This window comes from Bradyrhizobium sp. LB13.1 (assembly GCF_054056815.1).
Window position 1 is genome coordinate 453556 of sequence record NZ_JBSRYQ010000001.1, and the last position, 56437, is coordinate 509992.

At 63.0% G+C, this 56437-nt stretch carries 48 protein-coding genes, 1 tRNA gene, 3 pseudogenes and 1 riboswitch (1 of these 53 cut by a window edge); of the genes and pseudogenes, 28 read left to right on the forward strand and 24 right to left on the reverse strand.

Annotated elements, in window-relative coordinates; genetic code table 11:
* Window positions 1-124: 124 nt before the first annotated feature.
* The 4 genes and pseudogenes from ACVWYI_RS02180 to ACVWYI_RS02195 form a co-directional block, all read right to left on the reverse strand.
* Window positions 125-613 carry a tellurite resistance TerB family protein gene (locus ACVWYI_RS02180; protein ID WP_456661093.1) on the reverse strand — a complete coding sequence of 163 codons (489 nt, stop codon included), beginning with the start codon at window positions 611-613 and terminating at the stop codon, window positions 125-127.
* A 166-nt stretch (window positions 614-779) separates the two neighbouring features.
* Window positions 780-2189, reverse strand: coding sequence for a DUF5939 domain-containing protein (locus ACVWYI_RS02185; protein ID WP_456661094.1), 1410 nt, complete (start codon window positions 2187-2189; stop codon window positions 780-782).
* A 50-nt stretch (window positions 2190-2239) separates the two neighbouring features.
* Window positions 2240-3610, reverse strand: a complete 1371-nt coding sequence (locus tag ACVWYI_RS02190) for a cytochrome P450 (protein ID WP_456661095.1) — start codon at window positions 3608-3610, stop codon at window positions 2240-2242.
* A 34-nt stretch (window positions 3611-3644) separates the two neighbouring features.
* A pseudogene (locus ACVWYI_RS02195) lies at window positions 3645-5013 on the reverse strand (hydrolase).
* Between the two features lie 137 nt (window positions 5014-5150).
* On the opposite strand from ACVWYI_RS02195, the gene ACVWYI_RS02200 reads away from it, so the two are divergent.
* On the forward strand, window positions 5151-6839 hold the full coding sequence (locus ACVWYI_RS02200) for an MFS transporter (protein WP_456661096.1): 1689 nt from the start codon (window positions 5151-5153) through the stop codon (window positions 6837-6839).
* A 25-nt stretch (window positions 6840-6864) separates the two neighbouring features.
* Here ACVWYI_RS02200 and ACVWYI_RS02205 read toward each other — a convergent pair whose 3' ends face one another.
* Together ACVWYI_RS02205 and ACVWYI_RS02210 are read right to left on the reverse strand one after the other, a co-directional pair.
* A complete protein-coding gene (locus tag ACVWYI_RS02205) occupies window positions 6865-7080 on the reverse strand; it encodes a hypothetical protein (protein ID WP_247352449.1) in 216 nt (71 codons plus the stop codon).
* Between the two features lie 181 nt (window positions 7081-7261).
* The gene (locus ACVWYI_RS02210; protein ID WP_456647578.1) at window positions 7262-7573 is read right to left on the reverse strand and encodes a hypothetical protein; all 312 of its coding nucleotides are present in this window, start codon (window positions 7571-7573) and stop codon (window positions 7262-7264) included.
* Between the two features lie 252 nt (window positions 7574-7825).
* Here ACVWYI_RS02210 and ACVWYI_RS02215 point away from each other — a divergent pair, with 252 nt between their 5' ends.
* A complete protein-coding gene (locus ACVWYI_RS02215; protein ID WP_247352452.1) occupies window positions 7826-8869 on the forward strand; it encodes a polysaccharide deacetylase family protein in 1044 nt (347 codons plus the stop codon).
* 77 nt (window positions 8870-8946) lie between these two features.
* On the opposite strand, the gene ACVWYI_RS02220 is transcribed toward ACVWYI_RS02215, so the two are convergent.
* Entirely contained in the window at window positions 8947-9321 is a 375-nt protein-coding gene (locus ACVWYI_RS02220; protein WP_456661097.1) for a hypothetical protein, read from the reverse strand.
* Window positions 9322-9396: 75 nt separating this feature from the next.
* Between ACVWYI_RS02220 and ACVWYI_RS02225 the strand changes: the two genes are divergently transcribed.
* Entirely contained in the window at window positions 9397-9552 is a 156-nt protein-coding gene (locus ACVWYI_RS02225) for a hypothetical protein (protein ID WP_456661098.1), read from the forward strand.
* A gap of 43 nt (window positions 9553-9595) precedes the next feature.
* Here ACVWYI_RS02225 and ACVWYI_RS02230 read toward each other — a convergent pair.
* The 4 genes from ACVWYI_RS02230 to ACVWYI_RS02245 all read right to left on the reverse strand — a co-directional run bounded on the left by ACVWYI_RS02230 (window position 9596) and on the right by ACVWYI_RS02245 (window position 13627).
* A tRNA-Thr gene (locus ACVWYI_RS02230) sits at window positions 9596-9671 on the reverse strand.
* Between the two features lie 99 nt (window positions 9672-9770).
* Window positions 9771-11519 (reverse strand): heme biosynthesis HemY N-terminal domain-containing protein, encoded by a 1749-nt coding sequence (locus ACVWYI_RS02235; RefSeq protein ID WP_456661099.1) that lies wholly within the window; start codon window positions 11517-11519, stop codon window positions 9771-9773.
* Between the two features lie 36 nt (window positions 11520-11555).
* Window positions 11556-12815, reverse strand: coding sequence for a COG4223 family protein (locus ACVWYI_RS02240; protein WP_456661100.1), 1260 nt, complete (start codon window positions 12813-12815; stop codon window positions 11556-11558).
* Window positions 12816-12880: 65 nt separating this feature from the next.
* Complete coding sequence (locus ACVWYI_RS02245; protein ID WP_247352461.1) at window positions 12881-13627, reverse strand: uroporphyrinogen-III synthase; 747 nt, start codon at window positions 13625-13627, stop codon at window positions 12881-12883.
* A 158-nt stretch (window positions 13628-13785) separates the two neighbouring features.
* On the opposite strand from ACVWYI_RS02245, the gene tsaD reads away from it, so the two are divergent.
* From tsaD to ACVWYI_RS02260, 3 genes are all read left to right on the forward strand, one after another.
* Window positions 13786-14859 (forward strand): tRNA (adenosine(37)-N6)-threonylcarbamoyltransferase complex transferase subunit TsaD, encoded by a 1074-nt coding sequence (gene tsaD, locus ACVWYI_RS02250; RefSeq protein WP_456661101.1) that lies wholly within the window; start codon window positions 13786-13788, stop codon window positions 14857-14859.
* Between the two features lie 4 nt (window positions 14860-14863).
* Window positions 14864-15844: an NAD(P)H-dependent glycerol-3-phosphate dehydrogenase gene (locus ACVWYI_RS02255; protein WP_456661102.1), complete on the forward strand. Its 981-nt coding sequence runs from the start codon at window positions 14864-14866 to the stop codon at window positions 15842-15844.
* Between the two features lie 109 nt (window positions 15845-15953).
* Complete coding sequence (locus tag ACVWYI_RS02260) at window positions 15954-16367, forward strand: EVE domain-containing protein (protein ID WP_456661103.1); 414 nt, start codon at window positions 15954-15956, stop codon at window positions 16365-16367.
* A 56-nt stretch (window positions 16368-16423) separates the two neighbouring features.
* Here ACVWYI_RS02260 and ACVWYI_RS02265 read toward each other — a convergent pair whose 3' ends face one another.
* Window positions 16424-17518, reverse strand: a complete 1095-nt coding sequence (locus tag ACVWYI_RS02265) for an adenylate/guanylate cyclase domain-containing protein (RefSeq protein ID WP_456664469.1) — start codon at window positions 17516-17518, stop codon at window positions 16424-16426.
* Window positions 17519-17619: 101 nt separating this feature from the next.
* Here ACVWYI_RS02265 and ACVWYI_RS02270 point away from each other — a divergent pair, with 101 nt between their 5' ends.
* The gene (locus ACVWYI_RS02270; RefSeq protein ID WP_247444169.1) at window positions 17620-18075 is read left to right on the forward strand and encodes an SRPBCC family protein; all 456 of its coding nucleotides are present in this window, start codon (window positions 17620-17622) and stop codon (window positions 18073-18075) included.
* Between the two features lie 13 nt (window positions 18076-18088).
* On the opposite strand, the gene ACVWYI_RS02275 is transcribed toward ACVWYI_RS02270, so the two are convergent.
* Window positions 18089-19258 (reverse strand): DNA topoisomerase IB, encoded by a 1170-nt coding sequence (locus tag ACVWYI_RS02275; RefSeq protein ID WP_354048444.1) that lies wholly within the window; start codon window positions 19256-19258, stop codon window positions 18089-18091.
* Between the two features lie 402 nt (window positions 19259-19660).
* Here ACVWYI_RS02275 and acs point away from each other — a divergent pair, with 402 nt between their 5' ends.
* Together acs and ACVWYI_RS02285 are read left to right on the forward strand one after the other, a co-directional pair.
* Window positions 19661-21607: an acetate--CoA ligase gene (acs, locus tag ACVWYI_RS02280; RefSeq protein ID WP_456661104.1), complete on the forward strand. Its 1947-nt coding sequence runs from the start codon at window positions 19661-19663 to the stop codon at window positions 21605-21607.
* 452 nt (window positions 21608-22059) lie between these two features.
* On the forward strand, window positions 22060-22575 hold the full coding sequence (locus ACVWYI_RS02285; protein ID WP_247352474.1) for a L,D-transpeptidase: 516 nt from the start codon (window positions 22060-22062) through the stop codon (window positions 22573-22575).
* A 55-nt stretch (window positions 22576-22630) separates the two neighbouring features.
* On the opposite strand, the gene ACVWYI_RS02290 is transcribed toward ACVWYI_RS02285, so the two are convergent.
* Window positions 22631-23221: a thermonuclease family protein gene (locus tag ACVWYI_RS02290; RefSeq protein WP_247352476.1), complete on the reverse strand. Its 591-nt coding sequence runs from the start codon at window positions 23219-23221 to the stop codon at window positions 22631-22633.
* 54 nt (window positions 23222-23275) lie between these two features.
* On the reverse strand, window positions 23276-23476 hold the full coding sequence (locus tag ACVWYI_RS02295; RefSeq protein ID WP_247352478.1) for a DUF1674 domain-containing protein: 201 nt from the start codon (window positions 23474-23476) through the stop codon (window positions 23276-23278).
* Window positions 23477-23664: 188 nt separating this feature from the next.
* On the opposite strand from ACVWYI_RS02295, the pseudogene ACVWYI_RS02300 reads away from it, so the two are divergent.
* From ACVWYI_RS02300 to purH, 3 genes and pseudogenes are all read left to right on the forward strand, one after another.
* A pseudogene (locus ACVWYI_RS02300) lies at window positions 23665-25012 on the forward strand (RsmB/NOP family class I SAM-dependent RNA methyltransferase).
* A 155-nt stretch (window positions 25013-25167) separates the two neighbouring features.
* A complete protein-coding gene (locus ACVWYI_RS02305) occupies window positions 25168-26886 on the forward strand; it encodes a heparinase II/III family protein (protein ID WP_456664470.1) in 1719 nt (572 codons plus the stop codon).
* A 60-nt stretch (window positions 26887-26946) separates the two neighbouring features.
* A riboswitch (ZMP/ZTP riboswitch) is annotated at window positions 26947-27028 on the forward strand.
* Window positions 27029-27050: 22 nt separating this feature from the next.
* Window positions 27051-28643 (forward strand): bifunctional phosphoribosylaminoimidazolecarboxamide formyltransferase/IMP cyclohydrolase, encoded by a 1593-nt coding sequence (gene purH, locus ACVWYI_RS02310; protein WP_247352482.1) that lies wholly within the window; start codon window positions 27051-27053, stop codon window positions 28641-28643.
* Window positions 28644-28797: 154 nt separating this feature from the next.
* On the opposite strand, the gene ACVWYI_RS02315 is transcribed toward purH, so the two are convergent.
* Complete coding sequence (locus ACVWYI_RS02315; RefSeq protein WP_247352483.1) at window positions 28798-30180, reverse strand: MFS transporter; 1383 nt, start codon at window positions 30178-30180, stop codon at window positions 28798-28800.
* 100 nt (window positions 30181-30280) lie between these two features.
* On the opposite strand from ACVWYI_RS02315, the gene ggt reads away from it, so the two are divergent.
* On the forward strand, window positions 30281-32032 hold the full coding sequence (ggt, locus tag ACVWYI_RS02320) for a gamma-glutamyltransferase (protein WP_456661105.1): 1752 nt from the start codon (window positions 30281-30283) through the stop codon (window positions 32030-32032).
* Window positions 32033-32128: 96 nt separating this feature from the next.
* Window positions 32129-33424, forward strand: coding sequence for an MFS transporter (locus ACVWYI_RS02325; RefSeq protein ID WP_456661106.1), 1296 nt, complete (start codon window positions 32129-32131; stop codon window positions 33422-33424).
* Window positions 33425-33456: 32 nt separating this feature from the next.
* On the opposite strand, the gene ACVWYI_RS02330 is transcribed toward ACVWYI_RS02325, so the two are convergent.
* Window positions 33457-34122: a glutathione S-transferase family protein gene (locus tag ACVWYI_RS02330; protein ID WP_247352489.1), complete on the reverse strand. Its 666-nt coding sequence runs from the start codon at window positions 34120-34122 to the stop codon at window positions 33457-33459.
* Window positions 34123-34284: 162 nt separating this feature from the next.
* Between ACVWYI_RS02330 and ACVWYI_RS02335 the strand changes: the two genes are divergently transcribed.
* From ACVWYI_RS02335 to panE, 4 genes are all read left to right on the forward strand, one after another.
* On the forward strand, window positions 34285-34866 hold the full coding sequence (locus ACVWYI_RS02335; protein ID WP_456661107.1) for a DUF2239 family protein: 582 nt from the start codon (window positions 34285-34287) through the stop codon (window positions 34864-34866).
* 85 nt (window positions 34867-34951) lie between these two features.
* Window positions 34952-36301 (forward strand): MATE family efflux transporter, encoded by a 1350-nt coding sequence (locus tag ACVWYI_RS02340; protein WP_456661108.1) that lies wholly within the window; start codon window positions 34952-34954, stop codon window positions 36299-36301.
* 94 nt (window positions 36302-36395) lie between these two features.
* Window positions 36396-37004, forward strand: coding sequence for a DsbA family protein (locus ACVWYI_RS02345; protein ID WP_456661109.1), 609 nt, complete (start codon window positions 36396-36398; stop codon window positions 37002-37004).
* Window positions 37005-37135: 131 nt separating this feature from the next.
* Window positions 37136-38059, forward strand: a complete 924-nt coding sequence (panE, locus tag ACVWYI_RS02350; protein ID WP_456661110.1) for a 2-dehydropantoate 2-reductase — start codon at window positions 37136-37138, stop codon at window positions 38057-38059.
* A gap of 12 nt (window positions 38060-38071) precedes the next feature.
* Here panE and ACVWYI_RS02355 read toward each other — a convergent pair whose 3' ends face one another.
* From ACVWYI_RS02355 to ACVWYI_RS02365, 3 genes are all read right to left on the reverse strand, one after another.
* Window positions 38072-38665 carry a c-type cytochrome gene (locus ACVWYI_RS02355; RefSeq protein WP_456647596.1) on the reverse strand — a complete coding sequence of 198 codons (594 nt, stop codon included), beginning with the start codon at window positions 38663-38665 and terminating at the stop codon, window positions 38072-38074.
* 199 nt (window positions 38666-38864) lie between these two features.
* On the reverse strand, window positions 38865-40133 hold the full coding sequence (locus tag ACVWYI_RS02360) for a PQQ-dependent sugar dehydrogenase (protein ID WP_247352500.1): 1269 nt from the start codon (window positions 40131-40133) through the stop codon (window positions 38865-38867).
* 377 nt (window positions 40134-40510) lie between these two features.
* Window positions 40511-41497, reverse strand: a complete 987-nt coding sequence (locus ACVWYI_RS02365) for an NAD-dependent epimerase/dehydratase family protein (protein WP_456661111.1) — start codon at window positions 41495-41497, stop codon at window positions 40511-40513.
* 283 nt (window positions 41498-41780) lie between these two features.
* On the opposite strand from ACVWYI_RS02365, the gene ACVWYI_RS02370 reads away from it, so the two are divergent.
* Complete coding sequence (locus ACVWYI_RS02370; protein WP_456661112.1) at window positions 41781-43037, forward strand: tyrosine-type recombinase/integrase; 1257 nt, start codon at window positions 41781-41783, stop codon at window positions 43035-43037.
* Between the two features lie 142 nt (window positions 43038-43179).
* Entirely contained in the window at window positions 43180-43581 is a 402-nt protein-coding gene (locus ACVWYI_RS02375) for a helix-turn-helix transcriptional regulator (RefSeq protein ID WP_456661113.1), read from the forward strand.
* Between the two features lie 186 nt (window positions 43582-43767).
* Here ACVWYI_RS02375 and ACVWYI_RS02380 read toward each other — a convergent pair whose 3' ends face one another.
* Window positions 43768-44286, reverse strand: coding sequence for a hypothetical protein (locus ACVWYI_RS02380; protein ID WP_456661114.1), 519 nt, complete (start codon window positions 44284-44286; stop codon window positions 43768-43770).
* Between ACVWYI_RS02380 and ACVWYI_RS02385 the strand changes: the two genes are divergently transcribed.
* The 3 genes from ACVWYI_RS02385 (at window position 44276) to ACVWYI_RS02395 (ending at window position 48150) form a co-directional block, all read left to right on the forward strand.
* Window positions 44276-45958 (forward strand): AAA family ATPase, encoded by a 1683-nt coding sequence (locus ACVWYI_RS02385; RefSeq protein WP_456661115.1) that lies wholly within the window; start codon window positions 44276-44278, stop codon window positions 45956-45958. The genes ACVWYI_RS02380 and ACVWYI_RS02385 overlap by 11 nt on opposite strands.
* Window positions 45933-46361, forward strand: coding sequence for a hypothetical protein (locus ACVWYI_RS02390; RefSeq protein ID WP_456661116.1), 429 nt, complete (start codon window positions 45933-45935; stop codon window positions 46359-46361). The genes ACVWYI_RS02385 and ACVWYI_RS02390 overlap by 26 nt, the downstream gene beginning before the upstream one ends.
* Before the next feature lie 602 nt (window positions 46362-46963).
* Window positions 46964-48150 (forward strand): IS3 family transposase gene (locus ACVWYI_RS02395; protein WP_456661117.1). Its coding sequence is split into 2 segments (ribosomal slippage): window positions 46964-47216 and window positions 47216-48150, totalling 1188 coding nucleotides; the frame shifts between segments, so codons are not numbered across the junction.
* 397 nt (window positions 48151-48547) lie between these two features.
* Here ACVWYI_RS02395 and ACVWYI_RS02400 read toward each other — a convergent pair.
* On the reverse strand, window positions 48548-48844 hold the full coding sequence (locus ACVWYI_RS02400) for a hypothetical protein (protein WP_456661118.1): 297 nt from the start codon (window positions 48842-48844) through the stop codon (window positions 48548-48550).
* 63 nt (window positions 48845-48907) lie between these two features.
* Between ACVWYI_RS02400 and ACVWYI_RS02405 the strand changes: the two genes are divergently transcribed.
* Window positions 48908-49659 (forward strand): IS5 family transposase gene (locus ACVWYI_RS02405; RefSeq protein WP_247772603.1). Its coding sequence is split into 2 segments (ribosomal slippage): window positions 48908-49238 and window positions 49238-49659, totalling 753 coding nucleotides; the frame shifts between segments, so codons are not numbered across the junction.
* Here ACVWYI_RS02405 and ACVWYI_RS02410 read toward each other — a convergent pair.
* Entirely contained in the window at window positions 49626-50126 is a 501-nt protein-coding gene (locus ACVWYI_RS02410; RefSeq protein ID WP_456661119.1) for a DUF3800 domain-containing protein, read from the reverse strand. The two genes, ACVWYI_RS02405 and ACVWYI_RS02410, sit on opposite strands and share 34 nt — an antisense overlap.
* 784 nt (window positions 50127-50910) lie before the next feature.
* Here ACVWYI_RS02410 and ACVWYI_RS02415 point away from each other — a divergent pair.
* The 4 genes from ACVWYI_RS02415 to ACVWYI_RS02430 are packed head-to-tail and all read left to right on the forward strand — an operon-like array spanning window position 50911 to window position 55513.
* On the forward strand, window positions 50911-52653 hold the full coding sequence (locus ACVWYI_RS02415; protein WP_456661120.1) for an ATP-binding domain-containing protein: 1743 nt from the start codon (window positions 50911-50913) through the stop codon (window positions 52651-52653).
* Window positions 52622-53563 carry a hypothetical protein gene (locus ACVWYI_RS02420; protein WP_456661121.1) on the forward strand — a complete coding sequence of 314 codons (942 nt, stop codon included), beginning with the start codon at window positions 52622-52624 and terminating at the stop codon, window positions 53561-53563. The genes ACVWYI_RS02415 and ACVWYI_RS02420 overlap by 32 nt, the downstream gene beginning before the upstream one ends.
* The gene (locus tag ACVWYI_RS02425; protein WP_456661122.1) at window positions 53560-55194 is read left to right on the forward strand and encodes a RecQ family ATP-dependent DNA helicase; all 1635 of its coding nucleotides are present in this window, start codon (window positions 53560-53562) and stop codon (window positions 55192-55194) included. The genes ACVWYI_RS02420 and ACVWYI_RS02425 overlap by 4 nt, the downstream gene beginning before the upstream one ends.
* Window positions 55195-55249: 55 nt before the next feature.
* A complete protein-coding gene (locus ACVWYI_RS02430) occupies window positions 55250-55513 on the forward strand; it encodes a hypothetical protein (protein ID WP_456661123.1) in 264 nt (87 codons plus the stop codon).
* A 415-nt stretch (window positions 55514-55928) separates the two neighbouring features.
* On the opposite strand, the pseudogene tnpC reads toward ACVWYI_RS02430, so the two are convergent.
* Window positions 55929-56437: pseudogene (tnpC, locus tag ACVWYI_RS02435) on the reverse strand (IS66 family transposase) (its annotated part continues 739 nt past the right edge of the window); the annotation flags it as partial.

A 56437-nucleotide genomic window follows, 5' to 3' on the forward strand; every position in this document is an offset into this window, starting at 1 on the left:
GGGAAACGGGGAAGCAGGAAAACCATGGATTTACAGGGGAATCCGGAACCCAGGCAGCCCAGAGGCTACATTAAAGTTTCGTCATGTGGTCTGTACAACCGCCAATTCGCGGTGTTGGCACAGGTCACCCGCCGACCGCGTTGTCCTTGACCGGGCCGCCGGCGCGGTCTGCGACCGCGTGCTTCAGGTCGATCCGGTCGCGCTGGGAAATCCCGAGCAGGTCAGAGGCGCGCCAGACGACATTGTCCTCAAATTCAGTAACCTGGCCATCGGCATAGACCAGCTCCCACATCATCTGGACGATGCGCCTGCGGCACTCTTCGTCGAGCGAGCGCATCATGACGCTGGTGAAGTGATAGAGGTCGACCGCCTCGCCCTCGACCTCCGTCGCATCCGCGATCAGACGATCGGCAGTGCCGCGATCGAGCCCGAAATGGCTTTCGATCAGGCTGTGCAACTTGCTCTGCTCGGCAGCCGTCGGCTGGCCGTCCAGAGAGACCACATGAACCAGCAGCGCGGTCGCCGCCAGCCGGTAATCACTGTCACCGAATGCGCGGTCCTGGGCATGAGGGGCAACAATGTCGGCGATGAATTGGCGCAGGCCGTCGAGCATAAGATCCTACCGAAATCGATGAAACCGCGGGGGTGCGGCCGCTATCAGCCTTATATGAGTGGGAAACTCAACCGGCGCAACGTGCGTCAGTTGCGCACGCTGATTACGTTTCGGCAATCTGTTCCACCTCCGTCATTGCAAGACTTTGGCGAGCGTGATCCGCCCCTCACGGTATCTCGTACACCACCATCTTGTCGGCGATGCCGCGCAGGGCCGCATGTTTCTGGATCGGCTTGATCGCACGCTGCTGGAGCAGCTCAGCAACCGCGGGCGCATCCAGCACCGGCCCCGTGATGTGAATCTCTTGTGCGGTCGACAGGCTCTGCACGCGGGCGGCGATGTTGACGGTCTGACCGAAATAATCCTGCCGCTCGTTGAGCATCACCGCAAGGCACGGGCCTTCATGGATGCCGATCTTGACGATGAGGTCGCCAGTGCCGCGCTTCTTGTTGAGCTCGTCCATGGCTGCGCGCATCCGCAGGCCGGCGACGATCGCATGCTCGGGTCGGACGAAGGTCGCCATCACGGCGTCGCCGATGGTTTTCACCACCGCGCCTCTCTCCGAGGAGATGATCTCGAGCAGCGCATGGAAATGCGCGCGCACGAGATCGAAGGCGGCCAGATCGCCGACGCGCTCGTAGAGCGCGGTCGAGCCCTTCAAATCCGTGAACAGGAAGGTGAGCGAGGTGATCTGGAGCCGCTGGTCGAGACTGAGATTGTCCGCCTTGAACACATCGCGAAAGGTCTGGTTCGACAGCATCCGCTTGGCAGTCAGGAACGGCTTGCGCTTGCCTATGAGGTGATGGAGCGCCTCGGCCGCGATGAACACCGACGGCAGCACGCGTACGCCGGCCTGATTCTCCAGCGACAGCCGCAGCGGGCCCGGCCGCAGGGTCGTGGTTCCCGTCGGCGCCTGCACCTTGTTGTACATGATGGCGAACTGCTGACGGTCCTTGGTCGGCTCGCCCTGCACGTCGATGAAATGGGCTGCGTGCGTCACCGGCTCGAAGATGATGATGAAGTCGTTCGGCAGTTGCAGCGACATGGTCGCCTTCTCGCCGGACGAGAGTTCCATTGTATCCAATGTCACCTCGTTGGCGAGCGTCGCGAACGATTCCTTGTTAAAGTCGACGCCCGAACTCCAGAACACCTGCTTGAAATACTCCCATACCGGAAGCGTGTCAGGATCGTGCGCTGCAATGCGCCGGACACGCGAGTTCACGGTGAAGGAGACCTCGACCTGATCGTCGACGGAGGTCTTGTAGCCGCAGGCGCAAAGCGCACAGTGATACTCATCCGGCTTGAGCGCCTTCAGCGTCGAATGCGCCCCCAGCACGCCGCCGCAGCCCGGGCACAGCACGTTCCAGCCGAGATCGAACAGGCCGAGCCGTGCCGAATGCAGGAACGCCGAGATCACGCGCTCTTCGTCGAGGCTGTGCTCCCTGGAGAAGTCGAGGACATTGACGCGGTTGAGCTCGTGATCCTCGCCGTCCTCGATGAGGCGCGTAATCGCGTCGACCACCTTCGCATCGGCGGTCTGCTTCAGAACGGAAAACTGGGCCTGGATATCGCTCATGGCGCAACTCTATCTGTGTTGGATCACTCCATCGGCGAGGCAAGCGCCTCTCACCGACGCGTAATGCGGAACAGGGGTGAACGGTCCGGCTGGGTCGTGACGACGCCGAGCGGGATCACGGGATTTGCGGTATCGGCAAGCTCGACACGGAACGCGCCGATCAGCCGGCCCAGCGCCAGCACGGATTCGGCTTGCGCGAACGGAGCGCCGATGCAGACGCGCGGCCCCGCGCCGAACGGCAAATAGGCGAAGCGGTCGGGCGCTTCTTTCGCCATGAAGCGCTTTGGAATGAACGCATTCGGCTGATCCCACAACTTCTCGTGCCGGTGCAGCAGCCACGGCGCGATCATGATGATGTCGCCCTTGCCGATCTCGACGCCGGCCGCGTTGTCGTTCTCGCGCGCAGCTCGGGCGATCAGGAAGGCCGGCGGATAAAGCCGCATGGTCTCCTCGATCACCGCGCGGGTGAACTTCTGGCGATCGATGTCGGCCATGCTGTCGAGGTGCTCGCCACGGGTCTCGGAGGCGACCTCCTCCTGTGTGTCCGGATCGAGCGCGAGCAGATAGAGCGCCCAGAACAGTGCCGTCGCCGTGGTCTCGTGACCCGCGAGGATCATGGTCGCGACTTCGTCGACAAGTTGCTCGTCGGAAAAGCCCTTGCCGGTTTCAGGATCGCGCGCCTCGTCCATGAGGTCGAACAGGTCGCGCGGCGGCGCGCCGTCCTTCTTGCCCATCTCACGCCGCTCGGCGATCAGCATTGCGACGAATTCAGTCCAGCGCTTGCGGAAACGGGCGCGGGCAAAATCCATCGGGCTCGGCCAGGACAGCGGCAGCACCATGTCGAGCAAGTACGGCCGCCCGAGCCGGGCTCCGTACTCCATGACGAAGTTGCGCAAGGTCGGGCCGTGCCGGTCCATGCCGAACGAGAACATGGTGCGTCCGGCGATCTCCAGCGTCATGCGCTGCATGATCTCGCGCAGATCGACCGGCTCGCTCGTGCGCGCATCCAGCTTCACGATAGTCTCGTCGAGCACCGCCGTCATGGGCGGGACCAGGTTTGCCGTCGCGCGCGGCGTGAACGCCGGCGCGAGGGTGCGGCGCTGATGCGTCCAGGCATGGCCTTCGGCAATCAGAAGACCTTCGCCGAGCACGGGACGCAGCATGCGGATGCCCGCCGGGGTGCGCGAATAATTCTCGTAATTGCTGAGCAGAACGTGCCGGATCGCATCCGGCTGGTTCAGGATGAAACTGTTGCGGGAGAAGAAACGGCCTGCGATGACGTCCTCCTCATAGGCGCGCTGTCCCCAGGTCGCGATCATGTTCCGCTTGATCACCGCAAGCCGGCCGAGGAACGACATATCGTCGGGCGCACGCGGCGGGGTCGGAGGGACGATGGGCCGACGCACGCTGGCGATATTCATGGCTCTCTCCCGCGGAGGTGACGCAGGCAAATAGCTAGTAAGTCAGCTCGGCAATCGCAATCCTGTTCTCGGAGGCAGGCCAGGTGCGTGCCACAATTCGTTCTTCGTTGAATTGAGCCACGATGTTACGCCCGACGTCGCCGGCCGGAAGGCGCAGTGTTGCTGTCGAATCCGTGGGCACACCCGATTTGACGTCGGCCGGGCCCTTGCCGTCGAGCAGCACCACGTCGCGCGGCAAGCCGACGTAACCGCGCGGACGCGACAGGATGACGACAGCCGCGGCGTCCTTGTCCGCGGGCCCGAGCGGACGCGCGGCGCGCAGATGCACCATTTCTGACGAGCGGGGGAAGGGTGAGCGGTAGATGTGCGTTGTCGGCGCATCCGGCGATCTCAGGACGAACTCGAGCGACCAGGAAGGCTCGACCTGCGCCGGGCCCCAGCGGCCGTCGGCGCCGGTCTTCGCGCTGTGCACGGCATTGCCCTTGCGCTCACCGGTTTCAGGATCGACGCGAAAGACATCAACGGTTGCGCCCGCCACCGGCCGATTGGTCGGCGCGCCGCCCGGCGTGCCCGTCACCAGCCCGCCCAGCCTCACGCTCTGCTCCGGCACGATCGCGATGCGCGCGGGCTCACGTCCCGCGATAAATTTGTAGATCTCGCGGAAGGCTCGAGGGTGAAACGCCACCTCGCGATGATCAAGCGCGCCGAGCACGAGATTGGTGGCCCCCTTCAACTCTGGACCTTCAACGGTGACGCCAGTTGGCGTGCCCGGCTTGCCGATGAAGCGGCCATCGGCCTGCGCGTATTTTGTCCATGCCGTCGCTACGCAAGGTGAGAAAGGCAACACCCGGCGTCACCTCGCTCTCGCCATCGTTCAGGCCGCGCAGGAATGCGCCGCGGCCGTTGAACTCGCTGTTGAGCTGGTCGTCGGTCGCGAACACGCCGTGATTGGGCGTGCCGCACAGCACGGCATGGCTGACATCGCCGGCACCGCCGTTCTTGATCACGTTACGGATCGCATAGCCGCCGCGCGAGCTGCCGACCAGCGCCACGCGGGATGCACCGGCCCGACGCTTCAATTCGGCGATGGCGGCGGCGAGCTCGCGGCGCTGGTCCTCGGTCGAGGAGCGGCCGGCTTGCTCGACCTTGTCGTCGCTTCGTGCATTGGGATGGGTGAAATTGATCGCCTGCATGCGGTCACGCGCAATGCCGTTGGATTCCATCCGCCACATCGTGGTCATCCAGAGCGCGTCGTAGTCGCCATTGCCATGGACGAACAGGATCGGCGGCACCTCGCTCGGCGCGGCGGGGGCGGGTTGGGCCAACGCGCCCGCCCGCAAGCTCGCAATTGCGAAAGGCAGGCTGCCCGCACCTTGCAAGATCATCCGTCGCGACAGCTTCATGTGTTCCTCCCCGGCAAAACCATCTCTTTGCACCGCTTATACCGGCCTAACCACTGGACAGCGAAGGACTTTCGCGGGCATCACTGAACATTCCGGAATCGCTGAAGCCACTTCTGCCAGACCTCCTGGAAGGGGATATGACCGAGCAGACGAACCGTCAGAGAATTGCCGCCGACGGCATCACCGCGCCGCTGCGTTACACCGTGTTCCGGCGCATCTGGCTCGCCAGCCTGCTCTCCAATCTCGGCCTGCTGATCCAGGGCGTGGGCGCCGCCTGGGCGATGACGCAGATGGCGGCCTCGGCGGACAAGGTGGCGCTGGTGCAGACCGCGCTGATGCTGCCGATCATGCTGATCTCGATGCCGGCGGGCGCCATCGCCGACATGTATGACCGCCGTATCGTCACCCTGATCGCGCTCGTGATCGCGCTGACTGGCGCGACCGCGCTCACGATCCTGGCCGGGTTCAATCTCATCTCCCCGGAAACGCTGCTCGCTTTCTGCTTCGTGGTCGGCAGCGGCAACGCGCTGTTCGGTCCGGCCTGGCAGTCCTCGGTCAGCGAGCAGGTGCCGCCCGATGCACTACCTTCGGCCGTGGCGCTGAACGGCATCAGCTACAACATCGCGCGCAGCTTCGGCCCTGCGGTTGGCGGTGTCATCGTCGCCGCGCTCGGCTCGGTGGCGGCGTTTGCGTGTAACGCGATCCTCTATCTGCCGCTGCTGGTGGTGCTGCTGCTCTGGCGGCGCAACAACGAGCCCTCGCGTCTTCCGCGGGAGAAGCTCAACCGTGCCATGGTGTCGGGCTTCCGCTACATCACCAATTCGCCGCCGATCAAGATCGTGCTGCTGCGCACGCTGGTGATGGGCCTGATTGGCGGCGCCATCATGGCGCTGATGCCGCTGGTCGCGCGCGACCTGCTGCATGGCGGCGCGCAGACCTACGGCATCATGCTGGGCGCCTTCGGCATGGGCGCAGTGGTCGGTGCGCTCAACATCCACGAATTGCGCAAGCGCATGAGCGGCGAAGCCGCGATCCGCGCCTGCACCATCTCGATGGCGTTTGCGATGGCCGCGCTCGCGGTCAGCACCGAGCCGGTGCTGACCGCGGCTGCGCTGGTGCTCGCAGGCGCAGTCTGGATGGCCGCCGTCGCGCTGTTCAATATCGGCGTGCAGCTCTCGGCGCCGCGCTGGGTCGCCGGCCGCTCGCTCGCGGCGTTCCAGGCCTCGATTTCCGGCGGCATCGCGATCGGTGCCTGGGGCTGGGGCCATCTCACCGACTATGCCGGTGTCGAGGTTGCGCTGCTGACGGCCGCCGGCCTGATGCTGATCTCGCCGGTGCTCGGGATCTGGCTCACGATGCCGCGCGTCGGTGCCCGCAACGAAGACGCCGATGTGCTGGCCGATCCGGAAGTCAAACTGTCGCTCACCGCGCGCAGCGGGCCGCTGGTGGTCGAGATCGAATACCGCGTCTCGCAAGAGAACGCGCGCGCTTTTCACAACGCGATGCAGGACGTGCAGCTCTCCAGGCAGCGCAACGGCGCCTATGGCTGGTCGATCGCGCGCGACATCGCCGATCCCGAATTGTGGACCGAGCGTTATCACTGTCCGACCTGGCTCGACTATCTGCGCCAGCGCAACCGCTCGACCCAGTCCGAACGCGCGCTGCATCAGGAGGCGATCGCCTTCCATATCGGCCCCGATCCGGTGCGGATCCGCCGCATGCTGGAGCGCCCGTTCGGCTCGGTGCGCTGGAAAGAAGACACGCCGGATCGCGCCGGCACAGAGGTGCTACCGGTGGTCGCGACCGCGGCGGGGAGCAGCACGTAGATTTTTCGCAATCCGACTCCGCGTCCTACTGCCCGTGATCCGTCAGCACCTTCTCGCAGCCTTTGCTGAGTCGGGTACGGTTCTGCTTCAAGCAAGCGAGCACGGCGCCATCGCCGTTGTTCATCACCGGACGGCAGAAGCGCGTGACGTCGCGTGCGCAGGCGTCGTGTCCGGGCTGCTGTTGCGCGGACGCGCCCGATGCGCACACAATCAAACAAACAATGAAAAGAAATCTGGTCATCGCGCAATGCCTCTTACCCGGAAGAACGTGCGGGCGAAGCTAGTGCGACGATCTCCTGGTCGCAACGGCTTTATTCGCAGACTGTATGCGCCGCCGCGTGGCTCCGGCTTGACGCCGGGGCACATCGCGAGGGGAGCTAACCGACGCAACGATCGTTATCATTGCTGTTACTGACCGTCTCTTACTGACCGTCCTGGGCGTCAGCGACCTTGCGTGACGCGCCACCCTTGGCGAGATCCTTGTCCATCACCGCGCGGCAACCGACGCTCAGATCCGAACGATGCTTCATCATGCACGCCGTGATCTTCGGGATGTTGGGGATTTCCGACGAGCACAGGCGGAAGGCGTCTCCGGTGCACTGCTGCTGCGCTTCGGACGAGAAGGCGAAGCTCGAGCCGGTTGAGGCGATCGAGACGATTGCGGCAAAGCCCAGAGCCAGGCTGGTGTCGCGGATCTTGCTACTCAAGGACTTGGTGTTCAGCGAGTTGGTCATTTGAAGCTCCCACTGGCACCGCGGAAGCGGGCCCATTGTTGATGGGAACGACGATGCTCCAGCAAAACAGTTTCGACTGTGATGACGGTCACGGGCGGCCCCCGCTCTGTGACATCAGTCACTTTGGCGCACCCCGCTGAAATTCCTTCGGATCCGCTGTCGTGTTGGTGTCACGTTAACCGATCCTTCGCATTAATGGATCGGCGAGCGGGAAATTCCGCAGGTTTGGTTGCGTAATTGGAAAGAGTAGCGATGCGTAATGCGTTGGGCCTGATGCTGGCCAGTGTAGTTGCAGCGGTCGTGATTGCCGCCGGCGGTTGGTTTTATTATTCCTCGCGCGCCGATCAGGCCGCTCCCAAGACAATTGCAGCCCGTGCCGCCGATCAACTGCCGGCACCGGCAAAGCTCGCCGCCAGGGATGACGTCGAGACCACTGCAGCGATCGCCGGCAAGCCGGCGTTACCCGCTCCGGCGCCAGCCCCGGCCATGCCGGTGCAGCAGAAATCGACCTGCGCAAATCCGAATGCACTGGGCGTGTCCCGCGTCGTCGAGATCGACACCACCGGCGGTCCCGGCTTCGGCTTCGAAACTTTCAAGCAGTTCGACTTCCTCACCGACAAGGAGGTCGTGCTGACCTTCGACGACAGTCCCTGGCCGGTCAACACGCCCGCGGTGCTGAAGGCGCTTGCGGATGAATGCACCAAGGGCCTGTTCTTCTCGGTCGGCAAGCACGCGACCTACCATCCGGAAATCCTGCGCCAGGTGCTGGCCCAGGGCCATACTGTCGGCACACACACCTGGTCGCACCTCAATCTCAACAGCAAGAAGTTGACGGAGCAGCAGGCCAAGGACGAGATCGAGAAGGGGTTCAGCGCGGTGAAGCTCGCGCTCGGCACCAACCCTGCGCCGTTCTTCCGCTTCCCGCAGCTTCAGCATAATCCGGCAATGGTGAGCTATCTCGGCACCCGCAACGTCGCGATGTGGTCGACAGATCTCGATTCTTTTGACTTCAGGAAGGGCGCTACCCCCGAGAAGATCGTCGAGACGGTGATGACCAAGCTCGACAAGCTCGGCAAGGGCATCGTCCTGATGCACGACTTTCAGAAGCACACCGGCGAGGCACTGCCGACGCTGCTCGCACGGCTCAAGGCCGGCGGCTACAAAATCGTGCAGATCAAGGCGAAGACGACCTTCCAGACGCTGCCGGAATATGACGAGGCGCTGCTGAAGGACCTGAAGGTGCCGACCTCGAGCGCGCGTCCGATCGGAAACGTGGTGCAGACGGTTTCGCAGTAACGCGCCCGATCAGATCAAAAACTCTTGCGTCATGGCCGGGCTTGTCCCGGCCATATGCTTTTTGGGAGCAATGACCCTTACCGGTAGATGCCGTGGCGATGCAGCTCGCCGATGATGCGGCCTTCGGTCCAGCTGCGCTTGTGCTTCGGCTTGTCCGCCTTCGCGGTGGACTTCGCGGCGGGTTGGGCCGTAGCGGGCGCTGAGGTCGTCGTGGTCGGCGCGGTCGCAGCAGGGGCCGTGAGCGAAATCGCGGGCGGGCGATCGAGATATTTCGGAGCTTCGGCGGCTGGCGCTGCTTCGCTCACCTGCGTCGGCGCGCTCGTTGTCGCCGTGGTTTGCGGAGCCGAAGCCTGTTCGTTGGTCGAGGCCAGTGACAAGCCGCGCGGGCCGCCGGCTTGGGCAGATGCGGAGGCCAGCACCATGGCGGCGGCCACCAGAATGATCTTGCGCATATGAATTCTCCCCGTGTTTGGCGTGAGCTGGACACTACGGGAGCCGATCGCGAGGTTATGTGATCACGATCACTCATGCTGGCCGGCCAGAAACTCGGCATCAAGGAGGTCGACGACGGCATTTGGCTCGCCAGCTTCATGCAGTATGATTTGGGATATTTCGACCTGGAGCAGAAAACCCTGCAACCCCTCGACAACCCGTTCGGGACGAGGTTGTCACCCATGTCTTAGGTACGACCTGTTACCGATGTCTCCGGGCTGGACACTGAGGCGCTGGTGCCGCAAGAGGGATTCGAACCCCCGACCCCGTCATTACGAATGACGTGCTCTACCAACTGAGCTATTGCGGCGAACCCTGCCGGAACACGGCAATGCCGGTCCCGATACGCGCGCTCGTGATATCGGGCATGGCCCGAATTGGCAAGGTGGAGTCGGCTTCGAAATGCCGCTCACCCGCCCCAGCGGGACCAGAATCCGCGCCAGCCGCCGGCCTGGACCTTGGCCGTGCCGATTTGTTCGGTAAATTCATCGCTCGGACCCTCGTCGTCGATCCCGGGATCATCCGGGGCGCGGATGATCGGGATGACGGCGGGAATAGGCGCTGGTGCCGGCTTGCCGAGGTCGGCGCGGGCCCGGAATACCGGCGTTGCTACCGCTGGCGATGATTCGGCGATCTCAGGGGCCGGCTTAACCGGCTCGGCGGACGTGGCGACCGGCTCCTCGTTGGCGGCCTCTGTGGCTTCGGGAGGCGAATTGTCCTGTGCGGCAGGCACCGGATCCGGCGCCGTTACCGGCGGTTCCGCCGGGCTTTCGCTCGGGGGCGCCGTCACCCGCTTCGGCGGCGGTGCCGCCAGCATGGCTTCCTCGAAGGCCGAGGATTCGATCGTGTCGCCCTTGCCGGAAGGAAGACTCGCGACCGGCGTCTGCCACTGGAACGCGTCAAGGCGGCCGGTGACCGGGGAAACCGGACGCCAGCGCTCGCTGACATAGCCGTCCGCGGTCCAGGCCGGATCGTGGCGGGCGCGCACCGCGCGCAAGGTCCAGGCGCGGGCCCGGCCGCCGTCACCGTGCTCGGTGCGCTCGATCTCGGCCATCAGCAGCGCCACGCGCTGGGTCGGATCGTTGACGTAAGGCGCCAGCACCTCGCGCGCACGGGCGAACTCGGACGCATCGATCGCGGCGCGCGCGATCGCGAGCTGGCCCTCGACATAACCAGCCTTGGCGACAGGAATCTTGGCGGCAAGCGTCTCGACCCGCTGCAAGCGCTGCCGCGCGGAATCGCCGAGCTTCACATGCGCATAGGCATCCGCGAGGTCGGGATGCGGATTGGCCAGCCAGGCGGCTTCCACCAGCTTCATGGCGCGGCGCACCTGATGCGCCTCGCTCTCGAATTTTGCGGCAAGCACTGCGGCCGGCACCAGGGTCGGCGCGAGCTTGATCGCCTCCATCACGCTCTCGCGCGCGACATCGCGGTCCATCGTCTCCAATTCCAGCGCGCGTGCGGCGAGCAGCACGCCGCGCTGGCGGCGATAGGCCTGCTTGTCGATCAGGCCCGCGGACAGATTCGAATCGAGGATCGCGAGCGCGCCGCTCCAGTCACCGCGCGCGCAGCGGAAGCCGAGCACCGCATGCGAGGCCCAGGTCGAGGACGGCGACAGCTTGATCGCTTCCTCGGCGATCATCACCGCGCCGACCGCATCGTCGGCGCGCTGCGCCTCGATGAACAGGCCGCGCAAGCCGAGCAGGCGCGTATCCTCGCGCTCGGCCATGGCACGGAAGACGCGCTGGGCTTCGTCGCGATTGCCTTCGAGCTGCGCGGATTGCGCATGCAAGAGAAGTGCGAGCGGGTCGTTCGCGGCCAGCCGCCGCGCGGCGTCGGCGTGGCGACGAGCAAGCGCGGTGTCGCCATGGCCGATCGCGAGCAGGCCGTGGGTGATGGCGTGACGGCCGCGGGCGTGACGCTTCTCGTGACGACGGCGGCGCAGACGCCCCGGCGCGCGCCAGATCATCGTCAGGAGACTCCAGACCAGCACGACTGCCGCGGCAAAGAGGCCGAGCAAGAACACGAACCTGGGCAACGTCGTTGTGGCGCGGAAAGCGCCTGCGGTCAGGACGAGATCGCCGGGCTGGTCGGCGACCCAGGCCGCGCCGGCCGCCGCCAGCGCGATCAGGACGAGGAAGAGGACGATGCGAAGCATGACGATCCCTATACGCGCCGATTATTGCGCGAACCTTTATTGACCAGGTTTGACGAGATCCGCCATGGCATCGTCGGCGAATTTGCGGGACGCCGCGAGCGCGGCGTCCCGGGCATCGGCCTTGTCGAGCCAAGCCTGCGCCGGTGCGCGGTCGGCCTCCGGCAGCGTCTTCACCTCGCGCCGAGCTTCCACGAAATCGTTGCGAAGCGCTGCGGCCGTCACCCTCGAGACGATAGCGCCGCGATCGCTGCCGATTCCGTCGGTACGTTCGATGCGAACGAGTTTTGACGCCCCCGCCTGAAGGCGCTCGACGATGCCTGCGCTGCTGGCCGGGGTTTCCGGCGGCGGCGACAGTTTTGGCACGATGTTGAGGAGCTCGCGGCTCAGCGCGACCGGCGTCGGAATACCGGACGATGCAAAGGTGTCGAGCGGCTTCAGCATATCGGGCTTTGCCGCAAGCGACCGCGCCGCGGCGAGCTGCGATTCGTAAGCGTCGCCGTGGCGAACGGCGACGTCGAGCAGGGCCGCCGCGACCACATGGCGCAGCGGCTTGTCGTCCATCGTCCTCGCATCGGCAATCTTCTCGCCCTGCTGCGCGAGCTCGGCACGTTCGGTCTTGGTGGCACGCTCGAGCTGCGCGAGGCGGTCGTTGAGAGCGGCAAGATCGGGCGCGGCAGGGGGCGGCGCCGATTTCGCGTCGTTCAGGGCGCCCGCGGTCTTGTCGGACTGCGCGCGCAGATTGGCGATGTCGCTGCGCAGGCCGGTTGCGGATTTCTCCAGCGCATCGATCCGCGCCAGCATGGCCGGATCGGCGGCAGGCTTGCCCGCCTTGGCTTCGACCGCGGCAACGCGCCCGCTCAGCGCATCGACCGTTGCGCTCGTCACTTGCGGAGCGGCCGGCGGCGCCTGCACCGCAGGCCAGCCCAGCATCCAGCCGACGGCGATCACAATTGCGGCTGCGACCGCGCCGGAGAACGGAGCGATAATCCAAGGTGAAATCGATGGCGATACGGACGCGGACGCAACGGAAGACCGCTCCTCGGCAGGTTCGGGCTGCGGCTCGGCATTAGCTTCGTCGGACTTGGCCGCTTCGAACTTAGCCTCTTCGGACTTGGCCTCTTCAGATTTGGCCTGCTCCTGCGCGGCCTGTTCGGTCGCCGCAGCCTGCGGCTGGCCCGCCACCTCCTGCGGCTGGGTGGAGACTTCGGTTGCCTCGATGTCGATGGTGGGCGGGGTGCGCTTGGCACGGCTGGACTCGGGAGCCAATCCTGCGTCTTCAGGCTTGTCGTCGGCCATCGTGACGGTTCCTCACACTTACATGCCCTAAACGAACCCGATTGCGTCGGATTCGGCCCGACCTCTTACGCCAAACGGGTGCGCAAAGCACGCTCCAAGGAGTCAAATAAGGCATTTTCGTCCGGCGTCGCGGCCACGAGAACCTGCGAGGCACCGGCCTCGCGCAATATGCCTGCGACGGTCTCGGACAGGCAGCATTGCGGGATCGCCAGAGCCGAGATTTCGACACCTTCACCCCGCGCGGCCTCCAGGAAAGCCCGCGCGCTGCGCCGGGAGTAATGCAGCACCGCCTCGATCCCATGGGCGGCAAAGCCCTCACAGACATCGCGCGGCAACAGCTTGACCGGGACCATGCGATAGGTCGTCTGCGTGACGATGCTAAATCCTTCGGCGCCCAGCTCATCGCTGAGGTCGCGCGACAGATCCGCGCCCGCGAGATAAAGCAGCGTGCTCTTTTTCTTCAGCCGCTTGTTGCGCGCGCTCTCCATCACCTTGTCGCGCAAAGCCGCGGCATCGCCGCCGGCGACCACCACCTCGGCAAAGCCTGCATCGCGCGCCGCGGCGGCGGTGTGCTCGCCGACCGCAAACAGCGGCAGCGGCAGGAGGCCAAGGTCCGGCAATTGCGGTGCGACGGCACGGATCGCATTGGCCGACGTGACGATGACGGCGCTGTAGCCCGTCTCACTCTCGTCATGGAAGGCGACCGGCTCGAACTTGAGCACCGGGGCAAGCAGCACCACATGACCCCGCGCGCGCAGATTTTCCGCTGTCGCCACATTGTCGGGATGCGGCCGTGTGACAAGAATGGACATCGCTTGGTTCCGGGCACGTGGCGGTGACGCATTCACGAGGAGAGCTGCGCGTGGCGATTGCGCAAGCCGACCCCGGAATGCTACCGGACGTACCAGAACTCTGCTTTGCGGATGAGCGCAAGGGGTGAGAAGGGCGCAGATTGGATACCAATTCGCCAATGCTGGTACTGGGCATAGAAACCACCTGCGACGAGACCGCCGCGGCCGTGATCGAGCGCACGCCTGACGGCAGCGGCAAGATCCTGTCCAATTTCGTGCGGTCGCAGGTCGAGGAGCATGCCCGTTTCGGCGGCGTCGTGCCGGAGATCGCCGCACGCGCCCATGTCGACCTGCTCGACGGCATCATCGACCGCGCCATGCATGAGGCCGGCATCGACTTCGCCCAGCTCAACGGTGTCGCGGCCGCCGCGGGCCCCGGATTGATCGGCGGCGTCATCGTCGGTCTCACCACCGCGAAGGCGATCGCGATGGTGCACGACACGCCGCTGGTCGCGGTGAACCATCTCGAAGCGCATGCGCTGACGCCGCGCCTCACCGATGCACTCGAATTTCCCTATTGCCTGTTTCTCGCCTCGGGCGGCCATACCCAGATCGTTGCGGTCACCGGCGTCGGCGAGTACGTGCGGCTCGGCACCACCGTGGACGACGCGATCGGCGAGGCCTTCGACAAGGTCGCGAAGATGCTGGGCCTGCCCTATCCGGGCGGCCCGCAGGTCGAACGCGCGGCAACAAGCGGCGATCCGGGGCGATTTGCGTTTCCGCGGCCGATGCAAGGACGCCCCGACGCCAATTTCTCGTTGTCGGGATTGAAGACGGCGGTGCGCAACGAAGCGAGCCGGCTAGCTGAGATCACGCCGCAGGACGTCAGCGATCTCTGCGCGAGTTTTCAGGCTGCCGTGCTCGACTCCACCGCGGACCGGTTGAGCGTCGGTCTCAAACTTTTCCGCGAGCAGTTCGGCGCGCCGCGTGCGCTGGTGGCGGCCGGGGGCGTCGCCGCCAACCAGGCGATCCGCGGTGCTCTGCATGACGTTGCGAGGAAAGCCGGAACGCAACTGATCATGCCACCGCCCGCACTCTGCACCGACAACGGCGCGATGATCGCCTGGGCCGGCGCCGAACGTCTCGCGCTCGGCATGACCGACACGATGGAAGCGCAGCCCCGCGCGCGCTGGTCGCTCGATGCGAACGCGACGGCACCGGCCGGGTACGGCAAAACGCGGGCGGGATACTAAAGCAATGACAGCGTTCCGATCCGTCGCGGTGATCGGTGCAGGCGCCTGGGGCACGGCGCTCGCGACTGTGGCTGCGCGAGCCGGACGAAATGTGACGCTCTGGGCTCGCAATGCCGAGCATGCGACGCGAATCGCATCGAGCCGCGACAATCCGCGGCTGCCCGGCGTGCGGATCGCGCCAGAGATCATCGTCACGAGCGATCTCACCATGGCGGCGCGCGCGGACATGCTGCTGATCGCGACGCCGGCGCAGCATCTGCGCGGCGCGGTCAACATGCTGGCGTCGCACCTCGCAAAGCCGGTGCCGATCGTCGCCTGCGCCAAGGGCATCGAGCACGGCACGCACAAATTCATGACCGACGTGATCGCGGAGGCCGCGCCTCACGCGCAGCCGGCGATCCTGTCGGGCCCAAGCTTTGCCGACGACGTCGCGCGTGGCCTGCCGACTGCGGTAACGCTGGCGGCGGTGGAAGAAGCGCTGGCCAGCAGCCTCGTGCAGGCGCTGGGCTCGGCGACCTTCCGGCCCTATCACACGACGGATGTCCGCGGCGTCGAGATCGGCGGCGCGGCCAAGAACGTGCTGGCGATTGCCGCCGGCATCGTGGTCGGCCGCAAGCTCGGCGCCTCCGCGCTCGCCGCACTGACCACGCGCGGCTTCAGCGAGCTGGCGCGGCTCGGCCGCGCCTGTGGCGCGCGCACGGAAACACTCTCCGGCCTCTCCGGTCTCGGCGACCTGCTCCTGAGCTGTTCGACCGCGCAATCGCGCAATTTCGCTCTCGGGATCGCGCTCGGTCGCGGAGAGGCGGCGCCGGCGGGCAAGCTTGCGGAAGGTGCATTCACTGCGCCGGTGCTGGTCGAGCTCGCGGCCGCGCGGCACGTCGACATGCCGGTCTCCCAGGCAGTGGCTGCCATCCTGGATGGCCGGTTGACGATTGACGCCGCGATCGAAGGGCTGCTGACAAGGCCGTTCAAGGCCGAGGAATGACGGCGGCCTCTACCGCGTCGCAGGTTGCACTTAACGGCCTGTGCGCGCTGGTTTAGCCTAGCGGCGAACCGCAGGGATCCCGGTCCAACAACAATGAGGTGAGTTTGCGATGAACTACTGGCTGGTGAAATCCGAACCGTCGGTGTGGTCCTGGGACCAGCAGGTGGCGAAGGGCGCCAAGGGCGAAGCCTGGACCGGCGTGCGCAATTACACCGCGCGCATAAACCTCGTGAACATGAAGAAGGGCGACAAGGCGTTCTTCTATCATTCCAACGAGGGCAAGGAGATCGTCGGCATCGCGGAGATCATCAAGGAAGCCTATCCCGATCCGACCGACAAGACCGCAAAATTCGTCTGCGTCGACATCAAGGCCGACAAACCCTTGAAGACGCCGGTAACGATGGCCACGATCAAGGCCGAGAAGAAACTCGCCGACATGGCCCTGGTGAAGTATTCGCGCCTCTCGGTGCAGCCGGTGACGGCCGAGGAATGGAAGCTCGTCTGCAAGATGGGTGGGATATAGTTGCTGCAATTGTAGGTGTGCAGTCCGATCCGGGATTACGCTTCACTCCCTCAGCGCTACGATATCCGAGCTTGCGCCTCCGGCAACGCAAATACCTCGCATGGCGCAGCGATGCCGCGTAGCGAATGCGGCCCGAGCGCGATCAGAGGCATGTCCGTCTCGGCGGCGAGCGCGCCCGACACCAGCACGGTTCTGCCGAGCGGCTTGCACAATCCTTCGAGCCGGCTGGCGAGATTGACGGCGGGACCGATCGCCGTGAAATCGAGCCGGTTGGCGGCGCCGATATTGCCCCAGAGCATCCCGCCGAGATGCAGCGCCGCGCCGAACGCGAGCGGCGGCAGACCTTGGGCGCGGCGTTCCGCGTTGAGATACGTCATCCCGGCTTCGGCTGCGCTCGCGGCGCGCAGAGCCGCATCGCACGCGTGGCGCGGGGACGCCTCGACCACCGGAAAGATCGCGAGCACACCGTCGCCGATGAATTTCAGCACCTCGCCGCCGAAGGCGTGAACCGCGCCGGCAATCCGATCGAACCAGGCATCGAGCGCCGCGATGACGTCGGCAGGCGGCGTGGCTTCCGACAGGAGCGTGAAGTTGCGCAGATCGGCATAGAGCAGCGCGGCCTGTATGGTCTCGCCGAGATCGCGGCGCAGGGGTGCCGCCAGTACCCGCTCCGCACTGCGCTTGCCAAGATAAGCATCCAACGTCGCGCGCAACGTTGCACGCGCGGCAAGCACCGCAAGGGGTGTCGCGGCAAAGCGCGCAGCCCGGCGCAATTGCTCGATCTCGTCCGCAGTGAACGGACGCGGCCCGATCCAGCCGAGCAAAGGCCCATCGGGCGGTCCGACCGCGTCTTCGTGCACCTCACCGTCCGCGACGTCGCGCAGCCAGCGGCGGCCTGCATCGTTGGGCGTGTCGGGCGCGAGGCCGCCAGGTGCGAAGCCAAGCGCTTCGATCACCCGGCCGCTCTCGGCGCGCCACAACCAGGTCCGCTTCGCGATCAGCGGATGTGGCACCTCCAGCGTCAGGCTGCCTGCCGCAAGCGGCACGCCGTCAGCGACCAGATGTGCGCCAAGTTCCGTGAGCAGGCGGTCGGCCCCGGCGCTATCGGCGGCGGCATCGACAAGCCAGGCGAGCGTCGGCGAGAGGTGCATGGTCCGATCATGGCGAAGGCAGGCCGTCTTTGTCACGGGCAATCCTTGACGGGCCGCACGAGCGCCGCCATCTCCCACAGTCAGCCCAGGGATGATCGCCGATGACCGAACCGTTCATAGTGCGACGCGAGACCCAGATCGCAGCCCCACGCGCCACCGTTTTCGCTTACCTGACCGACCCCGAGAAGATTTTGAGCTGGATGGGCTCCGACGCGACCACTGAGCCGCATCCCGGCGGGCTGTATCTGCTCAAAGGCATCGGCCCCCGCGGCGGCGTCGCCCGCGGCGCGTTCCGCGAAGTCGTGCCGGTGCATCGTCTCGCCTACACTTTTGGATGGGAGAGCGGCCAGGAAGTGCCGCCCGGCTCGAGCCTGATCGAGATCGACCTGATCGAACGCGACGGCGGCACGCTGCTGCGCATGACCCATAGCGGACTGCCGACCGAGGAACAGGCTGCCGCCCACGCGACGGGATGGACGCATTATCTGGAACGGCTCACGACCGCGGCCGCAGGCGGCGATCCCGGTCCCGACAGGGGTGTTTCCAACAAGGCGTAGCGACGGGAGAAGGTCAGACCGCCGCGGTCGCCACCACCTGCTGCAAAAGTTGCTCGCGCCTGGCCTGCGAGCGCTGGCCCTTCATGGTCGCGGCGAAGCGTTCGAGGATGCCGTCCTCGAACGCGGTGACGATGGTGTCGTGGACATAGCTCTTGCGGCAGATCGCCGGTGTATTGGAGAGCTGGTCGGCCGCGGCGCGGATCGCTTCCAGCACCTGCTTCTTGCGGCCGTGCTGGCTGGTCGCCGGGGTGATCCGCGAGAGCGATTCCACGACGACGGCGGACGCCATCAGCGTACGAAAATCCTTCAGCGAGATCTTGATGCCGGCGATCTCGCGCAGGAACGCGTTCACCTGCGTGGTGTTCACCGCGCGCACGACGCCGTAGGCATCGCGATACTGGAACATGCGCTTGCCGGGCACGTCCTGCAAAATGCCGATGGCACGCACCAGCTTGGAAGCATCACACTCTTTCCGCACCGCCTTGCCGCCCTTGGCCTTGAAGGTCAGCACGAAGCAATCGTCTTCCAGCGTGACATTGGACTTCAGCAGCGTGGTGGCGCCGCGGGTGCCGTTGAGGCGGGCGTAGGATTCGTTGCCGGGGCGGATCGCGGTGCGCGCAATCAATTCGATGACGGCCGAGAGCGCGAACTCGCGCGTCGGCTCCTCGCCCGACAGGAACGCCGAAACCTTGCGCCGGATCTTTGGCAGCGCGCCGACGAGTTTCTCGAGCCGATGCGCCTTGCGTTGCTCGCGGACCTTCTCCCAATCGGCGTGATAGCGATATTGCAGCCGGCCCGCGGCATCGCGTCCCACCGCCTGGAGATGCGAGCTCGGATCGGCCGAGTAGCGCACCTCGCGATAGGCCGGCGGCACAGCCATGGAATGCAGCCGGCGGATGGTGCGGGCATCGCGGATATGCGCGCCATTGGGACGGACGAAGGAATAGCCCTTGCCGCGCTTGATGCGCCGGATCTTCAGCTCGTTCTGGTCGCCGAGCCGCAGGCCCAGTTCCTTGGCGAGCGCCTCGACCGTTGCAGCAGGCGCCGTGTCGAACGCTTTTTTCGGGCTAAGACGGGCGGAACCTGCCGGTTTCGGCCATTGTCCGAGTGCTTTGGCCAGCGCAACGGCCGCAGGATCGGCTGAAGCGGGCCGTATCGTCCCGAAATTCTGCTGATCCATCATAGTCTTAAGCCTTAGCCCTGTCTGTTATCGGTCAATGCCGCTGTTCTGATCTTTGTTCCAAGGGTCTCGTTGGACCCGGGTTAGCCACTTAGGGTGTTCCGAACCGCATTGCGAGTCCCGAATCAGTGAGGTGCGGTTTCTAAATACCTCTGGCGAATGCATGGGGCTCTGCGGCGGCCTGTTCCGAGGGTTTGGGCAAAGGCCCGAAAGCGGCCCCGGCCTGTTCCAGATCTGCGACAGTCCGGCCCGATGGCCTTGATCCTTCGTCTGGCCGGGCGCTCGCCGAAGGTCCAGCTTGTGCACCTTGTCGGGTCCGGTTAGCCCGACGCATAATCAGTTCAACGATCAAATCGGCTCGCCAGTGGCCCGTGCTCGGCTTGCCGCATGTGGAGGGAGGGAAACATGTCCGAGAAGATCTACGACGTCCCCGCGGAATGGGCGAAGCGCGCCTGGATCGACCAGGCCAAGTACAAGGACATGTACGCCCGCTCGATCTCGGACCCGAACGCCTTCTGGGCCGAGCAGGCCAAGCGCGTCGACTGGATGCACGCGCCGACGAAGATCGAGAACGTCTCCTTCGCGCCCGGCAACATCTCGATCAAATGGTTCGAGGACGGCGTCCTCAACGTCGCCCATAACTGCATCGACCGGCATCTCCACACCCGCGCCAACCAGACCGCGATCATCTGGGAAGGCGACGATCCCTCGCAGTCCAAGCACATCACTTACAAGGAGCTGCACGACGAGGTCTGCCGGATGGCCAACATCCTGCGCACCCGCAACGTCAAGAAGGGCGATCGCGTCACCATCTACCTGCCGATGATTCCGGAAGCGGCCTACGCGATGCTGGCCTGCGCGCGGATCGGCGCGGTTCACTCCGTGGTGTTCGCCGGCTTCTCACCCGACAGCCTTGCCCAGCGCATCAACGACTGCCAGTCCAAGGTAATCATCACCGCCGACGAGGGCCTGCGCGGCGGCAAGAGGGTGCCGCTGAAGGCCAATGTGGACGCGGCGCTCGCCAAGTCAGACGGCGTCGACTGGGTCGTCGTGGTCAAGCGCACCGGCGGCAAGGTCGACATGAACCCGACGCGCGACCTCTGGTATCACGAGGCTGCCGCGATGGTGACGACGGAATGCCGGGTCGAGCACATGCACGCCGAAGATCCGCTGTTCATCCTCTACACCTCAGGCTCGACCGGCCAACCGAAGGGCGTGCTGCACACTTCCGCCGGCTATCTCCTGTTCGCCGCGATGACGCATCAATACGTCTTCGACTATCACGACGGCGACATCTACTGGTGCACCGCCGACGTCGGCTGGGTGACCGGCCACAGCTACATTCTGTACGGACCGCTCGCCAACGGCGCGACCACGCTGATGTTCGAAGGCGTGCCGAATTACCCGGATAATTCGCGATTCTGGAACGTCATCGACAAGCACAAGGTCAACATCTTCTACACCGCGCCGACCGCGATCCGCGCGCTGATGCAGTTCGGCGACGAGCCGGTGACCAAGACCTCGCGCGCCAGTTTGCGCCTGCTGGGCTCGGTCGGTGAGCCAATCAATCCGGAAGCCTGGGAGTGGTATCACCGCGTCGTCGGTGACGACCGCTGCCCGATCGTCGACACCTGGTGGCAGACCGAGACCGGCGGCATTTTGATCACACCGCTGCCGGGCGCGACCAAGCTGAAGCCGGGCTCGGCGACGCAGCCGTTCTTCGGCGTGGTGCCTGAGATCGTCGACGCCGACGGCAAGGTGCTGGACGGCGAGACATCAGGCAATCTGTGCTTGACGCGATCATGGCCGGGCCAGATGCGCACGGTCTATGGCGACCACGCCCGCTTCGAGCAGACCTATTTCTCGACCTACAAGGGCAAGTACTTCACCGGCGACGGCTGCCGACGCGATGCTGACGGTTATTACTGGATCACCGGCCGCGTCGATGACGTCATCAACGTCTCCGGCCATCGCATGGGCACGGCCGAAGTCGAGAGCGCGTTGGTCGCACATGAGAAGGTGTCGGAGGCCGCCGTCGTCGGCTTCCCGCACGACATCAAGGGCCAGGGCATCTACGCCTATGTGACCCTGATGGCCGGCGTCGAGCCGACCGAGGATTTGCGCAAGGAGCTTGTCACCTGGGTGCGCAAGGAGATCGGCCCGATCGCCTCGCCCGACCAGATCCAGTTCGCGCCCGGCCTGCCCAAGACCCGCTCCGGCAAGATCATGCGCCGCATCCTGCGCAAGATCGCCGAGGACGAACCCGGCAGCCTCGGCGACACCTCGACCTTGGCCGATCCCGCGGTGGTCGACGATCTCGTCAAGAACCGGCAGAACAAGAAGTCGGCGTAAAGCAGTCTCGTGCCCCGGACGCGGCGCTGCCCTGGCGATGCGAAGCATCGTCCAGTCAGAGGTGCGCTGCAGAGCCGGGGCCCATGCAACAGCAGACTCTGTGGCTTTCTGGGTCCCGGCTCTGCGTCGCACCGCTTCGCGCCGCGTCCGGGACACGAGACCGCATCTCCGCGTTAGCGCCACCCAAACGACAGCCGTTCACACGCTCACGCATTCGTCAGGGCGCGTGCCCGCGCGCCCGCATCTTTCCCGCTGAGTGTTGTTTCCAGGTCATTTACTTTGTTTCGAACATTTCCTTTGTTCCCCCTGCTGGCTGGCCCTTGGCGGCCGTGCGTGGAAACCATCCGGTTAACAGGCGCGGTTAAGAATGCCCCCTAACGAGGACTTGGCGGGTCGGCGATTGCCGGTTGTGCGTCATTTTGGACGATTGGTTCGGGTCAAGGGGACAATCGATGTCGATCAGGATTGCAGTGGCGCTGGCTGCCACCATCGGAGCGGTGGTCGTGATGTCGACCGCGGCGCAGGCCCGGCCGGAAATGGTGGGGACGCACCTGGCCGACTATTCGCCGGGCACCATCGTGGTCAAAACCAACGAGCGTCGGCTCTATCTCGTCCTCGATAACGGCCACGCCGTGCGCTATCCGGTGGGCGTCGGCAAGTCCGGCAAGCAGTGGGCCGGCACCACCCGCATCGACGGCAAGTACCGCAATCCGGCCTGGTCGCCGCCTGCCGAGGTGAAGCGCGACAAGCCGAGCATCCCTGACGTCATTCCGGGCGGCTCGCCGCGCAATCCGATGGGCGTCGCGGCGATGACGCTGTCCGGCGGGGAATACGCGATCCACGGCACCAACGTGCCGGGCTCGGTCGGCGGCTTCGTCTCCTATGGCTGCATCCGCATGCTCAACGACGACATCACCGATCTCTACAGCCGCGTCTCGGTCGGCACCACGGTGGTCGTGACGCGCTGATCCCCGGGACGAGATCCCGACAACAAGAGCCGCGTCCGTTGACGCGGCTTTCTTGTTACCAGAAGCGCCAACCGTGCGCGCACCAGCCGTCGCGATGGCCGCCATTGTAGCTCCGTGCGTAACCGCCGGCGAGCAACACCGCCGAAACGTTGGCGGTTCGCCTGGTCGCGACGTCGGCGAGAACCCGACCATATTTGTCAGGGCCAAGATTGGTGATCGTCACGCCGCCCTGGCCGAGCAGATCGCGCAATGCGCGGGCCGCGGCTTCGGCCTTGTCCAGTTCCTCCTGGCAGGATGCTTTCATCTCGGGTGCGTCGATGCCGCGCAAGCGAACGCGCACGACGAGATCGCGGCCGTCGCGCTGACGAAAACGCGCGAGAAAGGTGTCACCGTCAATGGTGCGAACGACGTCGACCGACTCGCGACGATCGGGATGGCCGCCCTGCTGGAGCACGATCTCGGCGTCCCGCGTGCCGCCGCCATCCGGGTGCGGGACCGTCCAGTTCGTCCCGTGCCTGAAGATGAGCACAGCCGCCAGCGCGACGCCGACCACGAACATCCACGGCAACAATCCGGAGAAACGACGGCCGAACGGCGAGCCGCGGAATGAGGGTCGATACTGATGGCTGGGATCGAAGCGCGGCATTCGCGCACGCTAGGGCTGAGTCGGCTGCACCGGCAAGTGTGCGTGAAACGCGCCTCAAAAGTCCGAGGCGATGCCTTTTCGTTCCCAATCACCGTACCGGGTGGGCTCGGGTCCCTTTGGTCCCTGCACCTCTTTCGGCGCAGCTTCGGCATGCGCCACCGCCGCAGCCTGCCGGCGCGCTTCGGCTTCGGCCAGCGCTCGCTGGGCCGCCGGCGATAGCGGCTTGCGGTCGGAAACGTGAGGCCGGTCACTCATCGTCGAATTTCTAGCGCAGGACGATCCGCGGCGCGACGCCCAATAACGCATTCCTGAAATTGCTCCGAAAGGGTCGAAAAACCCGGAAGCGATTCTTACATTTGGCATATTCGCGTGTCAGAGATCGCGTCCTCAAGGCATGCGCCCATTGCGGCGGAACTGCCGCTTGCTGAGAACCTTGCTTCCGCATGCCATCTCAACGTTTTGCCCCTCCATCCGAAGTGCCTGGTCTTGCCGCGCGGCGGATTGCTGCCGACATCGTCGACGGCGTGCTGCAGAAGCACCGCACACTTGACGAGCAGCTCGACGGCAGCGGCGCCCATCCCGGACTGAAGACGCTTCCCGACCGCGATCGCGCGCTGATGCGGCGCCTGGTCGCCACCGTGCTGCGCCGGCTCGGCACGCTCGGCCACGTGATGTCCCGCCTGCTCGACAAGGGCATCCCCTCCGATGCGCCGCGCGCGCAGAGCGCGCTGCTGATCGGCGCCGCCCAGATCCTCTGGATGGACGTGCCCGATCACGCCGCCGTCGATCTCTCCGTTCGCCTCGTGCAGTCCGACCGCCGGGCCGCCCGCTATGCCGGCCTCGTCAACGCCGTGCTGCGCCGTTGCGCCCGCGAGGGCAAGGCGCTGGTGGAAGAGGTTGCCGCGCAGTCGCTGGATTTGCCGCCCTGGATGCTCGCGCGCTGGAGCGCGCATTACGGCGAGACGGTCGCAAGGGACATGGCGCTCGCGCTCAGCCACGACCCTTCGCTGGATCTGACCGTGAAGTCGGACGCCGCGCAATGGGCGAGCCGGCTACATGGTGAGGTTCTGCCGACCGGATCGGTGCGTACGGTGCTGCACGGCGCGGTGACCATGCTTCCCGGCTTCGCCGAAGGACAATGGTGGGTGCAGGACGCCGCCGCCGCGCTGCCGGCCCGGCTGTTCGGCGACATTGCCGGCAAATCCATCGGCCGATCTCTGCGCCGCTCCCGGCGGCAAGACCGCGCAGCTGGCGCAGGCCGGCGCGCATGTCACGGCCATCGACCGCTCGCCCGCCCGGGTGGCGCGGCTGCGCGAGAATCTGACGCGGTTGTCGCTCCAGGCCGAAACCGTCGTCGCCGACGCCGTGGAATGGGCCGGCCCAGCCGATGGCTTCGACGGCATCCTGATCGATGCGCCCTGCACCTCGACCGGCACGATCCGACGCCACCCCGACGTATCCTGGCTCCGGCAGGAATCCGACATCGCCGCGATGACCACGCTCCAGCAGCGGTTGCTGCAAAAATCGGTCTCGCTGCTCAGGCCCGGCGGAACGCTGGTCTACTGCACCTGCTCGTTGGAACCCGAAGAGGGCGAGCATGCGATCGCCACGCTACTGGCCGCAGAGCCTGCGATTCGCCGCGTCCCGGTCGATGCGTCCGAGGTGTCGGGGCTCGGCGAGATCATCACCGCCGAGGGCGATTTGCGCACCCTGCCCAGCCATCTGCCGAACGCCGATCCCAAGCTCGGCGGGCTCGACGGATTTTTCGCGGCCCGGCTCGTTAAATCCTGATTTTGCACTGGATTTTGCGACCACGGCGCTGATTCGCGTCGTTCAAGGTGGTGTCGGCCGCCGGATTTTGGGATTAAGAAGGATTCGTCGGAATCCTCTCCCCATCAAGGCAAGGTGTGTCAGTCGCTCAACGCAGACGTATCTCGACGCTGGTGATGAACCGCTTCGCGCGGAATATGCTCGCGCGCGCGAGCGGTGGTTCCGTCGCCCTGTCGCGGGTCTGGCCCGGCCGCTCCGACCGGCTGATCATCGCGCCGCATGACCTGCGCACCGCGGATGCGACCCGCGCCGCCGAGATCTATGCCGGCCGCTTCGTCTTCGCCGGCAAGATCGTCAATTGCCACGGCCGCTCGATCTTCGATCTCGAGCCGCCGTCGGAGGATTGGGAGGTCGCGCTGCTCGGCTTCGGCTGGTTGCGCCATTTGCGCGCCGCCGACACCGCGCTGACGCGCGCGAATGCGCGCGCGCTGATAGAGGACTGGATCGCCAACCCCGGCGGCAAGCGCCGTGCCGTCGCGCGACGCGCCGACGTGCTGGCGCGACGCGTGATCTCGCTGCTGTCGCAGGCGCCACTGGTGCTCAACGACACCGACAACAAATTCTACCGCCGTTATCTGCGCGCGCTGGCGCGCGAGATCCGCTTCCTGCGCTACACCATGGTCAGCATCCCCGACGGGGTGCCAAAACTCCAGGTGCTGATCGCGCTGTGCTATGCGGCGCTGTGCCTCGCCAACCAGGCAAGTCACATCCGCAGCGTCTCGAAGAAGCTCTCGGATGAATTGCAGCGGCAGATCCTGCCCGACGGCGGACATATCTCGCGCAACCCGGGTGCGCTGATCGAGCTCTTGATCGACCTGTTGCCGCTGCGGCAGACCTTTGCCGCACGCAACATCGCGCCGCCGCCGGCGCTGCTCAACGCGATCGACCGCATGATGCCGATGCTGCGCTTCTTCCGCCACGGCGACGGCAATTTCGCGCTGTTCAACGGCATGAGTGCGACACCCTCGGACCTGCTCGCGACGCTGCTTGCCTATGACGACACCCACGGCGCGCCGATGGCGAACATGCCGCATACCGGTTTCCAGCGCCTCGATGCCGGACAGACCACCGTGATCATCGACACCGGCCCGCCGCCGCAGGCCGGCGTCAGCCATGACGCCCATGCCGGCTGCCTGTCGTTCGAACTGTCCTCCGGCATCAGCCGCATCGTCACCAATTGCGGCATGCCGACCACGGGCCGCGACAATTGGCGGCCGTTCGCACGCGGCACGGCAGCGCATTCGACGCTGACCTATCACGACACCTCGTCATGCCAGTTCGTGGAGATGTCGGCGATGAAGCGGCTCTTGCATGGCGCGCCCGTCACCAGCGGCCCCGTCGAGGTCGAGAGCTATCGCGAAATCGTGCAGAACGGCACGCTGCTGACGACGTCGCATGATGGCTATCTCGCCAAGTTCGGCGCGATCCACCGCCGCGTGCTGATGATCGCCAATGACGGCGCGCGCATCGACGGCGAGGACACGCTATCGCCGCCGCAGGGCGGACGCTTCAAGGGCGCGGATGCCGATTTCGCGCTGCGCTTCCATCTGCACGCGGCGGTGAAGGCGAGCCGGCTGTCCGATGCCCGCGGCGTCATGCTGGTGCTGCCGAACCGCGACGTCTGGACCTTCGAGGCGCTCGACGACAAGGTCGATCTCGAGGACAGCGTGTTCCTGGCCGGCAATGACGGCCCGCGCCGCACCGCGCAGATCGTGATCCGCCAGGATGCGCGGCAGGCGCCCTCGATCCGCTGGAGTTTCGTGCGCTCCACCGCCTCGCCGGCGATCACCAATGCCCGCAGAAACGCGCGGCGGGAGCCGGAACTTCCGCTGTAAACGCCCGCGATCCGGCCCCATCTGATCGTTGTGAAAGCGACCGAAAAACTGCTATCGAGCCCTCGCTCGCGCGACTGGCGACCTTGGATGGAGCACCATCGGGAAGCGTGGGACATAGCTGCCGCGCGCCTGGGCATTACTCCTTCAGACAGAGGATCTTGCTCATGACTGACCAGCCCCGCCGCGTCACCCGCGCACTTCTTTCCGTTTCCGACAAGACCGGCCTGATCGACTTCGCAAAGGCGCTTGCCGCGCATGATGTCGAGCTGGTCTCGACCGGCGGCACCTCCAAGGCGATCGCCGCGGCCGGCCTCAAGGTGAAGGACGTCTCCGAGCTGACCGGCTTCCCCGAGATGATGGACGGCCGCGTCAAGACGCTGCATCCGAAGGTGCATGGCGGCCTGCTCGCGATCCGCGACAACAAGGACCATGCGGAAGCGATGAAGGCGCACGGCATCGCACCGATCGATCTCCTGGTCGTCAATCTCTATCCGTTCGAGGCGACCGTCGACAAAGGCGCCGGCTTTGAGGATTGCATCGAGAACATCGATATCGGCGGCCCCGCGATGATCCGCGCCGCCGCGAAGAACCATGACGACGTCGCCGTCGTGGTCGAGGCGGAGGACTACAAGGCCGTGCTCGACGAGCTCGCCGCCAACAAAGGGGCAACCACGCTGAAGCTGCGCCGGCGCCTTGCCGCCAAGGCTTACGCGCGCACGGGCGCGTATGATGCCGCGATCTCGAATTGGTTCGCACGTCAGCTCGAAATCGACGCACCCGATTTCCGCGCCTTCGGCGGAAAGCTGATCCAGTCGCTGCGCTATGGCGAGAACCCGCACCAGACCGCGGCGTTCTATGCGACGCCCGACAAGCGGCCGGGAGTCTCGACCGCGCGGCAGCTCCAGGGCAAGGAGCTCTCCTACAACAACATCAACGACACCGATGCGGCCTATGAATGCATCGGCGAGTTCGACGCCAGGCGCACCGCGGCCTGCGTCATCGTCAAGCATGCCAACCCCTGCGGCGTCGCTGAGGGCTCCGACCTCGTCAGTGCCTATCGCAAGGCGCTGGCCTGCGACTCAACCTCGGCCTTCGGCGGCATCATCGCGATGAACCGCGCACTCGACGCTGATACCGCGCGGGAGATTACAAAGATCTTCACCGAGGTGATCATCGCGCCTGACGCCAGCGAGGAGGCGATCGCCATCATCGGCGCGCGCAAGAACCTTCGCCTTCTGCTCGCCGGCAGCCTGCCCGATCCGCGCGCGCCCGGCCTCACCGCCAAGACGGTGGCGGGCGGCCTTCTCGTGCAGAGCCGCGACAATGCGGTGGTCGACGACATGATTTTCAAGGTCGTGACCAAGCGTGCGCCTGATGATGCGGAGATGCGCGACCTGAAGTTCGCGTTTCGGGTGGCGAAGCACGTCAAGTCCAACACCATCATCTACGCCAAGGATCTCGCCACCGTCGGCATCGGCGCCGGCCAGATGAGCCGCGTGGATTCAGCGCGGATCGCGGCGCGCAAGGCCCAGGATGCGGCGGCCGAGCTGAAGCTCGCCGAGCCGCTCACCAAGGGCTCGGTGGTGGCGTCGGATGCGTTCTTCCCGTTCGCCGACGGCATGCTCGCCTGCATCGAGGCCGGCGCAACCGCCGTGGTGCAGCCCGGCGGCTCCATGCGCGACGACGAAGTGATCAAGGCCGCCGACGAGCACGGCATCGCCATGGTGTTCACGGGGACACGCCACTTCAGGCACTGATTGACTGGCGTGCGGGCTGCAAGAGTTGCGACGACTCCACCGACTTCGTCATTGCGAGCGCAGCGAAGCAATCCAGAATCTTTCCGCAGAGAAAGTCTGGATTGCTTCGTCGCTTCGCTCCTCGCAATGACGGGATGGAATTGCGGTAGTGCGGCTACTCCCGCACCCGCATCAACAGTCCCAGCCCCGCGACGAAGAACACCACCAGCACGGCCATGCCGGCCTTCTGGCTCGCCGTCACCGCGGTGATCACGCCGATCAGGAGCGGGCCGATGAAGGACGTCACTTTCCCCGTCAGTGCGAACAGACCGAAATACTGCGCGATGCGGTCCTTCGGCGCGAGGCGGATCAGGAGCGTGCGTGAGGCGGCTTGCAGCGGACCACCGGCTGCACCGATCAGGCAGCCCAGCACCAGATAAGCGCGTTCGGCCGCAGCGGCGAACAATGCACCGCCAGGCGCGGGCGGTGCGACCTTGATGAAGAAGATCGAATCCTTGTCGACCAGCAGGATCGCCGCCACCGCCAGCAGCAGGACCAGCATGCTGCCGGCGATCACACGCTTCGGCCCGATGCGATCGTCCAGCTTGCCGCCAAGCCATGCGCCAAACGCGCCGGCGATCGCGAGCATGATGCCGAAGGTGCCGATCTGGATCGTGTGCCAGCCGAACGTACCGGCGGCATAAATGCCGCCGAAGGCAAACAGCGACACCAGACCGTCGGTGTAGATCATGTTGGCGAGCAGAAACGCCGCGAGCGATTTCCGCTGCGGCAGTCCCTTGATCGATTGCTTCAGCTCCGACAGGCCTTCGTGCAGCGCCTCGCGCACCGGGCGCTTCGCCGGATAGTCCGGCGTAAACAGGAACATCGGCGTCACGAAAATGATGAACCAAAGTCCGGTCAACGGTCCGGCGGCGCGGTCGCCCTGATGGCTGGCGGGATCGAGCCCGAACAAAGGCGTGAGCCCGAGCAGCGTGCGGCCGGTCTCGGGATTGGCGGCGAGCAAACCGAGCACGATGATCAGGCTGACGATGCCGCCGATATAACCTGTCGCCCAGCCGGTGCCGGAGAGCCGGCCGAGCCGCTCCGGCGGGACCAGGGTTGGCATCATCGCGTTGTTGAAGAGGGTGGCGAATTCCGCGCCGACGCTGGCGAGCGCGACCGCGGTGAGCAGCGGCGGAATGATGGAGGGATCGCCGGGCTTTCCGATCCACAGCGTGCAGGATGCCAGCACCAGCACCGCGCCGAAGCCAGCGATCCATGGCTTCCTGCGGCCCGAAGCATCGGCAATGGCGCCTAGCAGCGGCGACATCAGCGCGATCGCGAGGCCCGCGGCAGCCATCGCAAAGCCCCACAGCGATTGGCCGGTAGCGGGATTCGGCGCAATGGCGGTGGCAAAATAGGGTGCGAACACGAAGGTCGTGATCAGCGTGAAATAAGGCTGCGCGGCCCAATCGAAGAAGATCCAGCTGACGACGGCGGCGCGCGGCGGAAAGGTCCGCTCCGCCTTGACGCGCGCATCCGAGGTAATCGTCGTCATCGTCCAGACCTCATCACGAACAGTTTTGCTTCTCTTGGGTCAAACCGTATAGCATTGCGGCGGCGCGTGTGAACTGGCCGAAGGCCGCTGCGGAAATTTGATGATGTCGTCTTTTTCGACACGGCGAGCATTTTTCGCCTTCGTTGCCACTCTGGCGTTCAGCCTTCCAACCGCGACCGCGCAGGATGCGCGGCGAGCTTATGTGCCGCCCGCGCTCGACACGGTGCACGCCGTTCCCGCCGAGCATGGGATGGTGGTGGCGCAGGAGAAAATCTCGGCGCAGGTCGGCGCGGACATCCTGCGGCGCGGCGGCAATGCCGTCGATGCCGCGGTCGCGACCGGCTTTGCCATGGCGGTGACCTATCCGCGCGCCGGCAATATCGGCGGCGGCGGCTTCATGGTGATTCATTCCGCCGAGCGCAACGAAGACATCACCATCGACTATCGAGAGACTGCGCCGGCTGCGACCACGCCGCAGATCTTCCTCGGCGCCGACGGCAAGCCCGATGCGGCGAAGTCGCGGGATTCCGCGCTCGGCGTCGGCGTGCCCGGCACCGTCGCGGGACTTGCGCTGGCCCTGGAAAAATATGGCTCGAGCCGGTTCACGCTGGCGCAATTGCTCGAGCCCGCGATCGCGATCGCCCGCGACGGCTTCGTCGTCAGCGACGACATTGCCGACACACTGCCGGGCTGGCACCGGCGCCTGGCGCGCTGGCCCACGTCAGCCAAAATCTTCTCGCGGCCTGATGGCACGCCACTCGGCGAAGGCGACAGGCTGGTGCAGAGCGATCTCGCCGAAACCCTGTCGGCCGTCGCCGCACAGGGTCCGCGCGGTTTCTATGAGGGTCCGGTCGCGGAAAAGCTCGCCAAGGCCGTGAGCGACGCCGGCGGCATCATGACGCCGGCCGATTTGAAATCCTACCAGGCGGTGATCCGTGCGCCAGTGCGCGGCACCTATCGCGGCTATGACATCGTGTCGATGCCGCTGCCGTCGTCCGGCGGCGTGGTGCTGGTGGAGACGCTCAACATCCTCGAAGGCTTCCAGCTCGCCGATTTTAAGCAAGGATCTCCGGCCTCGCTGCATCTGCTGATCGAGGCCATGAAGCGCGCTTATGCAGACCGTGCGCGCTATCTGGGCGATCCCGCCTTCGTCAACGCGCCGATCGGGACGCTCATCGCCAAGGACTACGCCGCCAAGCTGCGGGCAACCATCTCCGCCGATCGCGCCACGCCGTCGAAGCAGCTCGTTTCCACCGCCACCTCGCCGCACGAGGGCAGCAACACCACGCATTTTTCCGTCGTCGACGGCAGCGGCAACGCCGTCAGCAACACCTATACACTGAACTTCAGCTACGGCCTTGGCCTCGTCGCCGACGGCACGGGCGTGCTGCTCAACAACGAGCTCGACGATTTCACCGCAGCTGTCGGCGCTTCCAATGCCTACGGCCTCGTCGGCTTCGAGGCCAATTTGCCCGGGCCCGGCAAGCGGCCGCTGTCGTCAATGTCGCCGACTATCGTTCTGAAGGACGGCAAGCCGGTGCTGGTGACGGGCTCGCCCGGTGGCAGCCGCATCATCTCGACCGTGCTCCAGGTGATCGTCAACGTCCTCGATTACAAGATGGACGTTGCGGCTGCCGTGACCGCACCGCGGCTGCATCACCAATGGCTGCCAGACGAGGTTCGGATCGAGAGCGGCTTTCCCGACAATGTCCTGCTCGAGCTGAAGGCGATGGATCACCTCATCGTCGAGCCGATGGGACAGACGTCGGCGAATTCCATTGCGGTGACCGCCAACGGGCCGCTCGGCGCGCCCGATCCCCGCACGCGAGGCGCGGAAGCCGCGGGGCAGTAGCTCTGTCCTTGCATAACGCGAAGGCCTGCCCGTGCTTGCGCAAGCCGCCGCGCATGCTACCACCGCCCGCATAAGGGAATTGCCGGGGAGACGCTCATGACCACGACCGATCCGACCGAGCGCATCGAACGCGCCGAGATCGAAGACACCAGCCTTCTTGCCTTCTATCGCGACATGAACGCACCGGAGCGCCGGACATTCTGGGCTTGCGCGGCAGGCTGGGCGCTGGACGGCATGGACTTCATGATCTACCCGCTGGTGATCGGCACCATCATCGCGCTGTGGAAGGTCGATGCGGGATCGGCCGGCCTCGCCGGCACCGTGACGCTGCTGGCGTCCGCCATCGGCGGCTGGCTCGGCGGTTATCTCTCCGACCATATCGGCCGGGTCAGGACGCTCCAGATCACTATCATCTGGTTCTCGGTGTTCTCGCTGGTCTGCGCGGTCGTGCAGAATTTCGAACAGCTCCTGATCGCGCGCGCGGTGCTGGGCCTCGGCTTCGGCGGCGAGTGGGCGGCGGGCGCCGTGCTGATGGGTGAAGCGATCCGGCCGCAATATCGCGGGCGCGCGGTCGGCTCGGTGCAATCGGGCTGGGCGGTCGGCTGGGGCCTCGCGGTGCTGTCGCAGGCGATCCTGTTCTCGGCTTTGCCGCCGGAGACGGCATGGCGCTGGATGTTCGTGATCGGCGCGCTGCCGGCGCTGCTGGTGTTCTACATCCGCCGCTCCGTCACCGAGCCCGAGGTCGCGGCCGAAGCCCGCGCCAAACAGGTCGCGAGTGGCAATCGTCCGGCGCTCTGGGAAATCTTCTCCGGCCCGATCCTGAAAACCACGATCCTGGCGTCGCTGATGGCGACGGGCTGCCAGGGCGGCTATTACGCCGTTACGTTCTGGGTGCCGCAATTCCTGACCAAGGAGCGGCACCTCTCGATCGTCGGCTCGACCGGCTACCTATCGACGCTGATCATCGGATCCTTCATCGGCTATCTCGTCGGCGCCTGGCTCGCCGACCGGATCGGACGGCGCAATCTGTTCCTGATCTTCTCGATCGGCGCGATGGCTGTGGTGCTGCTCTATACGCAACTGCCGCTGACCAATGAAATCCTGTGGGTGCTCGGCTTCCCGCTCGGCTTCTTCGCCTCGGGCTATTTCTCGGGGATCGGCGCGTTCCTGACCGAACTTTATCCAACGCGGCTGCGCGGCTCGGGCCAGGGTTTTTGCTATAATTTCGGCCGCGGCATCGGCGCGCTGTTTCCGTTCCTTGTCGGCTCGCTCTCGGCGACCACGTCACTCGCGAACGCGATCGCGATGTTTGCAGTGGTGGCCTACGCGCTGTTCTTCATCGCCGCCTTCGCGCTGCCGGAGACCCGCGGGCGGATATTGCACGCGGACTGACGGGCACCGTCGTCCGGGGGCGGTGAGGCAACTTACCGCCCCACCTGATACGGCCCGCCCTTCTCAAGCGCACGGTTGTACGCCGGCCGCGCGTGAATGCGCTCCAGAAACGCCATCGCCTTGGGATGGCCGAGCTCGAGCCCGCCACGCGCCTGGGCTGCCTCGAGCGGAAAGCTCATCTGGATGTCGGCCGCGGTGAACTCGCTGCCGGCGAACCACTCGCTCTTGCCGAGCTCGCCTTCCCAGTAATCCATGTGCTGCTTGAGCTGCGGATTGACGAGCGCGGTGAGCGCCTGGTTCGAGACTTTGCGCACCAGGGGGCGCAGCAACGCCGGCGCGCGCTTCGGCATCAGCGTGAACAGCAGTTTTAACAGCAGCGGCTGCATCGCCGATCCTTCGGCATAGTGCAGCCAATAAGTGAAGCGCAGCCGCTCGGGCGTGTTCGGCGGCGGGACCAGCCGGCCGTTGCCGTAGGTGGCGATGAGATATTCGATGATCGCGCCTGATTCGGCGACGGTGTTGCCGTTGTCGGTGATGACGGGCGACTTGCCGAGCGGATGGATGGCGCGCAGCTCCTTCGGCGCGCGCATGTCCGGCTGGCGCTGATAGCGCACGATCTCGTAAGGCACGCCCAACTCCTCGAGCAGCCACAGCACGCGCTGCGAACGGGAATTGTTGAGGTGGTGAACGGTCAGCATCGCTTGGTCCCCGGGCTAGGCGTGGTCGGTCGGCCGCGTACGTGCCAGCCCGGGAACGCAATGTCGAGCCATCCCGTCGGATATTTTCACCCGGGTATATTGACGCCGAGAATTTACCCGGATATTAAACGGTCCAACGTCGTCAATTTGGCAGTGATCTCGATGCAGAGGACTTTCACCGCATTCCAAGGCCCGCGCCGACTGGCGTCGGGACCGGCAGGAGAGGTCGCGCTGGTCGTCAAGCGGATCACCCCATTGCCGGACGAGCCCATCATCATCTTCGAGGACGACACGGGCCGATCAATCGACTTCGATCTGCGCGGCGGGGATCGCGAGGTGTTGGCGCGGCTGGCAAAGCTGGTCCCGCCTCCAGTTGAGGAGACGACACCGTCGAGCGAACCGCGTGGCCGCGGCCGGCCGAAGCTCGGCGTGGTCGCGCGGGAGATCACGTTGCTGCCGCGGCACTGGGAGTGGCTCAACGCGCAAGCAGGCGGCGCCTCGGTCGCGCTGCGAAAGCTCGTCGACGAAGCGCGCCGCGCGAGCGGCGACAAGGACCGCGAGCGTCAGGCGCGCGATGCGGCCTATCACTTCATGTCGACCATGGCCGGCAATCTGCCGCAGTTCGAGGACGCTTCGCGCGCGCTGTTCGCGGATGACCGGCGGCGCTTCACCGGACTGATCGCGGATTGGCCCACTGACATCCGCGATCACATCGTCAAGCTCGCCTATAGCGACCGCGCCTAGGCGCGCCTTTACTCACAAACCCATCAACGGTCGAGCCGCGCATTGCGCGGCAACGGCTTCGCATGCTCTGATGAAAGACACATCCATGTCCGCCTCCAAACCGCTCTGGACGACGTTCCTGCGCTTCCTCGCACCGTTGATGCTGAGCAATGCGCTGCAATCGCTGTTCGGCACCGTCAGCAACGTCTATATCGGCCAAATGATCGGCGTCGACGCGCTCGCGTCGGTGTCGGTGTTCTTCCCGGTAATATTCTTCCTGTTCGGTTTCGTCATGGGGCTGAGCACCGGCGCCACGGTCCTGATCGGCCAGGCCCATGGCGCGGGCGAGCAGGGTCGGATCAAGATTGTCGTGGGCACCACGCTCGCGGTCGGCCTGTTGCTGTCGATTTCGATTGCGCTGATCGGCGGGATCTTCAGCCGGCAATTGATGATGATGCTTGCGACCCCCGCGGACATTCTCGACCAGGCCAGCGCGTATGCCCGTGTCATGCTGTTCACCATGCCATTCGGCTTCGTCTTCCTGCTGATGACAGCGATGATCCGCGGCGTCGGCGATGCGCTGACGCCGCTGCTGGCGCTGGCGTTGTCGACCGCGATCGGCTTGATCCTGACGCCGATGCTGATCCACGGGTCGCTCGGATTGCCGGCGGTCGGAATCACCAGCCCGGCCTGGGCGGCGGCGATCGCCAACGCGCTGGCGCTGATCGCGCTGGCCGCCTATTTGCTGCGGAGGAAACATGCGTTGGCACCGGACGCTGCACTGCTGCGTCATCTCCGGCTCAATCGTGTGGTGCTGGGGCAAATCCTCGGCATCGGACTGCCGAGCGCGATCGGCATGGTGGTGATGGCGATCGCCGAGCTGGTGCTGCTCGGCCTCGTCAACACCTATGGGTCCGACGCCACCGCCGCCTATGGCGCGGTCAACCAGGTGATGGGCTATACGCAGTTCACGGCGATATCGATTTCGATCGCGGTCTCGATCCTCGGCGCGCAGGCGGTTGGCCGCGGCGACAGAACGCGGCTCGATGGCATCGTACGCACCGGCCTCATGTTCAACATCGTCCTGACGGGCGGGCTGGTGGCGCTGATCTATCTCGCGCCGCGCGCCGTGCTCGGTGTCTTCATCACTGACGACATCGTGCTCGATCTCGCGAAGAGCTTGCTCCAGATTGCGTTGTGGAGCTCGGTGCCGTTTGGCCTTGCGACGGTGTTTTCAGGCGCGATGCGCGCTGCCGGCGTGGCGCTGACGCCGATGCTGCTCTCGATCGTCGCCATCGTCGCAATCGAGCTGCCATCTGCGGTGATCCTGAGCCGCACGATCGGCCTACAGGGTGTGTGGGCCGCCTATCCGATCGTGTTTTGCGCCATGTTCCTTTTGCAGATGGGCTATTACCTTCTGGTGTGGCGCAAGCGAACGATCCGGCGTCTGATCTGACGACATCATCAAGAGATTACGACCGTCATTAAACGGTGGACCCGTGGCGCGCGCTGCGCCACAATGTGAAAAACCGACGTCAGGGAGAACGATTTTGACCCGCACAGCCCCGCAGTTCCTGTTCGATTTCGGCAGTCCGAACGCCTATCTCAGTCATCTCGCGATTCCGGCGATCGAGCAGCGCATCGGCGTCAAGTTCGAATATGTGCCGATCCTGCTCGGCGGCATCTTCAAGTCGACCAACAACAAGTCGCCGGCCGAGACGCTCGCCGGCATCAAGAACAAGCGCGAATTCCACACGGTCGAGACCGAGCGCTTCGTCAAGCGCTTCCAGGTTCAACCCTATGTCATGAATCCCTTCTTCCCCGTCAACACGTTGAACCTGATGCGCGCGGCGATCGCGGCGCAGCTCGAAGGCGTGTTCGAGACCTATGTCGAGGCCGCCTTCCATCACATGTGGCGCGAGCCGAAGAAGATGGACGATCCTGAAATCGCGGCGAAGGCGCTGGCGTCTTCCGGTCTCGACGCCCAAAAACTGTTCGCCCGCGCGCAAGAGCCCGAAGTGAAGGGCAGGCTGATCAAGAACACCGAGGAGGCCGTCGCGCGCGGCGCGTTCGGCTCGCCGACCTTCTTCGTCGGCGACGAGATGTTCTTCGGCAAGGAGCAGCTGCGCGAGGTCGAGGAGATGGTGTCGGGAAAGTAGCCCGCTCATTCTCCAGCGACAGAATGTGATCGCGGCAGCATTCTGGATTGCTTCGCTTCGCTCGCAATGACGACTATAAATAGATCGCCAACAACAGTAAGAACAACCGCAAGAGCAACAAGGACAATCCCATGCGTATCCTCGTGGTCGGTGCCGGCGCCATCGGCGGCTATTTTGGTGGTAGGCTGTTGCAGGCCGGCCGCGACGTGACCTTCCTGGTCCGGCCGCGGCGCGCCAGCGAGCTCGCGAGCGCCGGCCTCGTCATCAAGAGCCCGAATGGCGACGTGACGCTGAAGGATCCGCCGCGGGTCGAGGCCGACAAGCTCAAGGACAAGTTCGACGTGGTGCTGTTGAGCTGCAAGGCGTTCGATCTCGACGACGCCATCAAGTCGTTCGCGGCGGCGGTCGGGCCCGACACGGCGATCATTCCGATGCTCAACGGCATGAAGCATCTCGATATCCTCGACGGCAAGTTCGGCAAGGAGCGCGTGCTCGGCGGCCTCTGCGCCATCGCCGCGACGCTCAACGAGAAGCGCGAGGTGGTGCAGCTCCAGCCGATGCAGTCGATCAATTACGGCGAGCGCGACGGAAAGCCGTCGGATCGCGTCAAGGCGATCGACGAGGCCTTCAAGGGCGGCATCAATGGTGCCACGGCCAGCCAGAACATCATGCAGGACATGTGGGAGAAGTGGGTGTTCCTCTCCTCGCTGGCGGCGTCCACCAGCCTGATGCGCACCTCCGTCGGCAACATTCTCGCCGCCCCCGGCGGCAGGGACTTTTTGCTCGGCATGCTGGACGAGACCAGCGCGATCGCCACCGCCTCAGGCTACACGCCGGGCGGTCCGTTCTTCGAGCGCGTGAAGGGTAACCTCACCACCGAGGGTTCGCCGATGACGGCGTCGATGTTCCGGGACGTCAAGGCCGGCCTGCCGGTCGAGGCCGATCACGTCATCGGCGACCTCATCGCGCGCGCCGATGCCGCCAAGGTGCCGGTGCCGAAGCTGCGCATCGCGTACACGCATTTGAAGGCGTATGAGAAGCAGCGGGCGGGCTGACCGCACCTTCCGCTATTTGAAGTACGCGAGATAATGCGAGACGGCCGTGATCTCCTCGTCGCTCATGTGATAGGCGACATCGGCCATCGCGGCGCCTCCGCCGCCGACGCGCTGGTTGGTCTTGTAGTCGCGCAGCGCCTTGACCAGATATTCCTCTCGCTGACCCGCGAGTCGCGCGACGGCCTTGGTGCCGGCAAAGCTATCGGTATGGCATGAGGCGCAGCGGCGGCCGACGGCAACTTGCGCGCCCTTTTTCGACAGGTCCGGGTCTTTGTCTTCCTCGCCCTTTGGCGGCGTCATTTGCGAGAAATAAGCACCGAAATTGCGGACGTCCTCGTTGGTGATTTCCTCCGCGATGGGCTGCATCTGGTCGTTCTTGCGCGAACCAGCGCGGAAGAACACGAGCTGCCATTGCAGAAATTGATCGGGCTGGCCGGCGAGCGAGGGGATATTCTCGGTCTGCGAGATGCCGTTCTCGCCGTGACAGCCGGAGCAGACGGCGGCCTTCTCCTTGATCGCGGCGTTGTCGGCGGCCTGGGCCGGGACGAATGCGAGCGCTGTGAGCGCGAGCGCGTTGATAGCGAGCGAGATGACCTGCCGGCGCATGATTGAAGATTCCGCTTTGACGAGTTCGTCATTCCCGGAGCGCGCCTGAGGACGAACCCGGACTCGATAACCCTCGTTCGTGGTTTTGGGTTCCAGACTTGTACGCAAGCAGCGCGCAGATTCGGAACCACAGCGTGCGAAATTGAAAACGAGAAAGGCTGCGGTGCCCCTCGGCCCCGCAGCCTCGCGTCCTTGTACGCTACTTCTTGCTGTAGCTGATGCGGTAGATCGCGCCGGCCCAATCGTCAGCGACGAGGATCGAGCCGTCCTTGGCGAGGATGATGTCGTCGGGACGGCCGAGATAGCCCTGGTCGCCCTCGATCCAGCCGGAAGCAAACACCTCCTGCTTGGCATTCTTGCCGTCGGGTCCGACGATCACGCGCATGATGCGGCCACCCTGGTATTTGTGACGATTCCAGGAGCCGTGCTCGGCGATCAGGATGTTGTTCTTGTACTCAGGCGGAAATTGATCGCCGGTATAGAACTTCATGCCGAGCGGAGCGACGTGAGCGCCGAGGTTCAGCACCGGCGGCGTGAACTCGGAGCATTTGTGGCCCATCGCGAACTTCGGATCGGGCAGGTCACCCTGATGGCAATAGGGATAGCCAAAGTGCTCGCCCATTTTCGAGATCATGTTCAGCTTGTCGCTGGGTAGATCATCGCTGACCCAGTCACGCGCGTTCTCGGTGAACCAGTACTTGCCGGTACGCGGATCGACGTCGCCGCCGACCGAGTTGCGGACGCCGAGCGCATAGACTTCGGCATTGCCGGTCTTGGGATCGACGCGGCGGATTTGCGCGACGCTGGTCGGGGGCACGCCGATGTTGAAGGGCGGTCCGAACGGAATGTAGAACCAGCCTTCCTTGTCGACAGCGATGTACTTCCAGCCATGCGCGGCATAGGACGGCATGTCGTCATAGACGACCTTGCCCTCGCCGAGATTGTCCATCTTGGCTTCGGCATCGTCGTAGCGGATCAGCTTGTCGACCGCGATGACGTAAAGCGCGCCGTCCTTGAAGGCCAGACCGGTGGGCATGTTCAGCCCCTTCAGGATGGTCTTGACCTCCTTCTTGCCGTTGTTGTCCTTGATGGCATAGACGTTGCCGAGGCCGAACGAGCCGACGAACAGCGTGCCCTTGTCACCCCAGGCCATCTGCCGCGCGGCCAGCACACCGGACGCGTAGACCTCCATCTTGAAGCCCGCCGGCAGCTTGACCTTCTTGACGATATTGGCGAGCTCGGCCTCCGACGCGCCGGTCGGCGGACCCGACGGCGGCGCCAGACCCTTCTGCGCCTCGGTCTCGTCGCCGAGGAACCAGTCATCCGGCGGATGGGTCCAGAACTCCTTGGTGCCGGATTCGTATTTCTTCAGCGGCTTGTTCTTGTCCTGCGCGTAGCCAGCGCTGGTCCCCGCAAGAAGGGCCACGGCCGCAAGCGCCAACACGGATCGATGGAACATCGATGTCATCGCGTCACTCCCTAAGGCAGCCGTCAGGGCTGCACGTTATTTTATTATGGCTAGTCGAGAGGCGAAGTTTTGAGTCTGTCGAGAGGACAGACGCAAAAAGGTTAGCACATCTGCGAGCAGTGAGAAGCGCGCCGCATGCGCCGCAATTGGCCTCGATAAAAATTGAGACGGATGTTCTCGGCCCGAGCACGGCAGCGGCAACGGTCTCGCTGCAACGCGGAATCGAGGCAGCGCATGGCCAATTTGCAGGCAGCAGGACGGTCGGGAACAAAAAACGCGAAAACAACCCCATGCACAGTAGAACGGCGGAGGCCATTTTGCTCCCGGTGACTCCGGACAGGCATTTGGTGCATCGGGCAAATTGGCAAAAGCGGCGACTACGGGGCGGCGGCGTAGGGACCATCGCCGAAAATCGTCTCGTGATAGCCTTTCGACCCCACATCGCGCGCCAGCGTGCTGCGAAAATCGCGGCCATCGCGAAGGCAGTTCAGGACATGGGCGAAGTCGAATTGGGGCCGCCAGCCCAGCTCGCGCCTCGCGCGGTCGTTGACATAGACCCGGTCGATCTCGGGGAACAGCCGCCAGCCGCGCGCCGCATAGAGCTCCGCACAATCCGGATAGAGCTCGCGCACGACATTGGCCGCATCGCGCGCAAGTGCTGCCAGATGGCGCTGCTCGAACGGGCTCGTGGCCGACACGATGTAGCGGGCAAACCCGATCTTCGGCGCACGCTCGCCGGCGAGCAGATGGGCGTTCGCCGCGTCCGCGATATCCAGCCGGCGATAGAGCAGCTCGTTGGCTTGCGCGTTCTCCAGCGTGTAAGCTGATCGCATTGCAGGATCGTCATCGTCTTCGGGGAAGAAGCGCGAGGTCCTCAAGACCAGGACCGGCAGGCCGCGCTCGCGACAGAACAGCTCGCAGAGAGTTTCGGCCATCAGCTTGGTCGTGCCGTAGATGTTCTTGGGCACCGCCGGCAGGTCCTCGGTGACCCACACAGCGGCTTGGCCGGCGTCGGGCCGAAGCTGCGAGCCGAACGCGCTGGTTGTGCTGGTGAAGACAAAGCTGCGCACGCCGGCGGCCACCGCCGCTTCGAGCAGATTGAGCGTGCCAGTGACGTTGGTGTCGATGAAATCCTGCTTGCTGTGGGTTGCCACATGCGGCTTGTGCAGCGTCGCAGTGTGGATCACGGCGGTAACGCCGGCCATCTGGCCTCGCACGAAATCAGAATCGACGATCGAGCCGACGGCATCGGTGAAGGGCGACGGTTTCAGATCGACCCCGCGCACAAGCGATCCGCGCCCGCGGAGCGTGCGGAGAAGGGCCTCCCCGAGATGGCCGGCGCTGCCTGTGACCAGAACTGTCATTCGAGGCCCAATACAGCCGCCACCGGCGTGGGAAACCACGACCCCGTCCGGCTCGGCTGGATGCTTTGGGAAAAATTGGAGCGGGCGAAGGGGCTCGAACCCTCGACCCCGACCTTGGCAAGGTCGTCAGGTAGGGCAAATGTGGGCGTATGTGGCCAACGTAAAAACATCGCTTAAGCTTGATTCTAATAAGGTTTTGCGCTTCGAGCCGTTTTGTGGTTGGCATATTACCACAGAACAAAACACGGGGATTCTTTACCCCACTTTACCCCCGAGGCCATCAATGCCCGTCCAAAGGCTAACCCGCGACCGCGTCGAAAGCGCAAAGCCAGCTGCGGCCCGTTACGAGGTCAGGGACGCGGCTTACCCCGGCCTGCACCTTGTCGTGCAGCCGTCCGGCGCGAAGTCATGGGCATTCCGCTATGTCATAGCAGGGGTTACCCGGAAGCTGACCCTGGGTCAGTATCCGGCCCTCACCCTGGAAGCGGCGCGCGCTGACGCAGCGACGGCGCGGGGCGAGCTTGCCAAGGGGGGCGACCCTGCCGGGCTCAAGGCGGATGCCCGGAAGGCCGCCCCGGCAAACACGGTCTTGGCGGCATTCAAAGCCTATGACCGGGGCCATCTGTCTTGGGGCCGCGAGTATATCGACCACGAAACGGGCGAACGCAGCAGGGCCAAGGCTGTCGAACCGGCCGTCGGCGAAGAGACGGCCGCCGCAACCCGGTCGTTCTTCCTGCGCCTCGCGCTGCCTGCATGGGGCCGCCGCCCGGTCGGTTCCGTTACCCGGCAAGACGTCGTCGCATTGCTGGACAACCTGAAGGGCTTTAAGGATGCCCGGCGCAAGGGCAAGACCCGCTTGTCGCATTTCTTCGGCTGGACGATGGATCGCAACGCTACTGTGATCGTCAACCCGGCGGCAGGCGTGCAAACCGGCGAGATCGCGCCGAGCCGCGACCGCGCATTAACCAACGATGAATTGCGCGCCGTGTGGCTCGCCTGCGATGGCGTCGGTACGTTCGGTGCGATAGTGCGCACGATGATTTTAACCCTCGGCCGCCGAGGGGAAGTCGCCGAAATGCCCTGCGCAGAACTATCGGATTCGCTGTGGTCCATCGAGAGAGGTCGCACGAAGAACGGCCGCCCTATCGACATTTACCGCACGGCTGCCCTCAATGAGGTACTATCGTCGGTGAAGCGTACCGATGACTGTCCGTTCGTCTTCGAAGGGCGTCACGTCAATCGGCCAATAAGCGGCTTCAGCGATTGGAAAGATAAGCTCGACGCGGCAACGGGTGACGCCGTAGGTCCGTGGACACTGCACGACCTGCGACGCACGGGCACGAGCATTATGCAACGCATCGGCATTCCATTCGAAGTACGCGAAGCGTGCTGTAATCACACGATCAAGGGCGTCGCCGGCGTCTACAATCGGCACGACTATGCCGAAGAAAAGCGTCACGCCTTTGAAGCGCTCGCGGCCGAAGTCGTGCGCATCGTCAGCGGTAAAACCGACTCGAACGTGGTCGCACTGCGCCGCTGATCCTAACGTTCCTTTGATTCTTTCTCGTGCATCTGGCATATGTTGCAAATGGCCCCGGACAAATCTGGACGGGGCACAGGTCGAAAGAAACCGACCCTAGTTCTTCCCCTCTAAGCCTTCGCGGTAAGTCCGCTGGTTGGGGATGACGTCGAACGACAGTCCCGCTCAAAAGGACTGTTATGCGGGAAAGGTGACACGGCGGGTGCCGTGTCCGGGCATTCGACGCCCTTTTACCCTGCGCCATTTGTGCGCGGTCATCTGCAAAACGCTGCTTATGATTAACAAGGGAAAAGGTGCAACCGTGTCCGCGTGCGAATTCGAGTTACCCAAGCTAAAGCGGTACCTGCGCGTTGCGCAGGTGCGCGAACGTTATGGCAATGCGTCCGACGAATGGATTCGTCGCAAGACGCGCGAAGCCGCCTTCCCTTGTCCGTACTACATCGACGGGGCTGACAGATTTTGGTCCGCCGAAGAGTTGGACGCGTGGGACGCCGCAACCCTGAAGCGCGAGCCGCAACGGCCGCGAAAGGCGGTGCGGCCATGAAGCGCGGCTCCATCGACCTGATTGACGCGCGTGAAGCGTGCGCCATCATTGGCGGCTCTAAACCCATCAGCCGTTCGACCTTCTATCACGGCATCGCAGCCGGCCGATATCCGCCGCCCGTGCACGTCGCGCCGCATACGGCGCGGTGGCCGAAGCAGGAAATTGAATCCTGCGTCCATGTTGTCATCAAAGCACGGCGGCGCAAGCTCCAATCGACGCGGCTGAAGATGGCTTCGACGAGGTGCAACCATGGCCGCCCGTGATCGCATCAGCATTGAGTATCTGTGCGCGGTTTGCCGCCGTGCGATCGCACTGCGTGACGCCGCGATGTATTACGCCAGCGCGGAACAGCGACGGCTTTGGCAATGGGATATCCGACCATTCGTCGCACAGGCCGAGCGAGAATGGCCGTTCACCCCTCATTGCGGCGTCATCAATTGCGTGGACAGTGGTTGGGCCTTCGTGAGGTATGACGGCCGCCCGTTGGCCGAGGCGATGCGAAAGTCGCGCGGCTTCCATCGGCTCTAACAAAATATCCGCCCGCCGTGTTGAGTCACTAACACGACGGGCAGTCGGTACAGGCATGAAGGGTTGAGGTATGCCACAGAGATCGAGCACCGTCCAAGTAACGTTGGGCGATCCCGCCAAGGCCGCCGCCGCCATCCGGCGCATCAGACCGAGGGGTCTTGTGAAGATGACAGCCATCGATCCCTCCGGCTCCAAGGACGTGATGCGCGGCACGAAGTGCTTCAAGATGCCGGAAGAGCGCGATGCGCTAATCCGCTGGATTGCTGCGCACGACGGCGTAGAGAACCTGTACTTTGAACCGAACCCGCCGCGCGCCCGCGCTGACAAGCGGTCAAAGGAAACGGATATCGCCGCCGTCGAATATGCGTATGTCGATTGCGATCCGAAGAGCGGCGAAGACCCGTCCGCGGCACAAGAGCGAATCCGCGAACGACTCGCGTCCGGGGACGCGCCCGAACCGACGTTCGTCTATTCGTCCGGCGGTGGGGTGGTCGCGCTGTGGCGGCATGCGAAGCCCATCACGGACATTGAACAGGCAAAGGCGATCAACGTCGGACTCGCGCAAGTGCTCGGCGGCAAGGCGCAAGGCTTTGATTCGTGTCAGTCGATTGACCATCTGTACCGCGCGCCACACACGACGAACATTCCCAATGAGAAGAAACGCGCCAACGGCCGCAAGGTGACTGTCGCGAGTGGCTTGCAAGGCGACCCGACGCGTCGCTACACGCCCGATGAACTGCCGAGGGGGTACGTCGCAAAAATCTATGACGCGCCTGCCCTTGCCGATGTTCCTGAAGTGGACCTGAACGATTTGCCGATTAGCGACACGCTGAAGGAAATCATCCGCGACGGCCGGTCAGAGAACTGCGACGCGCCGGACGACGACTCGAATTCCGGTTGGCGCATGAAGGGAATCAACCTGATGGCAGCCGCTGGTATCACGCAAGAACAGATTGTCGGACTCTTCGATGACCCGGCGAACGGCGACCTTGTCGATGCATTGCATGAGAAGCTCGGCAGCAAGCAGGCCGTGCGCAAGCGTGTTCGTGACGAATACGCCAAGGCGCAAGCTTACATTGCGGAAGACAGGAAGGATGACTTCGCCGACGACGTGGACCGGCCGGACGACGACGGCGAAACGGTCGTGAAGCTGAAGACGACGAATACGGCGAAGGTGAATCCTTACGCGGGTGTTTCGCTCGCTGCCATTCTCGCGGCGAAGCCGCCAAAGTGGACACTTGAAGGTATCATTCCGAAAGGGTCGTTCTTCGAAATCTTCGGACGCGAGAAGGCAGGCAAGACGTTTTGGGCTTTGCATCTGGCGTTGTGCGTGGCGACGGACACCGATTGCTTCGGGCGGGCAGTCGCGCCGGGCCGTGTCCTCTACATCATCGCCGAAGGCAACCGCCGCCTGTTCGCCAACCGAGTTCTTGCGTGGGTTAAAGGGCAGGCGGGCAACAACGCCAAGCGCGCCGCAGAACTGCGCGCGGCCATCGACCAAAACTTCCGCATTGTCCCTATCCCGGTTTACATGAACCGCGAGAAGGACGCCAAAGCGTTGCTAGAGGCGAACCCCGGCCGTTTGTCAATGATCGTTATCGACACCCTCTTCCGCAACATGGAAGGGGACCCAAACGGCTCGCAGGACATGGGTCGTTTCGTCAAGGGAATCGACTTCGTGCGGACCCGGCTGCGCGCAACCATGCTGTTACTGCATCATCCCGGTCACTCGAATACGGAACGCTCGCAAGGTTCGTCCGCGCTCGCCGCCGCCATCGATGGCCGGGTCCGGTTCTTCATCGGCAAGGACAAAAAGAACGCGCGTGTGGCAAGTCATATTCCTGCGTGATGGCGCGGTGCCCGAAAAGCCGGACGCGTTCGAACTAGTCCAGGCCGTGGTCGAAGTCGGCGGCGTCACGTATGACTGGGACGACCCGAACGACGACAGCGAAGTGGCTTTGCCGGACGTGTTGTCGGCGTACCTGTCCAAAATCGAAGTGCCTTCCGTAGCCGAGGACTTTGGCGGCGAACTGACCGACGAAGAGGAACTCTTGATTCGCATCGTCGCGGAAAAACCGGCGACGCAGAAGGCGCTAGAGAACGGCAAGTGGAAGCGGTCGCGGTTGTCCCGGACCGTCGCCGATTGTGTGATGAAGGGTTGGCTGGAAAAAGGGACCCTGAAGCCAACAAAGCAGGGCGCCAAACATGCTGAAACGCTGGGCGTGGAGGACGCCGAAGAGGGAATCGAATAGGCTTGGGAATCGCCCCCCCAATTGCCCTCGATTCCCAGGTGGGAATCCCGGCTGCGAGAATCACACGAATTATCTTTATTGTTGCGTTTGCGCAGATTCCCACGTGGGAATCGGTTGGGAATCATGAGCCGATTCCCGATTCCCACGCTGTTCCCGCTCCTAAGAGCGGGACAGTGGGAATCAGCTTAGGATCTTGGGCAAGGTTGAGCGTGATTATATTGAAGCCTTACGCGTTTGCGCTAGGGGCCGGCCTAGCCTCGTAGAGCGCTCGCCCTGATGCTCACGGCCCCGGGCTGGGCGACGTTTCTTTTATACGCGCTCGACTCCTTTTGCGGGCTGATAGCCCTGCCCCAGCCCTACTGCACACCATAGCGTGTGAAGGCATCGCGCTAACGTCCTTTACGCTTACAGCACTTCGGTTTCAGCCCTTGGCGCTAACGCTCTGCTGAAAGGCATGCCAAGCACACATCGACCGCCATCACGTGTCATGGGCAGGGCAGCACAATAGCGAAAATAACTTTTGCTTGCTTGAGCCCCGGTGACCTGCCCCTGCCGATTTCCTCCAGTTGAAGTTAGAGTCCGGCCTTCTGAAGGACGGACAAATGAAGCGAGCCAGGTTTACGGAAGAGCAGATTATAGGCGTGCTGCGCGAGCATGAGGCCGGTGCGAAGACGGCCGATTTGGCACGCAAGCACGGCGTCTCGGAAGCGACGCTTTACAACTGGAAGTCCAAATTCGGCGGTATGGACGTCTCGGAGGCCAAGCGGCTACGGCAGCTTGAGGACGAGAACGCCAAGCTGAAGAAGCTATTGGCCGAGCAGATGCTGGATGCGGCGGCGCTGCGTGAGCTTCTTTCAAAAAAATGGTAGGGCCCGCCGCCAAGCGCGAAGCTGTCGCGCATCTGCAGGCCGAATTGGGACTGTCAGAACGGCGGGCCTGCATCATCGTCAGCGCCGACCGCAAGATGATCCGTTATCGGTCGAGCCGGCCGCCCGATGCCGAACTGCGGGTCCAACTGCGCGAACTGGCCAACGCCCGCCGGCGCTTCGGCTATCGGCGGTTATTCGTGCTGCTGCGTCAGCATGGCGAGCCGTCCGGGCTGAACCGTATCTACCGCCTTTATCGGGAGGAAGGCCTCAGCGTGCGTAAGCGCCGGGCTCGCCGCCGCGCGGTCGGCACCCGGGCGCCGATCCTGCTCGAGGCCCGGCCGAATGCCCGTTGGTCGCTGGATTTTGTCCATGACCAGTTTGCCAATGGGCGCCGGTTCCGGATCCTCAACATCGTCGATGACGTGACCCGGGAATGCCTGGCGGCGATCCCCGATACTTCGATCCCGGGACGGCGGGTGGCGCGCGAGCTGACGGCGTTGATTGGTCGCCGCGGCAAGCCTGGCATGATCGTCTCGGACAACGGCACCGAGTTCACCTGCAACGCCATTCTGACTTGGTCAGAGGACAACCAGATTGCCTGGCACTTTATCGCGCCAGGCAAACCGATGCAGAACGGCTTCTGTGAAAGCTTCAACGGCCGGATGCGAGACGAGCTTCTCAACGAAACCCTGTTCTTCGGCCTTGATCACGCCCGAACCAGGATTGCGGCGTGGGCCCATGACTACAATAGCCACCGCCCGCATTCGTCGCTGGGCTATCTGACACCCGCGGCCTATTCCGCCAACCTCACCGCAACGTGCGACCGGCTGCGCAACCCCGACCAGCTCCGCCGATCGCACGTTGCTCACCCCGCGCCAAACGGCGTAACATCCGCCGAGACTCTAATCGCCAATGGATGAAAGTTCAGCGGCAGGTCACCGGCATTCCAAACGCGGTGCTAGAGAAATTTTTCGCGGGTCCTTCCAAACGCAAAAACGTTATGAGGGAAAACTCGGGGGGCACGACGCGGCTGGAGGAGCGATTGAAATGTTCCGCCTAGGTAACAGGTAAAGCGACTGACCTACCGGCAGTCTTCTAATGGCCTACAAGGGACTTACGTCGCATTCGCAAAAGATGATTCCCAACAATGGCTTAGTAACCTATTGATTTTGCGATTGGAATCGCGTATATCACAATTAATTCGGCTGAGGTCGAAGGGAGATCGCTTGCGATCGCCGGGGGTTATAGGTGAAAGCCTATAGGCCCCCGTACTTTTTTAGGGCAGCCATTTCCTGCCGCAACCTCGGATGAGATTGCTTACGGGGTGACGGTATAAACCTTCTCTAATTGCTGGACTATGGATGCCCCGTAATCTTCTGGTACTGGTATGTTTTGCTGCATAAATTTGAACGTTCTGTGAGCGGGATGGGCGAGCAAGTCGGCAACCTGTAATCCGGCAAAGTCCGCGGTTTTTGGCTCCAGTTGCAATTCACGCGAAATCAATTTGGATTGCACTATGTGTGGCTGAAAATATTCCGTGCCGTTGTCATAGATGTATCGAAACGCACGCCGTAATCTCTTGTCGTGATACTGGCCTCGGGCTTCGCCCATCACGTCGCCTAGGGTCTGTTGGGATTCAGGATTCTCATCGGGGCTTGGTTGTGATTCAAGCTTGGGATGGACCGATTCGTTTTGACTGACGCCCAATGGGCGAAGATGGAGCCGCATTGTCTTGGCAAGCCGGGAGATCCGGGCCGCAGCGGCAAGGACAACCGACTGTTTGTCGAGGCCGTTCTGTGGATCGCCCGAACCGGCAGTCCCTGGCGGGATCTGCCGGCGATGTTCGGCCACTGGAATAGCACATTCACGCGCTTTCGCGACTGGGTGAAGGCGGATGTCTGGAAGCGGCTGTTCGAGGCCATCTCCGACGATCCCGACATGGAATACGCCATGGTCGACGCCACCATCGTCAAGGTCCACCGCCACGGTCAGGGCGCAAAAGGGGGACGCAAAGCCAGGCGATCGGCCGCTCGAAAGGCGGCATGACCACCAAAATTCTGGCGCTCACCGATGCGCTCGGCAATCTCGTGCGCTTCGTGCTCCTGCCGGGACAGCGTTTCGATACGGTGGGCGTGCCGCCGCTCATCGAGGGATTGGCCTTCAACGCGCTGATCGCTGATAAGGCCTTCGATAGCAACGCCATCATCGCCGAGCTCGAAGCGCGTGGCGCCAAAGTCGTCATCTCCCAGCATCCGCGCCGTGCACAGCCTCTCGCCATCGACAAGGAGATGTACAAATGGCGGCATCTCATCGAGAACTTCTTCGGCAAGCTCAAGGAATTCAAGCGCATCGCAATGCGCGCCGACAAGACCGACCAGAGCTTCACTTCAATGATCTATCTGGCCGCGGCCGCGATAAACTCCAGATGAATCCCAACAGACCCTAGGCTATTGGTTCGCCTCAACCACCACAAGAAGCGCTCAACCAAGCAGGTGAGCACGTAATGGTACGGCTCGAAATGCCATGCGGCATATTTTTCGTAATGTGCTTGCTTATCAATCGAAACCGTAAATGCTGGCCCAGGTAAGTCTCCTACTAAATCTAAGATTTCGGCGTCGAATGCAGCTCGGGTGGCATCGTCCTCAAGCACGGAGAAAACTCCGTCACGATCGACGATATCCCTGCGGTGAAGAATGATTTCCGTACTGTTAAAAACACGGCGCTTCAATGCCGATAGGCGCGCAGTGAATGTGGAATCATGAACGTCTTGCCGGAACACCAAGCCCGTGAGGCTGAGATACCGTTGATTAGGGTCTTTCTTGTGCCCCTTGAGATCGCCAGTGCCGGTTTCGTCGAAGTAAAGTCGATACCGACGCGATGGATGAATGAACGTCATGCGCAGCGGACTCAGCTAGACATTGAAGCAGACCGCCCGCGATTCAACGGACGATGATGAAAGCGCTTTGACGAAAGTTAAGAGTCATCGCTCAGCGCAAACCAATCGATGGCCCTACTATATAGCCGCTGAAAAACGGTGCTTACGCAGTCACGGCCCCCGCAACCGAGTGGCTGCGGAGTGATTCCGCTTACGTGACCTTCTTGAGATTAGCCCGGCGGGACTCAAACACACTCGCGCCAGAACAGTCGAAGGCTAGGACTCTCGGTTGCGCCCGTCAAGAAGTAGAGAGGGCGCTTGAACCAAATACCAAATATAGTGGAAGAGTGGGGGATATCGTTGGCTCATTCTAGATTGCGCCCACAACCCACGGGAATCATTCTGGTTGTGAGTAACACTAGCGCTAAAGGAGCGGTCGTGACTGTTTCGAACCGAGTGGCTGAGTCGGAAAATCACGGCGGATGATCTACCGGAAATCGACGCCCCAGAGTTCATAGTCGGAGTAGGAACGCGGACCGAGTTTATATCAGAGTTGGTCAGTTCACTTTCGCAGAGCCCAGGCGGCACAACAGTCGTTAGTTCGCGGTATTCCACGGATCGAAACGAGACTTTTGCTCGTCATAACGGGAATTGCCTCTGATTTTCTTTGTAAGAAGCAGACCACCCGGTATGGTGGTCGCATGGTGGCACAACCGTCCGTATGTGTCAGGAAGAGTGCGGTCACCTAAGGCCCCGGCCAGCAGTAAACGCCGACACATCAAAGAAAAAGCTAGGCAAGAACTAGATGGCGAGGATGATCCCGAAGACGCCGCCCGATTTTCACGACAGCGAGGGCGAGCGCCGCGTTTTTCAAACCCTTAGGTCGCTTCCTGACAACATCGTTGTCATTCACTCCTTTAGATGGCTGCATCCGGGGAATGCGCGCGTTCTTACCCGGCATTTGAAAGCCCAAGGCGAAGGCGATTTTGTACTCTTTGATCCCGCGCGGGGGATTATGGTCGTCGAGGTTAAGGGCGGAGAGGTGTGGTGCGAGAATGGCGAGTGGCGGCAACGCAACCGTCGAACCGGCTACGTGGGGACTATCTTTCCTGAAGCTCAAGCAAGCGACACTGCCTATAGGATTGGTCCTGAAATAAAAGAGAAGGTACCAGAGGCGAACAAACTGATGTTTTGCCACGCCGTTTGGTTTCCCGATGGAGCGGTAGATCGATCTAACCTTCCGCTAAACTATCACAAAGATATAACCCTGGATGCCGAGGATATTGCTCGACCTGCTGACGCTATCCGTAGAGCCTTCAATTATTGGGCAGCTAGATTCCCTGGTAGCCGTGGCGTTGACGATGACACCGCGCGACAGGTGATCGAAGCTCTTGCACCCACGCTTTCAATCGTCCGTTCCGTCAGGCAGACGCTGGACGAGCGAGAGGAACTTTTCATTCGGCTAACTCAGGAGCAAGCAAGGGTAATCGATTTTCTAGATGAGCAACTACATGCAGCAATTCTTGGCGCCTCTGGAACAGGCAAAACACTGCTTGCCGTCGAGAAAGCGCGACGCTTAGCAACTCCTGCAACGCCGGTGCTGTTTCTTTGTTTTAACGCCGCCTTACGCCAGCACTTAAACGCGCATCACGCTCATCCAAACGTGCGATATCTGACGTTCCATGGTCTAGCTCGGGAGCTGATGGGGCCGGAGCAATCGCTTGAAAGAGCCGAAGAAGATCTTATCGACCACCTTTTAAGTGAGGGGGCCCTTCCTGGCGATCACGTAATTATTGACGAAGCCCAGGATTTTAAAAGCGACTGGTTGGCTGCATTGCAGCTCCGTTTTCAAAATCGCGCGTTTTATGTTTTTTTTGACCGCCATCAACTTATCCAAGGTGAGATGGACACTCGCTGGTTGGACGAAATTCCATGTCGGCTGGTGCTCACCCGCAATTGTCGTAACACAGACCCGATCGCCAAGTTGGCCTACCGCGCCGCCGGTCTCGCCGTGGGCCCGACCCTTGGCCTCGCGGGCCCTCGCCCGGTCCTCCACGCCGTGGCAGATAACACTGAGGCACTGAAGACCGTTGAATCGCTAGTTGAGCTGGCTTGCGTCGATCACAAGGTCCCGCCTCACGAGCTCGCGATCCTTACACTCGAAACGCTTGATGACAAAAGCGCTTGGCGGTTGAAGAAGATCGCCGGAAATCCCGTTTCGGACCAGCCAGAACTCGGTCACATTACAGTTTCAACCGTTCGTCGATTCAAAGGACTTGAGGCTAGTCTGGTTATTGTCGTCGATGTCGATTTTTCCCGAGGTGCGCAAGACGAGTGGCGACGTAGACTCTACGTTGCATGCTCGCGTGCTCGACACGCCGTTCATATCGTAACGACGACCGGGGAAACGCAGATTGGGGATGCAGTACGGGCTTTCGCTGGTACTGAAAAAACCCGACCAAGCTGGCGGGCTCTAGCGCGGCAGCTTGCGGTTCGATTAGCCGAGGGAGGTGGTCTTGATCCGTTCAACGAACCAAGAACTGGGTGAGTACGATCTCATCCGAGACTCGCAACATATTGCCAAGGTGTGGCAAGCCATAGAGGCGGCGTTGCCAAGGTATTGGGACACATTTCTCAAACGGGAGCGAAGGGAGACTGCTGGCTCAAAGGAGGATGGCGCAAAATCGCTAGGTCGCGTTTTCGGAAAAGCCATTGCGGATTTCGAAAAGGAGTCTCCAAAGTACCATCAGGTGTTCGAAACGAGTGCCCTAGATGAGTTTCGAGACGATCCGAATGCATTCAAACAAGCGCTGGCTCGCGATGTTCCCGTCATCGCCAATACTCTTCGTCAACGGCGCTCGGAGCTAAAGGAGTGGCAGCGTCATTTCAGAATGGCCCGAGCGAATGATCTTCTTGAGGTATTTTCGAACGTACTGGATTACGTCAGCGAATGGTCCGGAAGTCATCCTGCAAGTAAATACGAGGGCCTTGATGAACCGGCTTCCTTCAACCTCGACCCACTAGACGACGATGAAACGATGTCGATCGATAATGTGGTTGGAATGGGCATCAAAAGCATTGTGCTCCATCATCTCGATCCCGAAAGGCTCCCACCACGCGGACGCAACGGACTTTATGGTCTTTATTTCCTATCGGGAAGGGGCGCGTTCGATCTGCCAAGCCAGTCGTCCGAATTCTTGATGGTGAACGACATAAATCTCGCGTCTGATGGCAGCATGATAATGGATCAGAACTACTGGTATCCTTATGGGCTATTCTCGCTTTACGCATTGCGCGTTTACCGGTGGATCGATGAAAAGTCATCTAGCGTAGGGTTCAAATTGGACCGATCCGTAAGGTACGTTTACGTCGAACGATTCTTTGACGCGGTCTGCACACAGCATTCGGACGATCTGAAAACAATGCGAGCTCAGGAGCGATTTGAGGTCCCTGCATGACGGGACAATTTGGCCTTTCGCCAAACGACGCGTTGGCAAAGTGGTTTCCTTCAAACCGCAGTTTTCGCGATAGGCAGGAAGAGGCTATCAGTCGCATTTGGGATGGCAAATCGTCGCTCGTGCTGATGCCTACAGGGACCGGTAAGTCTTTAACCTATCAACTCCCCATCCTTGCTTCCGGCAGAATCGGCGTCGTCATCTCACCACTGATTGCGTTGATGCAGCAGCAAAGCAAGTTCCTAACTCAATTGGGTGCAACGGTCCTCTCGTTGGGCGGCAGTGATGCGGTGGAAGCACAACAAGCTTTGCGCGACTTTCCATGGTCAGCGGGCGCCGGCTTTATCTTCATCTCACCCGAACGTGCGGAGACGGATGGATACTTAGAATATCTTTTCAGAAAGTACCGACGCTACGTCAGCTTGGTCGCGATTGATGAGGCCCATTGCATCTCGCAATGGGGTCACGATTTCCGACCATCCTACAAAGCCATTCCAGGTTTTTTTGATCGAACCTTCGGCCGCGATGCGTGGCCGGTCATCCTTTGTCTAACGGCAACCCTGGATGAACTTAGTCAGCAAGAGGTTCTTCGCGATTTTCGGCTGTCGCCGAACGACATTGTGCGCAGCCCGAACATGCTTCGAAGCAATCTCGACCTGTCATTCCAAATAGTCGAGGACGTCAGCGCCAAGCTTAAGGCGCTTGAGTCGCTGTTAGACAGTCGCAGGGGTGAAAAGATTATTGTTTACGCCCATCTGAAACAAAACAAGACGAGCGGAACGCGAGCACTGGCAAGCCGGTTTCTCGACTTGGGTCATAGATGCGCTCCGTTCGATTCCGACCTGCCGCTGGCGGAAAGGGAAAAAACGCTGATAGGCTTCGCTGAAGGAAGCATCGACGTTGTGTTCGCCACCGGCGCATTTGGAATGGGCATTGATATCCCCAACATCCGAGGCGTAGTGCACTTCTTGCTCCCGGAATCAATTGAACAATACTATCAGGAGGTCGGTCGAGCGGGTCGCGATCAGAAGCCCGCGTTCGGAACGCTCTTTTATAGCGAAATTAACGCCAAGGTTCGCAGAGACTTGATTCGTCAAGCGGCTAGGAGCTCGGAACAGGTGCGCGAGGTTTGGACGGGCGTCTGCGATATTGGGCGAGGACCTCTGCGTACTATTAGCCCTTGGACAGAATTTCAAAATAAGGACGATGAGCACGCCCTCTTTTACGCCTTCCAACGTGTTGGTGCCCTTACAATTGTTGCTCGCGGGCCTGGAAGGCTGAAATGTTTCAAGGCCCGACTACCGGACGGTGCCGCCTTTCTTCACCGCCTTTCTTTAGCTACGGTGATCGGGAATACAGCGGCGGCAATTCGCAAACTAAATCTTAGTCCCGCTGGCACGATGGAAAAACTGTTCGATCTTTATGACTGCGGCGAAATAGACCTTACTAGGAGTCCGGATAAGACCTTGCTCTTTGAAACACATGGGCTCGACGACGAGCAGGTAGGGAATATTGTGGAGGACATTGGTTGCAAAGTTCAGAAGCGCTTGGCAGATTTTGAATATTTTGTTGGGTTGATTAAGAACCACACAGATCCAACTGATGCGCTTCGGCACCGGTTCGACGCAACCTGACGGACGTCAATCAAAACTTTAGAGAATGTCCTTAGCGAGACTTAGGGGCCTCACGATGGCGGATGTGACTGATGCTGAGAAGGACAGGCTGAAAGCGATCAGCTTTGATGAGGAATGCCATTCCATTAGGCACGCAAAAAGTTGGCCGGGCGACCTTGAAGATGCCATAGGAGCTCAGCAAGCGGGGGTTCGTGACTTGCTTACACGCATGATTGAGGCGGGCTTCGAGGCCAGTAGAGCGCGTGCGCTGATAGCCGAAGGAAGCGAAACCGCTTTGCATGTTGTTCGCCGATGGACTCGGTTCGTCGCCAAAAAATAGAAGCTATCCGAACGTTTTTGACGACTTAGGTTGAGGTAGGACTGAGTCGATCGCTTTCACCACTCAAGCAACAGGCATTTTCATTTCCTTCCATTTACCCCGCTCTCCTCTCGCAGGACTGTTGGACATCAGGACAAACACGTCCTCCATGGATGGCGTTCGAGCTTTTCGACCATCATGAACCAGGCATATCCTGGCGATCACGCCGTCATTGAACTGGTGCTTTCTAACAAGCCGAGAACCAGGTTGCCGCAGCGTACAATCGTGCAAAGCACCTACAGAGGCGGCGCGAGCTTCTTCAGATTTGGGCCGATCTGATCTGGCGGATGCCGTACCCGCTGGATCGCTCTTACATGGACCGCGCCGATGGCATAAAACTAATTGTCGGTAATGTAGCATAGGGTAAGCGATGTTCTCAGGCCACGCGCCAGCGTTCTTGGGTAGCGAGATAGGCCCAGGGTAGCAGTTTGTCGATCTGGCTATTCGGGTGATCGTTGACGATGCGGGTGATGACGTCGGCGAGATAGGCGTGGGGTTCGACGCCGATGAGCTTGCAGGTTTCGATCAGTGAGGCGATGACGGCCCAGTGTTCGCCGCCGCCGTCCGAGCCTGCGAACAGGGCGTTCTTGCGGTTGAGCGCGATTGGGCGGATAGCGCGCTCGACGACGTTGGAATCGATGTCGATGCGGCCGTCGGCAATGAAGCGCGTCAGCCCGTCCCAACGCGACAGCGCATATCGTATGGCCTCCGCGAGTTTGGTCTTCTGGCTAATCAGACCAAGCTTGGCGCGCAGCCAGGGTTCGAGCTCGTCGGCGGTGCGGCCGCGGATCTGGGCTTCGATGACGTAGAGCGCGGCGATACGTTCGAGCGCCTCGCTGGCGATCGGTGCGGGACCGGCCGCGGCGAGTTCGTAGAAGCGCCGGC

Excerpts from the sequence above, each read along its gene's own strand:
- ACVWYI_RS02180 (WP_456661093.1), bottom strand. The coding sequence starts at position 613 with ATGCTCGACGGCCTGCGCCAATTCATCGCCGACATTGTTGCCCCTCAT.
- ACVWYI_RS02185 (WP_456661094.1), bottom strand. The coding sequence starts at position 2,189 with ATGAGCGATATCCAGGCCCAGTTTTCCGTTCTGAAGCAGACCGCCGAT.
- ACVWYI_RS02190 (WP_456661095.1), bottom strand. The coding sequence starts at position 3,610 with ATGAATATCGCCAGCGTGCGTCGGCCCATCGTCCCTCCGACCCCGCCG.
- ACVWYI_RS02200 (WP_456661096.1), top strand. The coding sequence starts at position 5,151 with ATGACCGAGCAGACGAACCGTCAGAGAATTGCCGCCGACGGCATCACC.
- ACVWYI_RS02205 (WP_247352449.1), bottom strand. The coding sequence starts at position 7,080 with ATGACCAGATTTCTTTTCATTGTTTGTTTGATTGTGTGCGCATCGGGC.
- ACVWYI_RS02210 (WP_456647578.1), bottom strand. The coding sequence starts at position 7,573 with ATGACCAACTCGCTGAACACCAAGTCCTTGAGTAGCAAGATCCGCGAC.
- ACVWYI_RS02215 (WP_247352452.1), top strand. The coding sequence starts at position 7,826 with ATGCGTAATGCGTTGGGCCTGATGCTGGCCAGTGTAGTTGCAGCGGTC.
- ACVWYI_RS02220 (WP_456661097.1), bottom strand. The coding sequence starts at position 9,321 with ATGCGCAAGATCATTCTGGTGGCCGCCGCCATGGTGCTGGCCTCCGCA.
- ACVWYI_RS02225 (WP_456661098.1), top strand. The coding sequence starts at position 9,397 with ATGCTGGCCGGCCAGAAACTCGGCATCAAGGAGGTCGACGACGGCATT.
- ACVWYI_RS02235 (WP_456661099.1), bottom strand. The coding sequence starts at position 11,519 with ATGCTTCGCATCGTCCTCTTCCTCGTCCTGATCGCGCTGGCGGCGGCC.
- ACVWYI_RS02240 (WP_456661100.1), bottom strand. The coding sequence starts at position 12,815 with ATGGCCGACGACAAGCCTGAAGACGCAGGATTGGCTCCCGAGTCCAGC.
- ACVWYI_RS02245 (WP_247352461.1), bottom strand. The coding sequence starts at position 13,627 with ATGTCCATTCTTGTCACACGGCCGCATCCCGACAATGTGGCGACAGCG.
- tsaD (WP_456661101.1), top strand. The coding sequence starts at position 13,786 with ATGCTGGTACTGGGCATAGAAACCACCTGCGACGAGACCGCCGCGGCC.
- ACVWYI_RS02255 (WP_456661102.1), top strand. The coding sequence starts at position 14,864 with ATGACAGCGTTCCGATCCGTCGCGGTGATCGGTGCAGGCGCCTGGGGC.
- ACVWYI_RS02260 (WP_456661103.1), top strand. The coding sequence starts at position 15,954 with ATGAACTACTGGCTGGTGAAATCCGAACCGTCGGTGTGGTCCTGGGAC.
- ACVWYI_RS02265 (WP_456664469.1), bottom strand. The coding sequence starts at position 17,518 with ATGCACCTCTCGCCGACGCTCGCCTGGCTTGTCGATGCCGCCGCCGAT.
- ACVWYI_RS02270 (WP_247444169.1), top strand. The coding sequence starts at position 17,620 with ATGACCGAACCGTTCATAGTGCGACGCGAGACCCAGATCGCAGCCCCA.
- ACVWYI_RS02275 (WP_354048444.1), bottom strand. The coding sequence starts at position 19,258 with ATGATGGATCAGCAGAATTTCGGGACGATACGGCCCGCTTCAGCCGAT.
- acs (WP_456661104.1), top strand. The coding sequence starts at position 19,661 with ATGTCCGAGAAGATCTACGACGTCCCCGCGGAATGGGCGAAGCGCGCC.
- ACVWYI_RS02285 (WP_247352474.1), top strand. The coding sequence starts at position 22,060 with ATGTCGATCAGGATTGCAGTGGCGCTGGCTGCCACCATCGGAGCGGTG.
- ACVWYI_RS02290 (WP_247352476.1), bottom strand. The coding sequence starts at position 23,221 with ATGCCGCGCTTCGATCCCAGCCATCAGTATCGACCCTCATTCCGCGGC.
- ACVWYI_RS02295 (WP_247352478.1), bottom strand. The coding sequence starts at position 23,476 with ATGAGTGACCGGCCTCACGTTTCCGACCGCAAGCCGCTATCGCCGGCG.
- ACVWYI_RS02305 (WP_456664470.1), top strand. The coding sequence starts at position 25,168 with ATGAACCGCTTCGCGCGGAATATGCTCGCGCGCGCGAGCGGTGGTTCC.
- purH (WP_247352482.1), top strand. The coding sequence starts at position 27,051 with ATGACTGACCAGCCCCGCCGCGTCACCCGCGCACTTCTTTCCGTTTCC.
- ACVWYI_RS02315 (WP_247352483.1), bottom strand. The coding sequence starts at position 30,180 with ATGACGACGATTACCTCGGATGCGCGCGTCAAGGCGGAGCGGACCTTT.
- ggt (WP_456661105.1), top strand. The coding sequence starts at position 30,281 with ATGATGTCGTCTTTTTCGACACGGCGAGCATTTTTCGCCTTCGTTGCC.
- ACVWYI_RS02325 (WP_456661106.1), top strand. The coding sequence starts at position 32,129 with ATGACCACGACCGATCCGACCGAGCGCATCGAACGCGCCGAGATCGAA.
- ACVWYI_RS02330 (WP_247352489.1), bottom strand. The coding sequence starts at position 34,122 with ATGCTGACCGTTCACCACCTCAACAATTCCCGTTCGCAGCGCGTGCTG.
- ACVWYI_RS02335 (WP_456661107.1), top strand. The coding sequence starts at position 34,285 with ATGCAGAGGACTTTCACCGCATTCCAAGGCCCGCGCCGACTGGCGTCG.
- ACVWYI_RS02340 (WP_456661108.1), top strand. The coding sequence starts at position 34,952 with ATGTCCGCCTCCAAACCGCTCTGGACGACGTTCCTGCGCTTCCTCGCA.
- panE (WP_456661110.1), top strand. The coding sequence starts at position 37,136 with ATGCGTATCCTCGTGGTCGGTGCCGGCGCCATCGGCGGCTATTTTGGT.
- ACVWYI_RS02355 (WP_456647596.1), bottom strand. The coding sequence starts at position 38,665 with ATGCGCCGGCAGGTCATCTCGCTCGCTATCAACGCGCTCGCGCTCACA.
- ACVWYI_RS02360 (WP_247352500.1), bottom strand. The coding sequence starts at position 40,133 with ATGACATCGATGTTCCATCGATCCGTGTTGGCGCTTGCGGCCGTGGCC.
- ACVWYI_RS02365 (WP_456661111.1), bottom strand. The coding sequence starts at position 41,497 with ATGACAGTTCTGGTCACAGGCAGCGCCGGCCATCTCGGGGAGGCCCTT.
- ACVWYI_RS02370 (WP_456661112.1), top strand. The coding sequence starts at position 41,781 with ATGCCCGTCCAAAGGCTAACCCGCGACCGCGTCGAAAGCGCAAAGCCA.
- ACVWYI_RS02375 (WP_456661113.1), top strand. The coding sequence starts at position 43,180 with ATGACGTCGAACGACAGTCCCGCTCAAAAGGACTGTTATGCGGGAAAG.
- ACVWYI_RS02385 (WP_456661115.1), top strand. The coding sequence starts at position 44,276 with ATGACAGCCATCGATCCCTCCGGCTCCAAGGACGTGATGCGCGGCACG.
- ACVWYI_RS02380 (WP_456661114.1), bottom strand. The coding sequence starts at position 44,286 with ATGGCTGTCATCTTCACAAGACCCCTCGGTCTGATGCGCCGGATGGCG.
- ACVWYI_RS02410 (WP_456661119.1), bottom strand. The coding sequence starts at position 50,126 with ATGACGTTCATTCATCCATCGCGTCGGTATCGACTTTACTTCGACGAA.
- ACVWYI_RS02415 (WP_456661120.1), top strand. The coding sequence starts at position 50,911 with ATGGCGAGGATGATCCCGAAGACGCCGCCCGATTTTCACGACAGCGAG.
- ACVWYI_RS02425 (WP_456661122.1), top strand. The coding sequence starts at position 53,560 with ATGACGGGACAATTTGGCCTTTCGCCAAACGACGCGTTGGCAAAGTGG.
- ACVWYI_RS02430 (WP_456661123.1), top strand. The coding sequence starts at position 55,250 with ATGGCGGATGTGACTGATGCTGAGAAGGACAGGCTGAAAGCGATCAGC.